Origin of the sequence: Nostoc sp. UCD121 (assembly GCF_014222285.1) — a bacterium.
Lineage (GTDB): Bacteria > Cyanobacteriota > Cyanobacteriia > Cyanobacteriales > Nostocaceae > Nostoc.
In genome coordinates this window covers 1-57,671 of the sequence record NZ_JACKZS010000012.1, presented here as the reverse complement: position 1 = coordinate 57,671, position 57,671 = coordinate 1, and the positions used below count along the sequence as shown (strand labels likewise).

The window sequence follows — 57,671 nt, the reverse complement described above, 5'->3', positions numbered from 1 at the left end:
ATGTTGCTATGGATTACTGTCATCTATAACCGCAAGCATAGTGCCAAATGGTTGCCTTACTACCTTGATCTTAAAACCAGTCTTGGTCAAGAAATTACCCGGTTATTACAGCACACAGGTTACTACCGACTGTTGTTCTTTGCACGAGAAACACCAAATCGGTGTACACACATCTTACCTTCCAGTGTCGCTTCTGCCCAGCGTCAACGACTGCAAGAGTGGGTCGCAATGAGCAACACATTGATGTCTTCTGCCGACCCACAAATGAGTAAAAGCTTGCTCAAAAGCGAGTACGAAAAAATTAAGCCTCAAATTCTGGCAAAACTGGAAAGCATTGATACAGATTCTCCATACGATCTTTCCAGCTAGAAATAATTTCTTAATACTACATGTAATATATGTAGATAAGAGCCATAACTCAAAGAATGTAAACTTTTATAAACAAAATATATATAAAGATGTAAGTTCTAGTTATATGTATAAAGAGTGAAAAAGCAAGCTGCAAAATCAGGGATGTCTAAATTATCTCTGAATATTCTTGTGTACATATTTCAGAGAGTTGTAAATATTACGCAGGTGTAATTCTCTGACTAGACAAAAGAGACAGTAAAAAAGTTATGCTTAAATGAACGGTAAGTTTAGCCTGCAAAGCTAAAGTTATGTCTAGACTCCAGCAGATGTGCAGTCGAAAGTTTTACTAGTTGTTAGTTAGTTAATTTATTGAATTGAATTCTTCCGCCGCTCTTTTGGAATTGTTTATCGAAGTTGACGCCCCGACATCCCCAGCTCTTTTCCTCCTTGGAACCAAGCAAGAGAAGGAGGTCGTCCACTGCGACAGTAGAACGACTCTATGCCATAGTGGAACCGGAATCTAAGCCCCACTGGTGCTTAAGAAGCTCCTGATAGGTTGCCTCGCGCACTACCATTTGCTCATAGAGCTTTACTAAAAAGTCTTTAGCTTGATCGTGGCTCATATTCTGTACTTGAGTGGCAAATGAGCAGATGCTAAATTGCTGTTCCAAGGATAGTTTCATTGGTTGGTTCATAATTAACTCCGAAAAAAAACGCGTAAAGGTGATATCGCTTGCAGAAGTCCAAATGCGATAATAATTGGACTTGTATGTGCCCAACATTTGTTCCTCCGTATTAAGAAAGATAACAATTGTTTGACACCTTGCCCACATCCTAAGTGTGGATTTTTTTTGATATGATATCTTGCACCTAATCCTGCTGATATACTACCCAAGTCACCCGAGCCGTATTCCGGAAAATAAGCTCTGTTTGAACGAAGTGTAGATATAACTACCTCTCAACCATTTCTGCTTTGCACTGAATCTCTTTTGAGGAGATAAGCAGATTTTGTCCTGAGTCCTATACGTTTTCCTGTTTAAGAAAAACATAAGACACTCTGTCTCCACAAATAAATATGGAGGAAGCTTCGGAAGCTAGGACTTTCAGGAGGTTGGGAAATGAATGGTAATAAGCGTGAATTATAGTCGCTCTACCTTATTATGTGCAAGATGTCAATTTATCAATTTGATGCAAATTCAGCCTCATTAGATGACTTTGGAGGCTAAAAATATTTGTATCAAATTGTAAAAACTAAAAATGCTCACACTGAACAAATTGCTGAGTATATCTACCAGAATTGTCATTTGTCATTTGTCAGCTGTCCTTTATTTAAGGTTACTAAGCATCGACCAATGACTATTTATTCTAGTGAGACGATGACAACTGTGATGTTATCGTGCCCTCCATGCTCCTTAGCAGCTTCAATTAGAGAGATGGCGGCCTTATCAAGCCAAGGAGCATCTAAGAGGCAGCTAGCAATCTTCTGTTCGACGAGTTCTTCTGTAAGACCATCACTACATAAAAGCAAGCGATCGCCAGCTTTGACATCTAGTGGTTGCACATCAATCTGATGCAAGTCTTCACGTCCCAAACAGCGCGATAATACATGACGGAAAGGATGCGATCGCGCTTCATCTAAGGTTATGTCACCGATTTTGATTGCTCGTGCAACCCAAGTGTGGTCTTCTGTTACCTGCTCTAAGTGCGATTCTCGGAAGCGATACAGCCGCGAATCGCCAACATGAGCGCACCAGGGCGATTCTGGGGCGCGAAAAATTACTGCTACAACTGTTGTGCCCATATCGGCACGTTCGGGATGATTTTGCTGATCTTGCAAAATCGCTTCATTGGCACCCCACAAAGCTTGCTCTAGCAATTCTTGAGAAGATTTAGAAGATTCCCAATTTGCCAGCAAATACGCCTGAATTTCTGCCGTGGCTATACGACTTGCTTCTTCACCTCCAGCATGACCACCCATTCCATCGGCAACAACGAAAAACCGCCCTTCTGGGTCGACATAGTAAGCATCCTGATTATTAGAACGAATAAGTCCCGGATCGCTAAAACCCGTGAAATTAAGTTTCATAATTTTTTTTGCAACAATTAATACATACGATCGTAACGGTCAAGGCGCAAAAGTAGTCTGATCAGGATCACTGAAATCCCTAGTGCAATTAAGCCAGGCAGCAATGCCCACCAGACATGATTGCTAACCACTAAGATCGTAGCTGAAAGTGTGAAACCACTGATTAACAGAGCATAGCTCATTGAGAGCTGAATACTGCTCTGCCGCCGCAATAGCCGTTCAGTTTCTATAGACCGAACGCGGAGGCGCATATCTCCGCGTTCTAGCTTTTCTAGCGTATCTTCTAATCTACGTGGTAGACCAAAAGCAGTACTACTTACCTGAGCTGCTTGACGACTTAATTCATTAATAAAGGTATTCCCCTCAGAACCATTCATATCGGTCATAAGCTGCATTGCATAAGGTTTGGCAACTTCCATAAAGTTAAAGTCTGGATCTAAACCTTTACCTACTCCTTCTAGGGTAGAAAAGGCTCGCATCACAAAAGTGAAGGTTGCTGGAAATCTAAATGGCTGATTATAAGCTATTTCATAAAGGTCGTCACTGATTGCCGCCACAGACTGATTTTCAAAGGGCTTATCCATGAAATGATCCAGCATGTACTGGACGGAACGCCGCACTGGGCCCATATCATCTGTTGGGGCGATCGCGCCTAAATCGATCAGAGACTGCACAACGCGATCGCCATCTTTTTGGGCAATACCAAACAGTGTTTGCATCAGTCCTTCGCGCACGTTGGATTTAATCCGCCCCATCATGCCGAAATCGTAGAATATTAAAGCCCCACTTGCACTAATAGCAATATTGCCTGGGTGAGGATCGGCGTGGAAAAAACCACTATTGAGTAGCTGTAGTAAGTAAGCTTGAGCGCCTTGACGAGCGATCAACTTTCGATCCAAACCGGCTGCTTCTAAAGCTTCGTATTGGCTAATTTTAATTCCAGGGAGATATTCTAAAGTCAGCACTCTGGAACTGGCATAACGCCAATATACTCTTGGGACATTCACCCAATCGTAGCCGCGAAAATTCCGGCGAAAAGTATCGGCGTTACGACCTTCGTTAAGATAATCAATTTCTTCCCAAAGAATGCGACAACATTCTTCATAAATACCTAACCAATCTCTTCCACGTCCCCATTTGGGATGGTTTTGAAAGTAGCGAGTAATTCCCTTGAGAATTTGTAAATCTATTTCAAATAACTTCTTTAATCCAGGACGTTGTACCTTAACAACAACCGATTCTCCACTATGCAGCACAGCTTTATGTACTTGTCCCAAGCTAGCAGCAGCTAAGGGAATTGGTTCAAAATTATCGAAGAGTTCAGGAATTTTTTTGCCTAATTCTTTCTCAATGGTCGCTTCTACTTGCTCATAGCTAAATGCCGGTACTTTGTCTTGTAATTTGGCTAGTTCTTCTACATATTCCACAGGGAATATATCAGCACGGGTAGAAAACAGTTGCCCAACTTTGATGAAGGTTGGGCCTAAATCCAGCAAGGTATTGCGAATCCAGACCGCTTGGGTTTTGCGTCTTGCAGCTTGCTTTACATCACTCACGCCACCCGGATAACTCCAAGATTTGTTGTATAGCCAAAGTTTGAACAATAAGGTCAAGACAAAAGACCAAATGTCCACAAAACGCCGTCTGCTAGAGTATTTTTCCCGATTCCAACGGTATGCCTTATCTGAATAACCTTGTTCCATATCCTTTTGTGTACCGTTGGTTTGCAACCGAATCACTTGAAAAAGAAGACACTCTGATTCCTAAACTGTTTTTCTTAAGTGTCATTTGTCATTTGTCATTTGTGAGTAATTTTCGACCAATGACCAATGACCAATGACTAAAATTTACGCAGAAGTTCTGCGATAATGTTGCAATTCTGTGCGTAATAGGGCAATTTCTGCTCGTAATTCATCAATATCTGCTTGCAAGTCACCTGAATCAGAATTGGTTTGTCCACTACCTGTAGTAGCTTGACCAGAATTAGCTGCTTCTGCTGACCGATTTGCCCGCTCTAGAACTTCTTCTGTAAACTGGCGCAACTGCTCTCTAGCTTCTGCATCAAATTTGCCCAGATCGCTCAAAGCATCGGTCAAGGCGACCTCTAAACGCTCATTAACTACTTCGGCTACTGCTCTGCCTACGAAAAAGGCTTGTACTAGTGGGTTACTCATAAATTTTTGTTACGTTGATCCGCAAGAGAATTATAACTTGCCTGTATGCTTTACGGCTTCTGTTGGGGAGTTAGAGATTTAGAGTTAGCAATATACCTATTCAATCATTCACGGAGTTTACAGACATACAAGCGACAGCTACACCGGTCTGGAATAACATATATCATGACATTTCAGCAACTCTTGATAATATTGCTCTGGTGTATTGGGTAAATAGGCTGTAATTTGCAAGCCTTGCTCTCTCAAGTTGAAACTTTGAGTAATGTTAATCTGACTGAGAAAATCTAAATCATGGGAAATGACCCAAATCGCTCCTTGATAGTCATTGATACCTACTACCATTTGTTCAACGGTTTCAATATCTAGGTTATTAGTTGGCTCATCGAGAATCAGCAGATCGATTTCTGAGATACTGATCATAGCGATCGCTAATCTCGCCAACTCACCCCCACTCAGCACAGAGGCGCTTTTGTGAACGTCATCATATTTAAAAAGGAAGTGTCCCAACTGTTGACGCAAAAGCTGATAGCTGAGATTAGGATTGACAGCTTGCATATTTTCCAGAATTGTGTATTGTCGATTAACCAATTCGTAGGTTTGATCGAGATATACAGCTTTCATCGCTGGTGCAACCAAAACCTCACCAGATTCTAAAACTGCTGCTTGGTTTTCCATTCCCAAAATAGCTTTTACCAGACTCGATTTACCAGAACCGTTTGCGCCGATAATGGATATGCGATCGCCAGAGGACACGTGCAATTGAATATTTTGAATCAAGAGACGTTCTGATACCCTAAGATTTGCACCCTGGATATTAATGAGATTTCGGCTCTTTTGATTTTTTTCCTCTAGCTGAATACTTGTGACTTTCGTAGTTTTGACTTTCGTCTCTGCAACCTTTTGATTAGCCTTTGCTACTGCTGCTTCGTGTTTCTTTTTTGCAGTTCCGGTAGATACCTCAGCTTTAGTTTTAATTAGTCCTGCTGCCATTCTATCAATACTACCATTTAGAAACTTGGCGCGACCGTTATGCTTAGATTGGGCTGCGCGTTGCTGTTCTTGCATCGCTGTGGCTTGGGTACGTTTTAGTTCCTTTCTGGCGACTTCGTGCGATCGCAACGCCACCTCTAACTCTATTTCTTTCTGTTCTCGATACTGAGAAAAATTTCCTCCATATACTTTCAAAGCATCAGGTGTGAGTTCCCAAGTAACATCTGTAACTTGGTCTAAGAAAAAGGGTTTATGTGAGACAATTACAAACGCACCAGTGAAATTTTGCAGAAATTGTCTTAAGCTTTCTAAGGCTTGCAAATCCATGTGGTTAGTTGGCTCATCTAGCAACAGCAAATTGGGCTGTTGAGATAATCCAATCGCCAAAAATAGTTTTGTAAGTTCTCCACCACTCAAGTTAGTAATTGGTAAAGATAAGTCAAGTATTGTGTGAAATTGTGTTTGTAAAATTTCCTCAATATTCCACCATTCATCAGAGACGGAAATTAAAAATTCAAGTACTGTGTCTGCTGTAATTTCTTGTCTGATAGTGCTGATTTGTGGCAAATAGTAGACAATACCATTACGCCAAACAGAACCTGTACTAGGGTTAAGTTGTCCTGCAAGTATCTTTAAGAGGGTTGATTTTCCTACCCCGTTGCAACCAACTAAAGCAATGCGATTGCCCGCCTCAATACTCACCTGGATTTTTTGAAACAAAGTTCTATCTAAGCTGAGTTCGTAGGCTAAATTCTCAGCTAATAATATTAATTTTCTCAACATTATTCTCAAACCTCAATTCGCAAACTTCCACCCGTATATTCACAAGCATTACGGGTAGATTAGACACTAAAAACTTAGCCGCAGACACTTGCCAAGCGGTTCAATCTAGATACGAGTGATGACAATATTTTTAGTACATGACTATGTGAAGTAACCCTGTCAAACTAGTTGCGTTTATTCTTTGTTGACATTTGTTGCTTTGGCGCAACAGGTGTTTGGTACTACTTCATTTGTGCTATCTCGTTGCAGTTGTGATGAGGTTTAATATTGACTACAGTGTAGCATAAAGGAATTTCGGAACGCTAGCGATCGCGTAGCGTACCGTAGGTAATCGCTCGTTCTCAGTGGGGAATAAAGATTTTTAACCGCAGAGGCGCAGAGAACGCAGAGGTAAGATATTCAGGATAGATTTTTTTATGAAATTGGTTTTGAGATGATAGAGCCTGAATTGGACGATTTACCTGTACCCTAATAATAGGCAATTGGCTACGTGCGATCGCTAACTACAACACTGTTAAAATAAATCCATAACTACTTGATGCCGTATCCATTCTATGACCATAGCTCAAGAATTAGATGATCAAAAAGGCATCTGCCAAGATGTTATATTTCCCCCTGGTGATCTATATTAGGATAGTGTTGCGCTAAAAACTCCTCAGCTTCAGTCTTATCTTTAATCACTCTATCCAAAGTAGCAGCAAGCATATCATCTAATATTTGCCGATACTGTGGTCCTGGTTTGTAACCAAGTTTCTTTAAATCATTGCCATTCAACAGTGGCTGCACATTCGCCCAAACTGTTAAATATTCCCAAATCTGATGTCTAATCTCTCGCGGACTTTGCAAAGCGATTAAAATCAGCATTGGTAAATCATATTGTCGCAACAACTGTACTACTTGACTGGGGCGTTGAAAAGTGGGTAAACATTCTATTACTTGACTAAAGTTTTGGACTAAGTTTTTTAACCTAACAGTGCTATCGTCTTGTAATTGCAAATTTTGTGCTACTTTCGCCCGATATTCTGGTGTTAGATGGGCGATTAACGCTTCTAGACGCATTTGCCAATGAATGAGAGTTTGTTCAGCATCAAATCGCCGCAAGCAGCGTTCTAACAAACGTAGTTGTCGCAGGAGTTCTGCGTCTAGATTGAGGGTTGGATGGATACATTGCAACGCCCCTAAGTTATCGAGTAACTGCAAAGCTGATTTCCAGTAGGGCGCTTCTAGGATGTGCTTTAATTCTGTTTTGAGTCGAGTTTGTAGGGCTGGGGTTTTGGTATTCTCTTGGGAAGTGCGATCATAAACACCACTGTTGATGGCATAGCGAATAAACTCTTCAGTCTGTGGTTCAATTTGAAATCCGAAGCGCACGGCAAAACGCACGCCGCGATAAATGCGGGTGGGATCTTCGATAAAGCTGTTGGGGTGTAAAACCCGAATTTGTTTAGCTTGTAAATCTAGTAAACCGCCAAAGAAATCGAGTAATTCACCAGAGCGGGGAGAGGTGAGCCGCAAAGCGATCGCATTAATGGTAAAATCTCGACGATACAAGTCTTGACGAATCGAACTCGCCTCAACTTCTGGATTCGCCGCCGGGTAAGGATAAAACTCTGTTCTAGCGGTGGCAATATCTACCCAAAGAGAATCTAATTCTGGGTCTTTGTGCCACAACAAAGCAGCAGTTTGAAAAGCCCCGTGGATTTCTAAACGAGCCGCAGGGTAAAGTAGTTGGAGTGCTTTTGCTAGTTCCACACCAGCGCCAACATCTGCTGATTTGTGAAAGCCATCAACTACTAAGTCAATATCTTTAATCATCAAGCTACCTGCTGTCTCAGCTAACAGCAAATCTCGCACCGCACCCCCGACAAGATAAAGATGCCAACCTCGTTTTTCGGCTTCTTGCGATGCGATGGTGAGTAATTGCCATAACTGAGGAGCAAGTTTATTTTGTAATTGCGGGAGATTAATATTACTTTTCTGTCTCTCTTCCTCTCCCCCTTCTCCGTTTTCATCCCTTTCCTGATGTAATTCCCGCAAGACATCAGTACGAGTTACAAGACCAACTAACTGCTCATTCTCCAATACTGGCAAGCGTCCGATATCATAAGTCACCATCAGCGCTTCAATTTGTGGCAGTGTTGTATCTGGTGTAATTGTTTTCAGATTTCTTGTCATATAGCCCTTGACTGGGGAATGACTAAATCCGTGGTGCAGGGCGATATCAAGATCCCGACGCGAAATAATACCTACTAGTTGCCCTTGAGTATCGACTACAGATAAACCAGAGTGTCCATAGCGCAACAAAATTCGCTGTGCCTCAGCAATTGTGGTTTCAGGTAGAATCGTGCGGACAGGAGAAGACATCAAATCCCTAGCGGTGAGGGGGTGGGGAATTTGTGCTTTTATTCCGTCAAGGATTTGTTTTAATATTGCTTGTGAATCAACTCCTCTTAGATTTAGCGATGCGGCTTGTGAATGACCGCCGCCGCCCAAGAGTTGGAATAATAGATTAAGATTTGTTTTGGGAATTTGCGATCGCCCAATTATAGTTAAGCGTAAATCATTTTCACCGAAAGTATACTCATTAGCCAACAGTAGGGCATCAATTTCGGTTATTTCTAGGAGTTCTGAAGCTAAACTCGATAGCCCTGGCACAAAAGCATCTGTTTTCAAAATCACCCAAGCAACAGTATATCCACGCAGGCAAAGATATTCTAAATTTTCTAGAGATTCAGTTAATAACTGTTGCAATTGCAAAGACAAGCCAGGGTCACGGTAGGTAGAAATTACCGATAAACTTGCACCTTGTTGCATCAACCAAGCCAAAGCTAAGGCATCCCGTGGTGTGGATTGGTCAAAGGTCAAGGAGCCGGTGTCAACGTGGATACCCAAAGCCATCACAGTGGCTTCAGCAGAAGTCAAGGAAATTTCCTGTTGTTGCAATTGCTCCACAATTAAAGTTGTGGCGGCTCCTACCGAGGAAAGATGCGATCGCGTGGCAGGAATATCTGATTCTTGTCCTAAGTGATGGTCATAAACTATAATCTCTTTTAAATTGGGTAAATCTAACCATTCAGCAGCTTTACCCAAGCGATCGCGGTGTTGCGTATCCACCACAGTCAGAGAACGAATTTTTTCTGGATTCACCGAACGGCGTTCAATTAGCGGATATTCATCCCGATGCAATGCTAAAAAATCCCGCACAGGAGGATGAGAACCGCCAGTCAGCACAATCTTACTTCCCGGTAGTAGGCGCGTTAACCCTACTGCTGCACCTAGTGCATCAAAATCTGCGGTTGTGTGGCAAAGAATTAAATCCATAGTTAAGAGTCATTAGTCATCGGTACTTAGACAAAGGACAAATGACTAAAATGTTGCAATTTCTGCTAGCTTAAAAATAATAAGAAAGTGTCAGTGTCGCCCTTTAGGATATTCTATCCTTAGTATTTCGCTGTATTGGGAGAAGCAAAAATGACCATAATATTCCAATTTGCCTTGATAGGTCTAGTCCTATTGTCCTTTGTCCTGGTTGTAGGCGTTCCGGTTGCTTACGCTACTCCCCAAAATTGGGTTGAATCTAAAAAACTGCTCTGGGTTGGTTCCGCCGCCTGGATTGCTTTGGTATTTTTAGTTGGTTTGTTAAACTTTTTTGTCGTGTAGACAACCGCTTTGCTCTGGCGCAGGCACATAATATAAGAACTAGAGGGGCAGAAAAGCCAAGGTCAAAGACCAAAGGAGAAAAGAAGAAATTTTTTCCGATTTCCTTTTTTTTAACCGTGCTTTCCTGCTCCTCTACATTTAAATAAGAAATGTATATTGGCCAGAACTATAGTTGATTAAGAGGCAGTCATGGCAGTTTTCGAGGGAACTTTTACCCAAACGGAGCCTTTGCGGTTTGCAGTGGTGATTGGTCGATTCAATGACCTTGTTACCGGAAAGCTGCTAGAGGGATGTCAAGATTGCTTGAAACGCCACGGTGTAGATCCTAACCCCCAAGGTAATCAGGTGGACTATGTTTGGGTTCCAGGAAGTTTTGAGGTACCTTTAGTAGCTCGCCAACTAGCACTTTCCCATCGTTATGATGCTGTAATTTGTCTAGGTGCAGTCATTCGTGGGCAAACACCCCATTTTGATTATGTATCCGCCGAAGTTTCTAAAGGCATCGCCGCCGCTAGCTTTCAAACTGGAGTGCCAGTAATTTTTGGCATTTTGACAGTAGATACTATGCAGCAAGCCTTAGAACGGGCAGGTATCAAAGGTAATCATGGCTGGGATTATGCTCTAAACGCCCTAGAAATGGCAAGCCTGATGCGGCAATTGCGTTCTAACCTAGCAGAGCCATATTCTCGTAATAGCCAGTCTTTGCCAGCCTCTTTTCAAGGTGCCAGCATCGGCAATTTAACGGCGGAGTCAGAAGAACTGGGCTAAATGAGTCATTAGTCATTTGTCCTTTGTCATTCACCAATGACCAATGACCAATGACCAATGACAAATTAATAAATAAAGGGGTTGACAATCAGAGATAAATTTGAGATATTGATATATGGCAATTGATTGCGGGTGTAGCTCAGTGGTAGAGCGTCACCTTGCCAAGGTGAATGTCGCGCGTTCGAATCGCGTCACCCGCTTCCAACTAAAACCTCTTGAAGTTAAAAATCTCAAGAGGTTTAGTATTTTTAGGGTGCATTGAAGTTTTTGGCGATTCGCGCTGTATTCCTGTGAATCGTTCATAATCTTGATGAATTTCATAGATAGGTAGAATATAAAGTAATTTAGATATGGTGGAACTGTTTATTTGTGGATAGATTTTACCCATCTAGTAAAACTTGTTCAAACTATGGGGGAATTCAAGGGTATTAGTCTCTTAAAACAGGTTTATGTATGTCATAAATGTCAGCAGTATGCTGACTAAGATTTCACACTGAGCGTAGCCGAAGTGTTACATACATCTAAACATTTTGAAACTTATGCACGAATAGCTAAATCGTGTCTCGACATTAAGGGATAACCGCTCCTATGCTCCCTTTGAAATGTCAAATAATATCTAGCTTTGTCTAGATTTTATCTAGTAGAAGGAAATTTTAAATAAGATTGTCAGCTTCGGGGAAAGACTACAAATACAAACTCCGTACTGATATGAAAAGTAGGATACTTAGAGTCTGCTGCATCTACTGTTTGCCATCATGGCGATATTTGTATTGCCAGTACATGTATATAAAGAGAGCAATCTATAGTAGCAGAAGCTTCTATTGCATTTACCAAAGGATTATATTGTCGTAGTTCGTGTAAAACACGCTCAAGTTACTAGAACGCTTGTGCAATCTCAAAAACCCGAAAAAATAGATTTCAATACTGAATACCCCTGTCCCTGTCGTCGCCGGGGTCAGTTAGTTCCGATTACGTTGACAGAAGCATTTGGTTGCGATCGCTGTCAGCAAATCTTTGTTGTAGAAGATAATGGTCATGTCCTAGAACAGCTTTCCACCACCTATCCCTACAAACGGGCTTGGCGTTGGATGGGAAATAGTTGGCATGTTGTCCATCCGCGCTTGGGAGAAAGCTATCTGCCTATAGCACTTGGCATTATTTTCGTGCTAGTGATTATATGGCTGCCATTAGCACTGCGATTAGCAAATGGTTCCAGCATTATTGCTTGGGCAATGGTGGCGGTTCTATTAGCTATTCTGCCAGCATTAATGGTCTGGCTTACCTACAGACGTTAACTCAATGACTGTTGAAGTTTTAGATGACCACCCCGAACCGATTACTAGCGCTCAACGAGCCTATCAAGCTTCCCTAAAGCTGGGGATCACAAAGGGAGCAGACCGAAGTCGTGCAGTATTGGCGATGGCGCAAGCTCTTGAGCGCTCATTTGACGACATTCTAGAAGCCAACACGTTGGATTTAGAAGCCAGTCGAGAAATGGCAGTGCCAGAGTTGATATTGGACTGGCTGAAGCTGACTCCTAAAAGGCTAGAGATGACAGTAGACGTTTTACAACGGTTAGGGGAATTATCAGATCCGCTACGGCGCGTCAGAACGGCTGATTATCAACTGGAAGATTCCCAGAGTTACACCCAGTTAATGCCTTTGGGAGTGATTGGATTTGTTTATGAAGCCTTTCCCGATTTAGGAGCGATCGCAGCAGGTTTTTGTATTAAAACTGGCAATAGTATAATTCTCAAAGGCAGTACGGAAGCTAGCCATTCCAACGCCGCCATCGCTGAGGCACTGCAAAATGCGATCGCAGAAGTTGGTCTACCTCCAGGCTGTGTAGAACTGATCACAGCCGAACATGGTGCTTCGATTCGAGATTTAGTCACTCAAGACCAGTATGTGAATCTAGTTATTCCCTACGGACGTTCTAGCTTGGTACAGCAGGTAGTACGACAGTCAACTTGCCCAGTCTTAAAGTCAGCGATGGGTAACTGTTACCTCTACTGGTCGCTAAATTCCAGCTTAGAAATGGTGCGCTGGATGATTCTTGATAGCCATCAAAGTGAACCCGATCAAGTCAACGCCATTGAAAAGGTACTCATTCATCGCCAAGCCTTGCCATCATCCTTAGCAGTCCTGTGGAACAGCTTGATGGAAAAAGGCTTTGAAATTAAAGGGGATGCAGAACTAGTACAAGCCTTTCCCCAGTTGCAGCTAGTGAAGGAGGGCGAATGGGGAAATCCTTATTTAACCAAGACAGTAGCTTTTAAACTGGTGGATAGCTTAGAGGGTGCGATCGCCTGGATTAATGAACACAGCAGTGGTCATGCCGACTGCATCGTTACTGAATCTTACCAAGAAAGTCGGCAATTTGCTTTAGGAGTTAACAGTGCCTCTACCTACATCAACACTTCCCCGCGTTTTTCCCGCAACCCCTCGCGGAGAGATTCGGTGTTTCTCGGTATGTCTAATCAAAAAGGTCATCGTCGAGGATTTATCAGCCTGGAAACCTTGACCACCGTCAAGCACATTGTTCAAGGAAATGGCAGGTTTTAAATAATTCGTAATTCGTAATTAGAAAAGGGTTTGTCAAGAGCGAGCCATCATAGCAGCACTTCTGCTTTAGTTGTGTAGCAATACTGTGTAGGACTTGCGTAAAAATAAACGTGATAGGGGCAATTCATGAATTGCCCCTACCGGAAAATCAAGGTTTGAGCTATTTTTTGCGTAAGTTCTGTTGTAGTCTAAATTCCCAATGCCCCAATTCAATTTTAAACTTAACAAAATCTTAATTTCTGCTTGATCCTAGTTTGATAAGTTGCTTATGTTTGGTTGAGCAGCAATTGGGAGACAAGTCAAATATAGTAATTACTAATTCATAATTCATACAGCACTTACGGCAGCTATGAGGTACATCCCCAAATCTGAAAGCTTTGATAGGAGAGGGCAAGGAGAAAAACTGTATTGCATAATAGCCGGAAGCGCTGTAATTATTAGACAAGTTAGAATTTGCTCTTTATATAAGAAGCAGCCACATTTTGTTTGGTGTCTAAATCTCAACGCAAAACCCAATTACGAATTACGAATTACGAATTATTTAAAGCTGACTCTCCTGAAGTTTGCCAACTGTATTTACATCTGGATAGAGATGAATATGGAACTTATAGATGGCAAGCGCCTCCTAGCAAATCAGTGCAGACGGCGGAGTTTTTTGTTGGGTGCAGGATTCTTAACGGGGTTAACAATCGCTAGCCAATGGCATCCAGTATTAGCTAACTCAAGGTTTTCCGATTATCCGTTCAGTCTTGGTGTTGCCTCTGGCGATCCTTTGCCGGATGGCGTTGTTATCTGGACACGACTGGCTCCAAATCCACTCTCTGGAGGTGGGATGCCATTGGTAAATGTGCCAGTGCGGTGGCAAGTTGCCCTTGATGAAAACATGAAACAGGTTGTGCGTCGAGGAACAGTACTAGCAACACCAGAGTTAGCACACTCAGTTCATATTGATGTGCGTGGGCTAGATCCTGACCGTTGGTACTGGTATCAATTTCAAGCTGGTAGGGAAGCTAGCCCCATTGGGCGGACTCGCACAGCACCAGCATTTTATAGCTATACCCAACAACTAAACTTTGCTTTTGTCTCTTGTCAAGACTGGCAAAATGGCTATTACACAGCTTATCGGCATTTGGCTGAAGAAAACCTCGACCTTGTGGTTCATCTGGGTGATTACATCTACGAATACGGGCCACAATCTGGTGGGCCACGCCAGCATAACAGTCCAGAAATAATCACTCTTGCAGATTACCGCGATCGCTACGCCCTATACAAAACTGACCCTAATCTCCAAGCTGCTCATGCTGCTTTTCCTTGGATTGTCACCTGGGACGATCATGAAGTTGACAATAATTATGCCAACTTAATCCCCGAAGATAACCAAACCCAAGAGGCTTTTAGAAAACGCCGAGCTAATGCGTACCAGGCTTACTACGAACACATGCCCCTACGTGAGTCTTCGCTACCCAAAGGCCCAGATATGCTACTTTATCGGCGGTTCACCTTTGGTAATTTGGCTGAGTTCAACGTTCTAGATACCAGACAGTACCGCACTAACCAACCTTGTAATGATGGACTCAAGCCTCGCTGCTCAGAGGCTTTTGACGCAAATGCTACTATGACCGGCTCAGAACAAGAGCAGTGGCTACGAAAAGGTTTAGATCAGTCGCGATCGCGCTGGAATGTAATTGCTCAACAGACTATGCTCGGCCAGTACAATTTTAATAGTAGTCCAGGCCCCGGTGTCTTCAATGTGGATCAGTGGGATGGCTATGTAACTGCACGCAATCGGCTTTTGAGTTTTCTCAACCAGCGTAAACCTTCTAATCCTGTGGTGATTAGTGGAGATATCCATTCTAGTTGGGTACACGATTTGAAGCTTGATTTTAATAACCCCAACTCAACCACGGTAGGCACTGAGTTCGTCGGAACCTCAATTACCTCTGACTTTCCCACATCATTTATTGCTCCAGTTCAAGCTGCTCTACCCAACAATCCCCATACTAAGTTCTTTGATGGTGCTTTCCGGGGATACGTTCGTTGCAACCTTACTCCAGAACGCTGGCAAACTGACTACCGCGTTGTATCAAGCATCGTTGACTTAAATGCCTCTGTCAAAACCCTAGCTTCGTTTGTCATCCAAAACGGACAACCAGGAGCGCATCTCAATTAATGTGAGTTCGATCAACCTCTCCGTAGTTTTCCTTAGTAAAGCCAGGGAGAGGTTTTTATAGTATGAAATATGACTTCAATTATTAGAACATCTGAATTCGGATGCTGATATTTCACATTCCTCTAGTATTCGGATATAGCAAGCCTATCTGAGTTACCAAAGGATAATTGGGGAAATTCAGAAGTACTGTAGACTATTCAAGGCGGTAGCGATCGCTTGTTAAAGGCTACAGCGAATCAAATTTTTAGGACTTACGCAAACAATAGTCAAAACCCTGATTTTCTGGTAGGGGCAATTCATGAATTGCCCCTACCATGTGTAGTTTTGCGTAAGTCCTAAGTTTATAAAAAGTTATTTGGGAATTTCTTTGCAATACTTAACTAACTTCTAATTAAAAAAAGTGAATATAGATTAACAATGATAACTAACATCATATTTTATTAAGTTACTCAGGCTAAATTGAGAGTATGCTTAACAATTGAAGTCTAGTTGAGAATTGTAAGTAACTGGGTACAAACAAACTTAAATATTTGTTGAGTATTTTGTACTTTGCCATTTTTTTAAGTTTTAAATACTAAAAAAAGTTTATTGTGCCAACTTACTAACTAGATTATCGAGTAAAGAGGTTAAAATCCGACCTGAGCCAAGTACTAAAAGCGAAAACAAAAGTAAACTTAAAAACAATTACGTAAGATGATAAACAAAATTTTGCTGACTGTATCGGGATTGGGACACGCAGAAGAAATGCTCAAAACCCTGAGAGAAATCCCTTCAATTGAATCTGCGAAAGTTACAATTTTGCATGTTGTTCCAGCACAAAGTACTGCTGCTAACATGACAACTAAATGGGAAAATGGCGGGAAAATTTTAGCTAATGCCATTCAAACTTTGAACTTAGATCCTAGTCAGGTTTCTTCAATTTTGCGCGAAGGCGATCCCAAAGATGTAGTTTGCCAAGTAGCTGATGAAATCGATGCTGACTTGATTGTTATGGGTTCACGCGGACTTAAGCGACTGCAATCGATTTTATCAAACTCAGTCAGTCAGTATGTTTTCCAACTATCTTCTCGCCCCATGTTGCTGGTGAAAGATGACATTTATGTGAAAAGAATTAAGCGTATTATGGTGGCAATAGACAACTCTGATTCTGCAAAAAACTGCTTGAAATTGGCACTATTTTTACTGCGAGATATTCAGGGAGGCCAGTTAATTTTGGCAAATATTACTACAAATTTAGGTGGTAAAAAATCGGAAGTAACCGAGGTTAACTCAGATAAAAATCCAGTTTTAGCAGCCGCAGTTGCAGAAGCTCAAAAACAAGGTATCCAATCTCGTGCTTATATCAGCAGTGGCAAACCTGGTGAAGAAATTTGTCGTTTAGCAGAAGAGTTAAATATAGACTTATTATTGCTCGGTTCTCCAGATCGTCGTCCATCTATTGCTAAGAGTTTTGTTGATATAGATCGACTCGTTGGATCTTCGTTATCTGACTATGTTAGAATCAATGCCACTTGTCCGGTATTGTTGGCGCGGACGATCGCTTAAACTAAGCAATGCTGAGTATTAGATTTATTTTAATAAGATACTAGAGAAGCAAGATTTTGTTTCTAATACTCAGCACTCATACTATTTTTCTTTAAAGCTGCGATTATGGAATTGTAGGGGCTATACCCTGTTGGTTCGCTGAAAGCGTTCTCGTAAGAGTAGTCGCTTTGCGTCTACATGAATTCCCCCTACAGAAATGCTACCAGTTAGCGGTTGAGAAATAAAAACCCCCACATTACTAGTGCAGGGGTTATTTATTTTATACACAAATTCTTAACTATCTTTTCCACCTTGGCGGCTAGCAGTTTGGATGTACAGAATGAGTAAAAATACAGTGGGAACTAATACGAACAAAATGCTCGCTACGAACCCCAGGTCATTAACTTGCATGGCAAGAAAGCCTCTCTTAAATTTCCAGTCAACAACATTAGGATACCATCATCGATGACAGAGTTAGCCCAAATTTTTTACTTTCTCAAATGCTAACCACCGATGATCCCAAAAAACTTAAGGCTTCGTAACTACGCTGACTGAGCCATTGACTAAAGTTTGACAGGCAAGACGGTAATTTTCTGGCTTTTTCTTGAATTTACGATTTTCTACGTCTGTGCGGGGGGAAAGATTTTCTAGTCCTTCGACTATTTCAACAATGCAAGTACCACATTGACCATTACCACCGCAATTAGTCATCTTGCCAATGAATGTATATATATCAATGTCATTTTGCATGGCTTTGAGTCGGAGATTGGCACCATCTGCCGCTACTACTTCTTTATTCTCTTTAACGAATTTGATATTACCCATAACTGATTCCTCCCTGACTCTAAGCTTGGCTTTCAAGGCTTCATATTGACATGGCTTGATTCACATCTTATTTATTATATTAAAACATTACAAAATATTAATAAATGTTAACTTTAGAAAACATAGTTCCACAAAAAAATAGAACAGGTAGATTACCTGTCCTACTCAATTCAAAAATAGATTAACTTACCTAAATCCCACGGCTGCTTGCCAAACGAAAGCAAGCAACAAGAAGAATACAGGGATGACTGGGAGAACGTCTACCAAAGGATCGAAGATTTGGTAAGCTTCAGGCAGTTTTGCTAATAAAAGTGCTGCTTCCATGTTTGTTTAAATCCACCTATCCAACACAGCTTTCATAATTGAGAAATATCTTAACATGGTTTGGTCATTGTAATTAGTCATTAGTCATTAGTCATTAGTCATTGCTTATCTTCCCAGTTCCTAGTCCGACTCTTCATCTCCACTTTCTTCGTTGAGCCAGTGGCCAAATTCTGTGGTGAAGCGATCACTTAATATTGCTTCTCTAATCTTTTGGGTAAAGCGAATTAGCTCGGTAATGTTGTGAATGCTCAACAAGGTATAAGCTAAAATTTCCTGCGATCGCACCAAATGAGATATGTAAGCACGGCTAAAATTTTGACACGTGTAGCAGGGACAAGTTTCATCTAATGGCGTAAAATCTTCACGAAACTTAGCATTTTTTAAATTCCAGCGTCCGCCCTGGACTATTGCCGTTCCATGTCTTGCCCAGCGAGTGGGAATTACGCAATCAAATAAATCTATCCCAGATGCGATCGCGATCGCCATTTCCCGATAAGTACCCACACCCATCAAATAACGCGGCTTTTCGGGTGGTAGAAGCGGTGCTGTCACTTTTACAATCTGAGCCATCAATTCTGGCGGTTCTCCCACACTCACGCCACCAATGGCATATCCGGGCAAATCTAACTTAGCCAAAGCTTCAGCTGCACGACAACGCAAATCCAAATACACGCCCCCTTGCACAATCCCAAACAAAGCCTGCTCACTGCGTTGATGAGCCGTTATGCAGCGTTCTAACCAGCGATAAGTTCGTTCGGTAGCAGTTTCAACCTCTTGCCGAGTCGCTGGGTAAGGCGGACACTCATCAAAGGCCATGATCACATCTGCCCCTAAAGTATTTTGAATCTCAATGGAGCGTTCTGGTGTCAAGTTAATAATTCGTCCATCGTGGGGTGAGCGGAAAGTTACACCTTCTTCAGTAATTTTTCGCATCTCACTTAAACTGAACACCTGAAACCCACCAGAATCTGTGAGCATTGGGCCGTTCCAACCCATAAACTTGTGTAATCCACCGCCCCCAGCCACGATCGCTTCGCCTGGTTGTAGGTGAAGATGATAAGTATTGGATAAAACCATTTGCGCCCCAGTATTTCGTAGCTGGGCTGGGGTGATAGTTTTGACATTTGCCAGCGTACCCACTGGCATAAATCTGGGGGTTTCTACAATCCCGTGAGGAGTAAAAAACACTCCGGCTCTAGCTTTTGTCTGACTACAGCAAGCAAGACATTCAAAGGAAAAATTCGCACTCATGCCATTTTAGATTTTTGAAGATGCGTCTATTAAGACTTATGCAAAACTATACGATGTAGGGGCAATTCATGAATTGCCCCTACATCAATAAAGCCCAGCCTGACATCAAATTGGTATAGTAGTCGCTATTTTAAAAAGAATCAGAACAGTCATCGTCAATTTCTGCATCCCATCTGGCTGAGAGAACTTGCTCCATCATCGCTTCTATGGCGCTGACATTGAAGGTTCGCTCTCGTCGCTCTTGTATGGGGGTTGAACGGGGAATCAACCGCAGACACACTCCTTCTTGCATCAAATCAAAGTAAGTTTCTTGTTGCGATGACTGTTTTAGTTCCAAGTAATCAAAACTACAAACATTCAAATATAGCGCATGGTTAGCCACTAAGGTAGACCTTTGTGGATTAGCAAAAACTTCCATCACATCCCCTTCACCCTCGCTCAGTACCTTATCTTCTTGGGTGTAGATGTAGTGGACTCGACCTAAATCTGCCAGCAATCGCCGGATGTCGAGCTTATTCACAATGATGCCCGTGTTAATAATGCACGGAGCTGGTATCCTGGTGTCGGGTAGATGGTGACTCATAGGAAAATAGCGATTGAGCTAAGGAGAGCGACAACGTAGCTAAACTGTCATAATTGAATAGCTTGTTTACTCCCTACATTAAAAAAATATCAATTTTGTGGGGCAATCGTCTAACAATTTTGAGTAAGTTTTAGTTAACGAATACAAAACCCAAATTTTGATTCCTGATGGAATTTTAATTTCCTGAATCATCTGTTTTTTGTATAAAAAAATGCTCAAAATTTTTTAATTTTTACTTAGACCAGCATAACAAAATTTTCAGTGATAATCTCTAACAGAAGTAAATCTTATCTAAAGCTTTAAGGTGTACTGATGTTCAATTGTAGTCAAATTATGATGATTATCCAGCAATTAGCCAAATATTAATGTAACTACGATGACGAAACAGCAACAGTGGTGGAAAAAGCTGCTGTTAAAGCTGGCAGCTAGTATTATATTTTACACAAGTATTCCATTACCGTATTTGAATGGATTAGACTTTCAGGGAGTGGCGCGTCTTGCTGCGTTTGTAGGGTTAATAATTGGGGGAATTTTAGGGTTACTGGATACGGGGATGGATTATATTGGTATGCCCGTGTTAACTCGTAGTGCTTTGGTAATAAGTATTTGGATTGCCATAACTGGGGGACTGCACTTAGATGGGGCAATGGATACTGCCGATGGTTTAGCAGTGGGCGACCCAAAACGGCGGCTGGAGGTGATGGCAGATAGTGCTACAGGTGCATTTGGAGCAATGACTGCGATCGCCTTGGTGCTACTCAAAATCACAGCCTTAACAGATTTACCAGACAACCGTTGTTTGTTGTTGATAGCTGCTTGTGGCTGGGGACGTTGGGGACAACAGGTAGCGATCGCACAATATCCTTATTTAAAACCAACTGGCAAAGGTGCATTTCACAAACAAGCCATTCGTTCTTACAAAGATTTGTTACCAGGATTGTTTTTGCTCTTAGGTTTGAGTGGTTTACTTGTCCTGATAGATAAACAGCAGCTATTTCTCGCACTAGCAATGATAATTGCCGGAAGTGCGATCGCCACTTTAACTGGTGCATGGTTCAACCACAAATTAGGCGGACACACCGGAGACACCTACGGCGCAGTCGTCGAGTGGACTGAAGCCTTATTTCTCTGCGTACTGACCGTTTTTTTATAAATGGGTGGATAGAGGAGCAAAAAAAAGAATTTTTCACTCCTGACTCATGACCAATGACAAATGACAAATTCATTTAATCGGTTGCAACTTTGTCACCTTGAGTTTAAAAGTCCCCACCCCAGTTTCGCCAAAAGAACGGACACGAATAACATAATTCCCTGTCTCTACGATGCGGGTAAATAGCAGGGAATTGCTACTACCATCAGGCCCATCATCATTTTCTGCCAGAGTTGAACCATCGGGTGCTAACAGTGTGATGATACTGTCAAAGTTTTCAGATGATAGGTCAACTGCTAAATTATCGCCCTTTTGTAACTTCACAGTGTAATCACGAGCAAACCCACCTTGACCTGTGGGAATGTCTTTATCTGAGAGGCTATCGGAAAGTTCAGTACTGTTAGATAAAGGAATTGGACTATACAACTTATTTTGGGCAAAAGCTGCACTTGTACTTACACCTATTGCCAGCAATGTGGCAGGAATAATTATGAGTTGTTTTAAACCCGCCGCCAAAACTTTATTCATACATTTCAAGCAATTTTTCCACAAAAATAGAATAATTCGGTCAATTTGTGCGCTTATATGTTCAATTTAGCTCATTAATTCGGGATTCATCCGTCTTTAACGGCAGTGGCTACTGCTACTAATCCTAAGACCACTATTCCATACTGACGAAGTGTTTGCACAGCAGACCTGGCAGTAGCACCAGTAGTATAAATGTCGTCCACTAACAGCACAGGAACATTTGGGGGGCGATCGCAAAATTCTTGTCCGACAGCAAAAGCTTGAGCCAAGTTTTTTTCTCGCTTAGATACCGATAAACCAAATTGCGCTTCAGTTTCTCGCACTCTGGCTAAACCGTTTAGTTTCAATTTTAATCCAGTTATTTCGCAGAAGCTTTGTGCTATTAATGCAGCTTGATTGTATTTACGTTGCTTTTGCTTGCTAGGGTGCAGTGGAATGGGAACCACCACAGGCTGGCTATCTCGCTTAGGTGAATTTAACAACCATGCTTCTCCTAACCATTGACCCAAAGGGCGAGCTATTTGGGGTTGATTTTCGTATTTCATCGCCGCGATCGCTCGTTTCACTGGGCCACCATACTCCCCCCAGCCAAACACTGGTATTTGCTCTTTCCATAGAGACATTGGGTCTTTACGTTGACATTTTTGCAGTTGTCTGGTGCAGTTGTGACAAAATTCTTGGGAAGTTGCGCGTTGGCATAGTGGACAATGGGATTGGAGAAAAAGATTGAGTAAGCCTGTGAGATTTTTAATCCAAGGGTGCATTTTAGAAGTGTCCTTTGTCATTAGTCACTTGTCCTTTGTTCTTAGCTAATGACCAATGACCAATAATTAATGACCATTAACCAGTGACTTAAAATACACGCGATCGCAGCGTGTTGTTTCTACTCCTGTTGCTGGAGTGTAGCCGTTGCTTTCATACAGTTTGACTGCTTCCACCAAAACACTGGCGGTTTCAATCCAAATTTCCTGAAAACCACGCTCTGCGATCACTGCTTCTAGCTGTTGTAACAAATATTTCCCTAATCCCAAACCCCTAATGCTGGGCAAAAGATACATTTTGCGGATCTCTACAGCTTTTTCACCTCGGTTTATGGGGTAGTATGCCCCAGTTCCTACTAACTGGCTTTGGTGTTCAATTACCCAAAACTCCCCCCCAGTAGCTAAATAATATTCCTCTACTCGCAATACATCTCGGTCAGCGCCGTTAGGTTCCCAACCCAGACCGTATTCTGATAATACATAACTGATGACTTCGGCGGCTCTGGTGCGATCGCTGGCGACCCAATCACGAATTATAAAATCTTGATAATAGTTTTTCATTACCATTTGCTGGTCAAGTTTACACAGAAAATTTTCTGGTTCTATATCCCAATTTACTCAGCAAATAGCAATTCTTGCAGAGTCAGTTTCAGGCGGTACTCTCAAGATGTCAATAAAGAGACAAGGAAAGAGGAATTATCTTCCCCTCCCCTTGTCTCTTTAGCAAAGATAATCCAACCGCCGCAGGCATCCTACGCCTACGCTGACATTGATCTTAGTCCTTGATTTCTCACAAGTGAGAAATCAAGGAGTGTGGGAGGTGTGGGAGGATGGGGAAGAAATCTGACCCCGCACACTCCCCACACTCCTCTGCCTACAGTATCGTGAGAAATCCGGGTTAGTCTCTATAACCTCTATAACTTGTCCAAAGGCCCCAGATAGCTAACCTCAAAGTTATAAATAGAGTCCTCAAGAAAAAGCCAGCATCTATATAGACAGTGAACCTGAATAGTCGAAGCTAGCATGATTAGAACTGTAATCAAATATTATTCTAACTTTAACGATCAAGGAATTTGAAAGGCTAGAAATACCCAAAAATTGTAGGGGACGGATTGAGAATATGTCCCCTAGTTATAGTGCAATAGGTTTACTGTTAAAGCTAAATTTGTAGTTTAGATATGGGATAGTTTTTGGCAGCCAATTTTTAACTGACAATTCCTAGATTGCTGTAAATTTCGATGAGATTGCCATCAGGATCGCGAAAATGAGCAGTGCGAATTCCCCAGTCTGGGCGATCTTGTGGTTCAGTCACAATGATCGCATTATGCTTTTTTACTTGCTCATAAACTTCATCCACGTTATCGACTGCAAAAATTAAGACCGTTTTATCTCGATTGACAATGTATGAAGGCTGTTCAATTCTTGGAACTACTTCAGCCATTAATTCTTTTTTGAACAAACCCAACTTGAGATATCCGGTATTCAACTCAGCATATCCGCTATCTTCATCGCCCCAATCGACATCAAATTTCAGCAGATCCCGGTAGAACAGAAAAGAATCTTTGTAGTTGGAGACAAGTAGTCTCAGGTGTGTTAGCTGAAGCTTCATATCTGTTGCCTTAGTCTACTAACTGTGAATTCTAGGTTCTGGATGCAAAGTCGCCAGCAACTCGCTCTCGACAATTGCTAATTCATCAAGCCGTTGCATGACAATTTCTCTGTCGAAATAAGTAGCAGCTAAAACCCAATATATACCGTAGTGACGCGCTTCAGATGCCATTAGCCCACGATAAAATTTTGCTAACTCTGGCTCTGGACAGTGAGCAGCTAATAGTCCCAGACGTTCGTGAGAACGAGCTTCAATTAAACCAGTGACTAGTAAGGAATCCAGAAATCGTTCAGGTTCTTTCGGGCGGACTTGAGCCTTTAAACCTGCGCCGTAGGGAGGCGGTGGTAAGGGAGCTAAGGGAATATTCCGGCGTTCTAACCATTGGTTAACTAGCTCAAAGTGTTCTAGCTCTTCGCGGGCGATCGCAGTTAGTTCCCGCACCATTTTAGTATTGGAAGGGTAGCGAAACATCATATTCAAAGCCACACCTGCTGCTTTGCGTTCACAGTGAGAGTGGTCGAGTAAGATGATGTCTAAGTTAGCGATCGCTTGTTCAACCCAAGCAGAACTAGTAGGCTGTTTTAGGACGTTGATAGTCTGTAATTGAATAAGCACAGAGTCACAAAACTCCAGAATGTTAATTTAGCTGAGTACCTTAGCAAATTGATTTTAGCGGAATATTTTTTGAACTTTGTTCAATAATTCATCGGTACTGAATGGTTTCGCTAAAAAGCCTTGGATACTAAGACTTGTTGTTTGCACTAATGTCTCAGCCGTAGCTAATCCACTCATGGCAATAATTGGCACTTGCGGGTTGATGATTTGCAAGGTGCCGATGGCTGTTTTTCCATCCATTGCGGGCATCATTATATCCATCAGCACCAGTCTAATTTCATCTTTGTGCTGAGTATAGAGAGCAAGAGCCTCAATCCCATTTTGGGCGGTCAATACCTTGTATTTGTATATTTCCAGTGTGGCTTTGGTCGTCTCAGTGATGGCTACTTCATCATCAACAACTAAAATTAATTCTCCTTGACCTGTTGACAGCTTTATCTCATCTACTATTACTTGAGCAGTAGTGCCTTCCTGACTTAGTAAATATACTTTGAATGTAGTCCCAACTCCTACCTGACTGGCTACTTCCAAAAAACCGTCGTGGCTGTTGATGATGTCCATTAATATAGATAAACCCAGTCCTGTCCCCTGACCCACTTCTTTAGTGGTGAAAAAGGGATCAAAAATCCGATCGATAATTTCTGAGTGAATGCCAACTCCAGTATCAGTAACCGTAATTCTCACGTATGAATTAACTGTTGCCCCTATGTGCATCCTGGCATAATTTTCATCAATGAATACCTTGCTGGCAGAAATAGAGAGTTTACCGCCATTGGGCATAGCATCACGAGCATTGATTACTAGGTTCATCAATACCTGATGTAGTTGGCTACTGTCTCCGAGAACAATGCCGATATCTGGCGTTATATCTATGTTGATGTCGATAAATTTGGGGAATGTTTGTTGGACTATCTGCTTGATGTCTTCTATTAGTTGCGATACCAGTACAATTGTGCATATTCTTTCGGAACCACGGGTAAATGACAAAATTTGCCGCACCAAATCCCTGGCCCGTTTAGTATTGGTTTCGAGGATATTTAGCATTTGCAGCGAAAGGTCATCAAGATGGGGATATTTTCGGGGCAGTAGTTGAGCAATTCCCATCATTGGCGTGAGAATATTGTTGAGGTCGTGAGCAATACCACTGGCGAGAGTACCTAAGCTTTCTAAACGTTGACTACGCAATAACTGGGTTTCGAGTTGTTTTTTCTCGGTGATATCTGTGTCAAGAATCAGGATCGATTTAGGCAAGCCTACGGCATCGAGCATTAACGTCCATCGACTAGCGATGATTAGTTCTCTACCATTTTTTGTGAATTTACGTAACTCTCCCTGCCAGGTTCCCCGCTCAACAACAGTTTTTAGAGCTTCTGACAGTAGAGCTGCGGGTTCTCGATATAAAAGTTTCCAGGCGTTGTTTCCTTGAGCTTCCTGAACTTGCCAGCCGTACATCTTCTCTGCGCCTTGGTTCCAGAATAAGATTTGGTTATACAAATCCTGTACGATCATTGCGTCTGTTGTGATGTCCAGTAGGGCAGCTTGTTCGCGGATTTTCTGTTCTGTTTGGTGGCGTTCGCGTAGCGCAGCTTGCTGTTCGCTAATGTCTCTGAATAGCCAGCGCAAGTTTCCAGTTTTACCCTGACTATCTTCCACTGCGATCGCAGTTAATTCTGCCGGAAAATCTATAGTTCTTTCATTATGAAAAATCCGTAACTCTTCTCTTTTGACTTGCCCCTGTTGTTGCAATTGCAGCATAATTTGACGAAATTTCTGCCGTTCTGTCTGATGCACAAACACAGCCATTGGTTTACCAATCAGGTAAGACTGGCGCACATTCAATAAGTTAGCGGCAGCATAGTTAGCTTCCTGAATAATTCCAGTAGCATCTGTGATCAAGTAACCGTCTGGGGCAAAGTTAAATAAATCGTAATAACGTTGGTGTTCAGCTTCTACCAAATGGCGTGTAGCAATCAATTCCTCATTTTGCTGGTGTAACTCTTCCAAAGAAATAGAGATTTCGGCGATCGCTTGTTGCAAAAGCTCTACAGGATAGTCTGACTCTATGGATTGCTCCATCGTGATACCTGCAAGCTGCAAGAGTTTTTCTAGTCGATGATGCGCCTCGACAATTGCTTGTTCAAAATTTTCCTTGGTCATTTGCTGTCTTCTATGATGATTACTTTGATTGAGAAAGTCAGCAGAAAAACTGATCTTTCCTTCAGTAAAGCAACCAGAGTGATCACAAGTTAAATATAATACTTTTCACTTAAGCATTTTTCTCAAGGAGAATTCACAACTCAAGAGTCAGAATTCAGTATGATTTATCCCCAAGTCCCCTGCTTGCCGGGACTTTCATTCTTGCTGCCGCCGTTCCTCCATATCTTGACTAGAAATCATACTATGGACTCTCTCTACATCTGCCATCATTAAAACTGCTCCCTGTATATCCATGCCAAGTAACGGGGTGATTGCCAGGTAACATTTTATTTGCCTACCTCGACGATTGGTAGCCTCAAGGATCATTTCTTGAAATTGTTTTTTACCAGATAGGCAATCGCGGAGTGGCGATCGCAACTGCTCAACAGGTAGCCCAATATCTAGGCTGAAAATAGACTTTCCTAGAACTTCATCAGTTCGCAGCCCCCATAAATCCTCTACCATGTAATTCCAAATTGAGATGTTAAAGCTGCCGTCAATTACCACTATTCCAGTTTGGAGACTTCTGAGAATAGATATCAAAAAAATATTTGTGTGATTAAGTTCTGTGGTGCGTTCGCTCAGTTCGTTATTAATTGTCTGTAATTCTTCATTAGTCGATTGGAGTTCTTCATTCATCGTCTCCAATTCTTCATTGGTGGATTGGAGTTCTTCATTGGTAGTTTCTAATTCTTCATTGGTGGATTGGAGTTCTTCGTTGGTAGTTTCTAATTCTTCATTGGTAGATTGGAGTTCTTCGTTGGTAGTTTCTAATTCCTGTTGCGAGCGTTGTAGAGCATCTTGGAGTTTAATATAACGAGTGACATCATGAAAGGAGATGCTAACACCTAAAAAACTGGTGTCTGTTTCTTGCAAAGGCGTAATTCGCACATCCAGATATTGAGTTTCTGTGTTAGACAAATAGCGCTCTACATTTGTCAGGCTGACAGGGCGGCGTTCGGCATAAGCCCGTTCAATTAGCGATCGCAATTCAATCGGTCGATAGGAAAGTTCTAGATCCTGGAAAGGACGAGCTAAATCTTTGGGGGAAAGGGCAAACAAAGTCCGTGCCTGCTCATTCACCATTACCAGAGTGCCATTGATATCAATGACTACTTGAGCGATTGGTGATGTGTCGAAACCCATATCTCGCAGCCGCAAATGTCGAGACACACGGCTGCTAGATTCGTCATCTACTGAATTTGCCATAACTAAGAGGCGATCGCGTATATTCACCGACGATACTTTACTAAATATCCGGTTTTTTAAATCTATTGGGGTAAACAGACTAGAATGCATTAATAGCATCTCTGCTTTCCCTAAAAATAGATAGCCATTATCATTAAGTGCAAAATGAAATCGGGCTAGAATTCGCCCTTGAGTCTCCGAATTAAAATACATTAATGTATTGCGACTAACCAGCAAATCTAAGCGCGAAATGGGCGCATCTTGAAGCAGATCGTGACGACCAAAAATCACTGAGCGGCGCAAGTCTTGACGGAAGACATAGCGATTACCGACAATCTCAAAGTATTTTTGCCGCAGTTCATCTGATACTGCCTGAACATCTTTTGCTGAATACGTAGCTTGACGAGCTTGGTTGAGAGCTTCTTCATCTACATCAGTGGCGTAGATTTTAACCCGTTGGCGAAATTCCTCTGCTCCCAATATTTCAGCCATCAACATTGCTAAAGTGTAAGCTTCTTCCCCAGAAGAACAGCCAGCACTCCAGATGCGTATTTGGTCAGAAGTTTTCTTATTTCTAATCAGATTAGGCAGTATTTCCTCTGCTAGGTATTCCCAAGCTGATGAATCTCGAAAAAAAGCAGTGACGTTAATTAAGATAGTGTTAAAAAGATAATTGAATTCTTCTGGATAAACTTCTAAATAGTCTAAATACTCTTCAAAGTTTTCTATAGTCAATGACTGCATCCGCTTGCAGACTCGACGCATCAAAGTCGAGCGTTTATAGCCTGTAAAATCAAATCCCCGGCTTTGTCTGAGATAAATCAGTAGATTTTCAAATTTGGGATCTCTGTCTGCGGAAGTCATAAGGTATAGCGTAGGGGATAGGGGGCATAAGAGTAAAGTTTTTATACTTGTCTACGAGTATCAAAGGCTCATTAAAGGAGTTCTAAGCTTTAGTAATAAGCATGAAAGGCTTAAGTAAGTTGGCACAATAAAATCAAACTATGTAAAGAAAAATCACTAGGCTAAAACCCTTATACCTCTAGCAAGATTGCCTATTGCCTTATCCTAACGACAATTATTTACGCGAACTTACTTATTAAAGGAGTTCTAAGCTTCATTAATGAGTATCAAAGACTCATTTTTATTCCAAAATATATTTCCTCTGCCCCCTAATTCTTAGCTTAGTTACATTCTCCCATGACTAAAGTCACCAGAGCGCTGGAGATTTCATCTAGGGGGAGAATAAAATCTACGTTGCCAGTTTGAATCGCAGCTGAGGGCATCCCGGGAAATTCGGCGGTTTTTACATCTTGGACAATGACAGTACCGCCCATTTTTTTGATTGCTTCTACTCCCATTGCGCCGTCGCTACCCGTTCCAGTTAACACGATGGCGATCGCTCTTTCTTTGTAAGTGGCTGCAACCGATTCAAATAATAAGTCAGCCGAAGGACGTAAAAAATGTACTAATTTCGACTGTGATAAGGAAAGTGTGCCGTCATCGTTAACCAACAAGTGACGATTGGGTGGAGCAATGTAAGCCGTTCCTGGGGTGAGATAATCTCCTTCCTGTGCCTGCTTGACGGTAATATGCGTGCGCCGACTGAGAATTTCTGCCATGAATGACGGATGTTCAGGAGAAATATGTTGCACAATGGCGATCGCGGCTGGGAATTCTGAGGGTAGAGTCGATAGCACTTTAATTTGAGCAGTCAGACCACCTGCCGAGGCTGCGATCGCCACAATATCAAAGCCAGCATTAGCAAAGCGAGGTGGGTCGTTGTTGGCATCTCCTGCCATCTGAATCATGATTTTTCGGCTGTCAGTACCAACCAAACTTATTAGTTACAGGGAGTATTAATAAATTTACGATTGCTCATCTTTCTTTATATAAATTATACAGTATATTTGAACTAATTTACTTTTTTTTGCCTTTATCTGTTAAGCTGGTCTGTTCATCTTCTTGCTCTAAAATGCGTTTTGCTTCCAAAAGTTGCTGCCTATGTTCGTCACTAACTATCGGGTATTTCAAATTGAGTTCTTCTAGTTTTGTGCAGATAATATTGGCGACTACCAGACGTGTAAACCATTTGCGATCAGCAGGAATAATATACCAAGGGGCCGATTTTGTACTAGTGTTATTAAAAACCTCTTCATAAGCATTCATGTAATCATCCCAAAAAGCTCTTTCTTTGACATCGCTATCTGAAAACTTCCAATTTTTTTCAGGATATTCAATCCGTTCTAAAAAACGCTTTTTCTGCTCTGATTTAGAAACATTAAGAAAGAACTTTAGAACGATCACACCATTGTCTACTAAATATTTTTCAAAATTATTAATTTCTTCAAAGCGTTGCTTCCATATCTTATTTCCATTAGGGAAATGAGGAAGTTGTTGCTTTCTTAACATTTCTGGATGGACACGAACTACTAGCGCTTCTTCATAATATGAGCGGTTGAATATCCCAATTCTCCCCCTTTCTGGCAAAGCCTTCATTGTTCGCCACAGGTAGTCATGGTCTAATTCTTCTGCACTGGGCCCCTTAAAACTAAACACCTGAAATCCTTGCGGATTCACACCAGAGGTCACGTGTTTAATTGTGCTATCTTTACCAGCAGCATCCATTGCCTGAAAAATAATCAGCAAGGCGTAGGTGTTCTGAGCATAGAGAATATTTTGGTAATTCGCTAATCGCTCAATATCTGCCTGTAATTTAATTGCAGCATCAGCTTTTTCATTAAAATCAGCTTTATAAGCTGGGTCATAGTTTTTTTTCAGAGAAATCTTTGAACCTGGTGGAACAATAAAATCATCGTAATTCATATATAAAAGTTCCTAGCTGCTGCTTATATCCAAGCACATTGTTAATTAGAAATTACTAGAACAGTATGATTTGTTTTTTAAATAATTTTGATTCAAAATTCATAACTTTTAACAAATTTTAATAGCTTAACTTTTCCTCTTCGTCGTTAGCAAGTTTTGTGATTTTTTTAAATCTCTTTTATAAAACTTAATTACGAATTACGTTAGCGACACGAGAAAGCGAGCCCCCGTACCTTTACCTAGCGTGTATCCATCCTATATTGGTATTAGATGGTGAGAGTAGATTTCCACTGGGGTTAAGCACACCAAAACTGTGGAGTTGAGATTCAACGACCCGATAAGCGTTTTTGGCTATCCACCCAGCGATAGCACTCTTACACTCTTCCCTAGCAGTCAAAACTTTGGCATAATCAGACATGGCCGCACCTGAACTGATATAAATCCTGCCAAGCTAATTAAAAGGTTTACGGCGACTGGATATTTTAATAGAATAATCTAATCAAAAGATTCGCAGAAATATAAATGGACTGGATTACACTACTGCGATCGCTACAGTCTGATTTTATTAAAAGGCTAACATCTGGTTGTCTGCTTCATTGTGAAACCGAAGGTCAATATAGTGAATTAACTATAATCTCTGGAGAGAGATTAAAGGCACTGCGAGAATTTTGCTGGTTGATGGCTGAGAAATATAAGCGTGTTTCGCCAGTCCGTGACGTGTTTATTAGCTATCTTAAAGGGAAGTTGGGTGAGGAAGTTGTCAAGGAACGTTTAGCAGATTTTATTACCGAAGTCGATTATGAAAAGCGATTCGGCGGCGATGGCAATATAGATTTTACCTTGACTTCTGACCCCTCTATTGGTATTGAAGTTAAATCTCGTCACGGTAATATTGATAGAGTTAGATGGTCAATCAGTTCTGAAGAAGTTGAAAAAAATGCAGTTGTAGTTTGCATTTTGATTCAAGAAGATGTAAGTGAAGCACAATCTCAGTATCATCTTTTTTTAGCTGGGTTTCTCCCAACCCGGATGATTAAGTTAAAGACTGGTAAAATTTCCTTTGGGATAGACCAGTTGTTGTATGGTGGAGGTTTATGGTGCTATCTAGAACAGTTACAATCTTCTCTAAATAATTCTTCTAGACAACAACCATCAATTTACAAATATCTTCCGAAGCAAGAAATTTTATCTAAACCAACCAATAATCAGTTACTAAAATCTTTTTTTCAACCTGAATATAATAACAATGAAGATTTAAATACACTTTATGTAAAATTGGGAGATGAATATTTTGAAAAAGGAGAATATACAAATGCGCTCGTTAACTATAATAAAGCGTTAAAAGTTACATCTAGTGATATTGATTTATATTATAAACGAGGTTTGACTCACTATCAAATAGGTGATTATGAAGCTGCGATCGCAGATTATTCTCAGGCAATCCAGATGAATATTCAGGATGCTAAATCTTACAATAAACGAGGTTTAGCTCTATCTCAGCTAGGGCGATTAGAAGAAGCAATCAATGATTACACTCAGGCTATTAGAATTAATCCTAATGTTGCCGTAGCTTATAAAAACCGGGCTGAAGCTCGTTCTCATATAGGAGATAATCAAGGAGCAATTGAGGATTATACCCAGGCAATTAAAATTAATCCCCACTATGCTGATGCTTATAAAAATCGTGGGATTGCTCGTTATTTATTAGGTTCTCAACCGGGATTCCCTCAAGCAATCAAGATTAATCCAAAAGATGCCATAGCTTATAAAAAACGTGGTAATGCTCGTTCAGATTTAGGAGATTTTGAAGGAGCAATTGAAGATTACACTCAGGCAATACAGATTAATCCTAATTATGCTGATGCCTATTATAACCGTGGGAATGCTCATTCTGACTTAGGAGATTTTGAGAGAGCAATTGAAGATTATACTCAAGCAATACAAATTAATTATAATTATGCCGATGCTTATTACAATCGTGGCAATGTTCGTTTAGAAATAGTAGATAAACAGGGAGCAATTGAAGATTTTCAGAAAGCAGCAGACATTTATCGTAAAGAAGGTAAGCTAGAAGCGCTCAAAGATACACGAGAAAAAATATTAGATTTAGAAATAGAAGAGTCATTAGATATTTTAAAATTCTAGAAAATTTGTGAGTTCGGATAAATAGCAATTTTCAGCTATGTTTCAGATACCCAAACTTTCAGAGGGTGTTTTAAAAGTCTCCTTGCAATACTTCTCGGTTAAGAATTAAGCAGTATTGAGAATAAAGAAGCGCGTGGTTGATGTTCAGTACCTATGGCCTCAATACTTCTTGGTTAAGGGGAAAAGGGGAAAGGGGAAAGGGAAAGAAAAAACCCTTAACCCTTACCCTTTACCGCAAACCCGATTCCGAGTTAAAAATGCAAAACCCGAGCAGTATTGCCTATGGTCTGACTATTTTGTGAAACAGTCGCCTCATTGCCCAACATCCCCCATTGCATCTGATGACCATAGATTCATCGCTATGACTAGACACACTACCAAACCAGATGGTAATTTCCGCGTAAGCTTTGCTCGCCGTAGGCATCGCTCTTCACCACTACCTGTCTCTGATAGAGTTTCTTTAATCACTGATGGCGAAATGACTGTTTCTATCGTTTTGAATATTAACTCTGCTTCTAAGATTGGCGTTATCAACGAGAAATCTTTTAGCAGCACCAATTTTTCCCATTGCACTAAGGTTTATTTAAGAAAAACTTCTATCGGAAGGTTAAAAATTAATATAAATAGTTATTTCTAAAGAATTACAAGTATTTATTGTAAGTGGCTCTTTAGAAAGATGTTTTAGAGACTAGAGTTTGGTGTCCTAGTTAATATGTGTAATTTAGGTTGCTCAGGTTTCAAATATCAAATTGATTTTTATATTTAGCTCAATGAAAAAAATAATAGTAAATTAGCCGAAATAACGAGTAATTAGAAAATAATCTAGTGGAATTTTGTTCTATGAATTACCTCATTGCAGTTTTACCAGATAAGTCAAAAGCAGAAGCTGCTTATTTTGCCTTAACAAATGATGGTTTATCTCCAAACCAAGTAGATGTTTTGGGCAATGGTTATAAAAGTGCTGATGATTACAAGCTGATTGATCCGAATCAACAATCTCGTAAAGGAGCAAGGCGATTATTATACTGGCTAGTACCTTTTGGGTTTATCGCTGGTTATGCCTTTAATTATCTAACTGGTATTGAAATCTTTGCACTCGGTGATATTGGCAGCCATATTATTGGCGGAATTTTAGGAGCAGCTTCTGGTGTTTTAGGGGCTTATCTAGTAGGTGGTGGAGTTGGTCTTACCGTAGGTAGTGGTGATGCTTTGCCATATCGCAATCGTTTAAATGCAGGCAAGTATTTAATAGTGGTTAAAGGAACAGAGGAGTTAACCCGACGTGCTACGGGCATTTTACGCTCCTTTGATCCGGAAAATATTCAAGGATATGCAGAACCAACTAATGCTTAAAATAAATTGTTTTAGCAATATACACCCAAAATTAATTGTTAGCTCAAAGTCTAGAGGAATTAACAAATAGATGTCTACAGAGAATTTAACAAATTTATCATCCGTAGCCTATAGGGGATTAGAATCACTAGGGTCTTATGGAAGTCAATCAGGTTGTTTACACGATCAGGATATACCTGAATTAGACTTATTTAGTCCACTAAAAATTCGAGATTTAATCTTGCCAAATCGCGTGGCAATGTCACCAATGTGTCAATATTCCGCAGAGAATGGAATAGCAAATGATTGGCACTTTGTTCACTTGGGGAGCAGGGCAGTTGGCGGTGTTGGTTTAATTATGGTGGAAGCAACAGCAGTAACATCCATTGGGCGAATTACACCCGGTGATCTCGGTCTTTGGGATGATACGCAGATTGAACCATTAGCACGCATTGTGCGCTTTGTTCGTCAACAAGGAGCGGTTGTGGGCATTCAGTTGGCTCATGCTGGACGAAAGGCAAGTAGTAATGTTCCTTGGCTAGGCGGTTCACCTTTAACACCTGAAGAAGGGGCTTGGACTATAGTTGCACCAAGCTCAATTGGGTTTGATAGTAATAGTCCTGTTCCCATGTCCCTTGATGAGCGTAGTATTGAAGAAACCATTATCGCATTTGTTCAAGCAGCAGAGCGTGCGCTGCAAGCTGGTTTTCAAGTAATCGAAATCCACGCCGCTCATGGCTACCTATTACATTCTTTTCTTTCACCGCTCAGTAATCAACGAACAGACATTTACGGAGGTTCGTTAGAAAATAGAATACGTCTATTGCTAGAGGTGGCAAGACGGGTACGAGATATTTTGCCTCAAGGTATGCCACTTTTTGTTCGCATCTCTGCTACTGATTGGGTAGAAGGCGGTTGGGATATTGAGCAATCAGTGATTCTATCTCGTGAACTAAAAGTATTAGGTGTTGATTTGATCGATGTTTCTACAGGCGGGTTAGTGCCTCAAGCGAAAATTCCTGTAGAGAAAGGTTATCAAGTGCCTTTTGCTGCCAAAATTAGGCAATCAGCTCAAATCAATACAGCGGCTGTAGGATTAATAAATAATGCTGAGTATGCCAATCAAATCATTACTCGTGGCTGTGCAGATTTAGTTCTCATCGGTCGAGAATTGTTGCGCGACCCATACTGGTCTATTCATGCTCAGTGTAGCTTGGATGAAACACCAAACTGGGCTGTACCCTATGGTTATGCAGTCAAACGTCAAAAACGTAAGTAGCTGTCGTAAAGTTTATACGCCAATGGCTGATGTATCTATCAATAGAGATTGATTAAGTAAAAATTGAACTAACTTTATTGAACTAACTTTATTGAACTAACTTTATGGATGCAAAACAACTGAGTCAAGAACTGCGTCAAGGAAAAGACCCTCACATGAGCCGGAGACGAGCGATTATTGGCTTGTCTATGCTTGGAGGTTCAATGGGACAAATCGTGACGCTTTACCAAACAGGGATCGTTAACCACCTCCCCGATCCGCCAATCCCCATATTTGATGCAGATCGAGTTGACGCATCTAACTATGCTTACAGCCGATTTAACTCACCCGATGGGCCAATCATGGTAGTTAATTATGCACTCACTGCCTGGCTAGCTGCTGCTGGAGGGCTGGATCGCGCCCGGCGTAATCCTTTTATACCAATTGCAATGGGCGTTAAGCTCGTGTTAGACACTGCGGTTTCTGCCAAGTTAGCTCAGGAAGAATGGAGCGAGAACAAAGCTTTTTGTGAGTACTGCCAAGTTGCAACAGTCAGTTCAATCGCGTCGTTAGTGCTTGCAGTACCCGAAATTCTTGCTGCTATTCGCACCCTCCGGGGAAAAGCTGACAAAAACATCGCAGCAAGCAACAGTACGCAGTAATCAAAGGAGTAAAGCAATGCAACTCAAGCCAATAAATCAGCAGGTTGTTGCAGTTGTAGGAGCTTCCAGTGGCATTGGTAGGAAAACGGCTTTAGAGTTCGCTAAACGGGGTGCATCGTTAATTGTATCTGCTCGCAGCCAACCAGGACTAGAGTCTTTAGTGGATGAAATTTCCCAAATGGGCGGTAGAGCTGCTGCCGTAACTGCCGATGTATCAGAGTTTGAGGAAGTCAAAGCGATCGCAGATCAAGCAATTCAAATTTACGGAAGGCTGGATACCTGGGTACACTGCGCTGCTGTCAATCTCTATGCAACTTTTGAGCAAACAACCCCAGAAGAATTTAAACGCATTATCGATGTCAATTTGCTCGGACAGGTACATGGGGCAATGGCAGCATTACCTCATATTAAACGCGAAGGTAGAGGATCGCTAATTCATGTTTCTTCAGTGGAAGCCAAGCGTTCATTGCCATTTCATAGTGCTTACGCTGCATCCAAACATGGAATAGATGGCTTTTTAGAAGCTTTGCGGATTGAATTGATCCACGAAAAAGTGCCTATTAACGTCACTAACGTGATGCCAGCCTCGATTAACACGCCGTTGTTTAACAAATCCCGTACTAAGCTGGGCGTTAAACCACAAGGTTTGCCACCAATATATGAACCGCAGGCTGTTGCCGACGCTATTCTTTATGTTGCTGAACATCCAACCCGTGACATTATCGTTGGCGATGCTGGGCAAGTGATGGATTTCACGCAACGGTTATCACCGCGCTTGATGGATACTTTGCTGCTGCAAGCTGGTTTTAAGTTACAGAAGACAACAGAACCAAAGCCAGAAGATGCTCCAGACAACCTATTTGAGCCTATTTCAAACTTTGATCGTGTTGAGGGCGATTTTAGCAAAAAGACACAGCCGAGTGTCTCTACCTGGTTAGAAACTCATCCCAGGATAAAGTGGGGTATAGTCTTCACCTTGGGAGTAGCAGTATTAGCTAGCTATGCTGGAAACACCTAACTAGTAGTCTGTCAAGCGAAGTTTGAAGGGTAAAGGAACGAACCGCAAAGGGCGCAAAGAACGCAAAGGAAGAAGGAAAGAAGAGGAATTGAAGAATTTATCTAATCGTCAAAGTTGACTTGCCAGAGTATTAGTGGTCTATCGCATTAATTTTGATTTTCTCTTCTTTACCTCTTAACTTTGCGCTCTTTGCGTCCTTTGCGGTTCGTTCTCTTACCCCTCAAATTTAATGGGACAGACTACTAGTACTCGACCAACCCAAAAATGATGAGTGAGGCAGGGGGAGCAGGGCAAGAAAAGAACTTGATTTTCTTAGCGTCAACCCAGCAAAGTTTTAGAATCTTTCTCTCTGTGTTCTCTGTGCCTCTGCGGTTCGTTTTAAATCCTCCGGTGTCAGTTAGTTGCCGATCGAGGCGATCGCAATGACACAAAACAATCCCCCAACTACTCCAGTTCGCGCTACCAGGAATGATTTTACCACTCGCTGCCTCTCAACTATCCAATTGCCAAAAGCGGAACTTATTAGTTATGGAAACCTCAAAGCAAGTTGATTCTAAAGCTACTGAAGGACGGTTGTTATCCCGCCCAACTCGCCCCACAACAAACGCTTTGACCGGGTTACGCCCACTAGGGCTAGATGGGCAGCGAGATGGTTTTGTCTATGTACCTGAAACTTATCAAGCAGATCAGCCTGCTCCCCTGGTGTTGATATTGCATGGAGCCGGAGGCCATGCAGAGGGTGCTATAAAAATCCTTTATCATCTAGCAATTCGCTTTGGGACAATTCTGTTGGCAGTAGACTCACGCCAACAAACTTGGGATATTCTTCGGGGTGGCTATGGTCCTGATATTGCCTTTATCGAACGGGCATTAACACAAACTTTCAATCATTATGCGATCGCTCCGAACCAGATAGCGATCGCTGGTTTCTCAGATGGTGCTTCCTACGCCCTTTCGGTTGGCATTACCAATGGTGATCTGTTTAACCACATTATTGGTTTTTCACCCGGATTCATGGCTCCTGCTAGCCAATCCGGGAAACCGCGTCTGTTCATCTCTCATGGGAAGTTCGATACGGTGTTGCCGATTGAACGGTGCAGTCGCCGGATTGTACAACAGTTAAAACAAGCAGGCTATGACCTAGAATACCTTGAATTCAACGGGTTACATACAATTCCGGCTGCGATCGCCGAAACAGCTATGGAGTGGTTTACTCAATCAGCACCGGATAAAGTGTTTCATTCGTGACATCAAAACTATGAAAACTGACCCACGTATCGTTATAGATTCCAATCCTCCGAAAGTGGAGCCTCAAAAAAATAGATGGGGAAATATTGGGATACTGTTATTTTTAGTGATTTTTGTTAGCTTCTTCGCCTACAGATTAGAATTTGTTTTAGGTAAAACTCCCAGTCTAGATAAGACTTTTACACCTGTAACCCAGGCTGCACCTCAAGAAGTTGGTTCTTATGATGTCTTGGGATACGCGATTAATAAGGAAGAAGCAACACGTTTACTAAATACAGAAGAGGGACGCAAACAACTATCTCCTGAAAATGGTGCGTTTGCTGTTACTGACGAAACTTTAAAGCTGGGACGGGATGCTTTTTACTCGGAAACTTTTGGGAATGAAATTTTCCAAACTGATGTAGTTGGGGCGCTGAACGGCCCGATTAATATGATAACTGTAGGTCAGGCGATCGCTAAACTTGGCGGTAAGCATACAACCAATCTCCGAATTCCCATAAATGAAGATGTAACAATAGGTGGACGCACTTTTAAAGCTGGCACACTGTTGAATACAGGATTAGACGTACCTGCAAATTCCCTTGTACCACTGGGTATGCGTGCTAGCTTCACTAAAGGTAAGTTGAGATTTGGTATTACCTGCGCTTTATGTCACGCCACACTTGACAGCAAAACTGGACGCATCTTAGAAGGCGCACCAAATAATGACGTTAATACGGGTTTGGTTTTGGCATTTGCCACTAATTCCGCAGCCATGTTTCGCCAAACAGATGTTAATCCTACTGAAATTCCGGCGGGAGAACATACTTACATTAACGCTGAGGGTAAAGAATCCCGCTTACCAGATGCCAAAACTTTAGAAGATGCAGTGGATGCAAAACTCCTAACTTGGCCGCCTGGAAGCTTTGATTCTACCGGCACTCTAGTAAACAATCCCTCACAAATCCCATCATCTTATACTTTTGATGCCTGGCCTTACGGTTGGAGTGGTCATTCGGCAATTGGTTGGTTTCACGGTTTGACTACCTTAAATAGCAACGTTCACGCCACAAACTCAGACGGGACAAATGGCGCTGATGCCAGTCAATCCACATTAGGAATTGATAAGGAAACCTATTTAGGCGTGATTCTGCAAAATGCCGCAAATCCAGCTTTGAGATTACCTAAAGATGCAAAACCATCAGAATTTTTTGACAAAATCGATCCTACTCCTGGGGAACCTGCAATCAATGAAGTAATTCGGATGCCTGGATACCCCAAAGGTTCGCCGTTTATGTTAGATGGTTTAATGGCATCTTCTCCTGGCTTTCCCGTTGGCGAACAGCTGAATGCGATGTCTGCTTGGCAAAATACTCTAGCACCACCACCGATTCAAGTTAGTGATGTTACATCTCTAGAAAAAGGGGCGGCTGTATTTAATCGTGCTGGCTGCATAGACTGTCATAGTGGACGCTACTTTACTAACCATGATGTCATCGCTCAAAACGAGATTGGAACTCAACCATCACGCGCCCCTACATTAGCGCCATTCGCTAAGAACTTCACCACACCCCAAACTTACCCTAATAGTGTCTCTGTTCCCTTGCAATCTAATCCTCCAGTGTTAGAAGTTCCTACAGAAATTACGCCGCAAAAAGCGCAACAGTTAGCTTTTGGAATGAACAATCCAGCCGGTGGTTACAAAGTACCAAGCTTGATTGGGTTGTATCTAACTGCGCCTTATTTACATGATGGTGGCGTGGCTGCTAGTGCTTCAGCATTAAAGCAAGATGAACAGAACGGACAATTTGTGGTAGCAAATCCTGAGCAACTTGGGATGGCTGGTACATTAATGCAAAATATTTTACCCGACGCACAAGCAAGCTTATGGGTGTTAGTTGACCGTAATCTTCGTGAGACAATGGTTGCAGTTAACCAAACTAATCCAGATTTGCAAAAGTCGAATGTAGACGGTAGAGGACACGCTTATTGGGTAGATGCTGAAGCTGGCTTTACCACTCAAGAACAGACAGATTTAATTCAATTCCTCCTCAGTTTGGATGATCAACCAGAAATTCTGCCCAGTTAAAATTAACTTAAGTACAGTTTCTACAGTTTTGCGTAAAAGCATAGCATTAACAATGCAAGCTGATGCATTAACAATGCAAGCCAACACATTAACAATGCAAGCTGATGCATTAACAATGCAGGCTATTGCCAAATTGAATTTGCTACGAACTAATGAAATATTGTACTAAAAACAAACATGACAAGAGAAATTAAAGATTCAGATGGAATTACATGGACTTGTATTCAAGCATTTTCAGGTCTTTCTGATACTTCAAAAGCTGAAGATGCAGCCGAGGTCGAAGGAGAACCAGATACTTACTGGGTTGTCTGTACTCCTAGTGGCGGCGCACAGTCTGTACGGCTAAAGCTACAGGGTAAATGGGAAGAAGAATACTCTGATGAGGCGTTACTCAAGGAAATTGGTAAATATAAGTATGAATTGAAATTGTAGGATAGACTGCAATACTGCTCACTTTGGGCATTTTTAACTCAGAATTGGGTTTGGGGAAAAGGTTTTTTGTTTTCCCCAAAACCCGATAAGTATGGGGATGGAGTGAACGAACAGTCTGGAATATTAGTAGAAGTTCCTGAAGATTTCGAGCAAATTCAGCAGACGGTACAGATGTTTACAGAGATTTTGCCGGAACTGATTCTTCAGGATGCTCTCTTACCTTTATCCATTCAAGGTGTTATTACGGATTTTCATCAAAGTTGCCTATTAGCAAAGAAGACATAGATTTTAGTCGCTAAAACTTTGTGTTTTGAGCAATTGATAGCGGTCAATAACTAAACTTGCTACCGTCGCAACTAAAGTCACTGCAATTAACCCAGCGAGGGCAGCCAGTGTAAATGCATCGGGAGAAGTTATTGGCTGGGCCCGTAATGCTTGCCAAGTGAATAGGGACATCAGCATAGCATACGCAAAACTTGCAATCCACATCAAAGCCACTTGTGTGCGCTGTTTCAGGTGTGACAAAGTTGAAGTAATCAACCAGCTTAATAATGGTAAGGCTTGCACAGCATGAATACCCAGCAAATGAGGAAGTCGTATATCACCCCCCTGAGTACTTAAATAAAGTATGGGGATACCAGGGCCACCGTCTTTTACTCCCACGCTGTGAGCGCCGATATGTAACACTGGCTGACCTGCTGCCAACGCCGAACTTTGTTCAGGTGTGGGTAGAGTCATGAAAAAGCCTAAGCCCATACCAATGAAGGTTAGGAAAAGGGAAAACCGCAATGCGATCGCTAAAACAGGATTATCCAAACGCTCTAGCAGCAGTAAAATTACTGTAGCTAAAGTTGCTGCCCAAAGGAAAACCAGGGCAATTTCCATAAATTTCCAGAGGGCTTCATCTTCAGGAGTACTAAAGTTGAAGTGGCTAGTTGTACCTCGTACTACCTGAACTATGATGACTATTATTTGCACAACCAATGCAAAAGCCGTAGCATTTGCAGCCAAACTAGCGAGTCGCCGATGTTGTTTGAGCAAGCCCAACAGCCATACAAAAGTGAACGAATAGACTGAAGTTGAAAACGCAAATTTGCAGGGCTTGAGCCAAGCGGGTGCGCCAGTAATAACACGCTCATCAATTAGCAATCCTGGCAGCATCAACAGCAATAACCCAAAAGTGAAAACACCAACAAAGGTCAGTGGCACATTGATTTTCCAAAAGTGTTTGAGAGTTTGCTCAACATTGACTTTTTGTATGGGAAAATTGAAAAGAGACATCACAAGTTAGCTCCCTTAGTACTAGATAGTTAAATTAAAATGCAAGTAAATATCGGCGTGTTTTCGTAATTACATCTAAATTTTTAGATGAAAATAAATTTTCTAAAGGTGTGAAATTGCAAATACAAATATTAGTAGTAAATAATTTATATACTTTTATGTTTGTAACCTAGTAGTTGATCTAAAACAAGCTAGTACCGCAAGGTGTAATTCGTAATTCGTAGTTACCTATTTACCAGGGTTTCAGACATTTCAAATGAGTGGCTTATTTGCACGCCCTCTGTACTAGTAATAACACCATAATTGCTTTTGTGAAAGTATAAAAACTTTTCTCAGGTAGATTGTGAATTCATTCTTGTGGAAGACAACTGTTTGTTCTGATAGTGCTTTTACAGCGTAGGCGCAGCCCGCCGTTGGCGTTCGCATTAGCGTCTCTGAAAGAGAAGCCTCTCGTAGAGAAGGCATCGCTTCCTTTTCGCTAATGCCCAAAGCCGTAGCTAATTGGCCAAATAATCGATTCTCTCAAGATTGGCGAAAATACTGCTGATGTAGGCTATTGGGGTGATGAGTAGCATATTGGTGTTAAACGAATGGCACGCTTGTTAATCGCAAACCCGTGATTTAACTGGCTTTTGAGTGTGGGGAGCCAGATTTCTTCCCCATCCTCCCACACCTCCCTCAGACAAAGGTTTCAGGTTTTCTTAGTGCCATTTGGTGTTAAACCTTGTGCCAAGATTTATATGTAGGACTTACGTAAGAGTTACGGAATAACTAACCACAGAGGCGCAGAGGACACGGAGAAATAAGAGTTTGAGAGATATTTTGCGTAAGTCCTAATACCAAAAGGGAGATAACATCACGGCTAGCAGTATGTTTTAAAGTAACCCGTGAACAAAATCGAATTGAACATTGCCAAAAATTGTCTGCAATGCTACGCTGTGACTGAAATTGTACATACCATAAGTGTGTATAAATTTCAGAGTTAGTTTAATCATTAACTTGGTTAATTTAAGTAAAAGAATGTTAACTTTTTTGTTAACCTGCATATAATACCGAGTTAGCTCCGATAACTGAATCGTATAACTAAATTGGTTGTCTAATCCAAATTAATCAGGCTTTAGTTTTAATTAAAGCCACACATAACTTATTAATGTAATCCCTCCCTAAACCTCTCCTTCACAGAGATAAGGGGTTAATTCTTACTACCCTTATTTTTTAGTGAAGGGCTTAGGGATTAGGTTTGAGTGCAATTTGTACATGGCAACAAATTATTATCGACACCATTTTTATTGAATTTTCTGGAAAAGCTTTGATTGCTTTTGAATTGCAATACTAGTAGTTAAAAATCCTACTGCATCATCAAAAATTCTCATTAGATTATCTTTTGCTTCCATTTGTAATCTAGATGAGTGTATATTTTCATGTCCATAATTGCTCAGGATGAATATAATGACTCGTTTATCCAGCCCGATTGAAAACTTAAAAAATTACTATACAGTTGTAGTTATTGGTTCTGGTTATGGTGGTAGTATTGCCGCATCGCGTTTAGCACGAGCCGGACAGCAAGTGTGTATTTTAGAGCGAGGGAAAGAATTCCAACCTGGTGAATATCCCAAAACTCAAAGTAAAGCATTGGCACAAATGCAGATAGATTTGCCACAACATCATCTAGGTTCGCACACAGCTTTGTATGACTTTCATGTGAATAAAGACATCAATGTCTTTATTGGTTGTGGACTAGGTGGAACATCTTTAGTTAACGCCAATGTGTCATTACAAGCTGAACCGCGTGTATTTGCAGATTCACGCTGGCCAAAGGAATTGCGTGATGATGCCGGGACTTTATTAGCCGCAGGTTATCGTCGTGCAGAGGAAATGCTCAAACCTACTCCCTACCCCGAAAATTTTCCTCCTCTGCCAAAATTACAAGCTTTAGAAAAGTCGTCTAAATATTTGAATGAAAAGTTCTATCGTCCCCCCATCAATGTGACATTTCAAGATGGGGTGAATCATGTCGGTGTAGAACAAAACAAATGTAATCTCTGCGGTGATTGCGTTTCTGGCTGTAATAATAAAGCCAAAAACACCGTGTTAATGAACTACCTCCCAGATGCAAAAAATCACGGTGCAGAAATCTATACACAAGTTTCCGTGCGACGAGTTGAACGCCAGGGGAATCGCTGGCTAGTCCATTACCAATTATTAAACACAGGTCAAGAAAACTTTAACGCTCCCACAATGTTTGTCAGTGCTGATATTGTGATTCTGGCGGCTGGGACATTGGGATCTACAGAAATTTTGCTGCGTTCTCAAGCTGCTGGTTTAGCTGTATCTGAGAAATTGGGACATAATTTTACAGGGAATGGTGATGTCCTAGCTTTTGGCTATAACACCGAGCAAGTAATTAACGGTATTGGTTTTGGCGATCGCCCGGAGAATACCCAAGAACCAGTAGGGCCATGCATCACCGGTATCATAGATATGCGAGAACAGCCCCAATTAGATAACGGACTAGTTATTGAAGAAGGCTCAATTCCTGGAGGTCTGGCTGCTATATTACCCCAAACTCTTGCGGCGGCTGCCAAAATTTTAGGTAAAGACACCGACTCTGGTTTTGGCGATCGCATCGAAGAAAAAATCCGCGAAGTTGAGAGTTTGACTCATGGTGCTTACACTGGTGCAGTCCGCAACACCCAAACCTACTTAGTCATGACCCATGATGATGCGGCCGGACAAATGTACTTAGAAAATGACCGTCTTCGCATTAAATGGCAAGATGTAGGAAGCCAACCCATTTTTCAACGAGTCAATAATCGTCTTACAGAAGCCACCGAACCCCTAGGCGGTACACAAATTCCTAACCCCATTTGGTCTGATGCCTTTGGTCATGACTTAGTTACAGTCCATCCACTAGGAGGCTGTATCTTAGCGGAGAATGCTGAACACGGTGTTGTCAACCATAAGGGACAAGTATTTGCTAGCAACCAAGGAACAAACGTCTACGAAAACTTATATGTTGCTGATGGTTCAATAGTTCCTCGGACATTAGGTGTAAATCCACTACTGACAATCTCTGCTCTAGCGGAACGTTGCTGTACCCTCATTGCTAAAGACCGGGATTGGACGATTAATTATGATTTAACTACCCCACCCATAGTCACTGGTGACACTACCCGTCCTACCACAGTTGGCATTCAATTCACCGAGACTATGCGTGGCTACTTTTCTACCGCAGTCAAAGACGACAACTATCAGCCTGCATTCTGGCAAGGCAAACAAGACAACTCGCCTCTAGAGTTCACCGTTACAGTAATTGCCGATGACTTAGACAAACTACTCAACGACCCCGAACACCTAGGGAAAATAGTTGGTATAGTTAAAGCCCCCGTTCTATCACCAGAAGCCCTAACCGTCACCAATAGCGATTTTAATTTGTTTGTTGTCCAACAAGGCCAACAAAACACCAGACAAATGCGTTATCGCTTACACATGATGACGCAATCAGGACAACGTTATTACTTGAAAGGTTTCAAGCAAATTCATGATGACCCAGGATTCGATGTTTGGTCTGACACCACCACACTATTCATCACCGTTTATGAGGGCGACAGTGAAAATGATCCCATCGTTGGTCAAGGCATTCTCAAAATTCAGCCGATGGACTTCATCAAACAAATGACCACTATGAAAGTTACCAACGCAGATACTATTGGGGAACGCCTACAAGCAATAGATAGATTCAGTCGTTTCTTTGCCGGCACTTTAGCGGAAGTCTACATTTAACTTTAAGAGACACGAGGTATGACAATACGGTTCGGTTAAAGAGGAAAGGGAAAAGGTTTTGAATACATCCTTTACCCAGACCACAAGGAAAGTGAAAAATGCTTATCCGAACCGTATTGGGAGGTATGAGGCAGAGGGAAGGAGGTAATTCCCAATGCCCTAATCTATTAACAAATCTATCAAAATGAACACCACAGCATATACTCAATCTTTACGAGAAAGAATAGTACCTTTTACTAGCAAAGATGGCTTTGAATGCAACTTAATTAACGTTAGAGGTGAAAAGCCTCCTTCTAAATCGCCTGTATTACTAGCGCATGGTGCAGGAGTCAGAGCCAATATCTTTCGCGCTCCTGTGGATACTAATATAGTTGATTACTTAGTTGCTCATGGTTATGACGTATGGTTAGAAAACTGGCGTGCCAGTATTGACCTGAATCCTAATCATTGGACACTTGACCGAGCCGCAGTGAATGACCATCCACAAGCGGTAAAAACAATTGTCGAAGAGACGGGTTATGAAGAAATCAAAGCTATCATCCATTGTCAGGGATCTACTAGTTTCATGATGTCTGTGGTGGCTGGCTTAGTCCCACAAGTCAAAACTATTATCAGCAATGCCGTTTCACTGCATCCGATTGTACCCTCATGGTCATCTTTCAAAATCAATTTTGCAGTACCAGCAGTCAATTTACTCACCGATCATTTAAACCCACAATGGCAAATAGATTCACCAAGTCTAGCTGCAAAAATCATTTCTCTGTTCGTGGGTCTTACGCATCACGAATGTAATAATTCAGTCTGTAAACAAGTTAGCTTTACTTATGGGACTGGCTTCCCGGCATTGTGGGAACACGCTAACCTCAACGAAGCCACCCACGAATGGCTGAAGCAGGAATTCGCCTATGTGCCGCTCAGTTTTTTCGCACAAATGTCTCAGTGCATCAATCGTGGACATCTCATTTCTGTTGATAACTTCCCCAATTTACCAAAAGATTTTATTGCCCAACCACCAAAAACTGATGCCCGGATTGTATTTTTTGCTGGGCAGCTTAACCGTTGTTTTCTCCCACAAAGTCAGATAGAAACTTTTAAATATTTTGACTTTTTGCGTCCTAATTACCATGCTTTACACGTTCTAGATAACTACAGTCATTTAGACATATTTATGGGTAAGAATGCAGCCAAAGATGTGTTCCCTTTAATGCTTGCAGAATTAGAAAAGACTGTTTAAAAATGCAGATTTCATTCTCTAGACCTCTGTTACCTCTCTCCACCAATAAATTTAATTATGTGTGAAAAAATATGATACCTCAACGTTTAAAACAACAAACAGGACTTTATTCCCTAGTTGATGGCATACCTTTTCAGTTACCCGTTAATTCTGAACATACACCAGCATTGATGGCGGTATTTCCGATTAACGCCGATCGCGCTAAAGAATTGATTCTAGCAAAAGAAGTACATCCTCTGCGGCTATGGAATAATCAGGGGTTGTTAGTGATCACGGTGATTAATTATCAGATTACTGACATTGGTAAATACATCGAATTTAGTATTGCGATCGCCTGCACTCATGGCGCAAAACCAGCCCCGCCATTACTACCTGGTTTATTGATGCAACAGTATGGCACTGGGCAGTATGTACTTGATTTACCTGTCAGTACTGAAATTTCCGTCAAAGGTGGTAAAGGAATTTGGGGAATGCCCAAACATCAAGCTAACTTGGACTTTGTGATTGGCGATCGCACCGTCAGCAGTCAATATGATTTAGATGGGCAACTAGTGATGAAAATTGAGGTTGCCAAACCCGCCAAAGCTTGGTTTCCTCTGAAAATGGGTGCAGCAAACTACTGTGCATTTCGCGGGATGTTGATGAAATCCGTGATTTACTTTCAAGGGAAATTGGGATTTTCGCTGTTCAAACCGGGTTCAGCCAAACTTACCATAGGCGATCATCCCCGTATCCAATCACTAAAACACCTAGAGATTAGCCCCGAACCTATATTTACAGGCTTTTTCCCGGAAATCACAGGGATGCTAGATGACCATTTGGAGAGTTGGTTTCTTGGCTACGACACACCCCCCACACAACAACCAGAAGGTTTAGAAAGTGTAGTTAATTTAGGTTTGGATCAAGAATGGCTACCAGCGCCAAAGGCTTTGCCCAAGGATGATCAAGCCGAGATGTATGTAATACCAATTAAAAATTAATCAAAAATATGATGAATAACGGTAAGATACTCCACTTATCATTAATTGGCATTGCCATTTTCACTATTGTGAGTGGATTGTTGCAAATGGTTTTGCCTAGTTTGGTACTCTACATTGTCTCAGCAGAAGTAACCCCGATTAGCCAGCATTTTTTTGCCATCATCGGTATGTTTATGCTGCTGTTTAACGGCGCACTTTTACAAGCATTAATCAGCCCACAACCCCAACCTATTGTCTTAATTTGGGCAGGATTACAAAAATTTGGTGCTTCAATAGCCGTTTGTTTGGCTGTTATCAGGCTAATTTTTTCCCCATTCGCGCTGCTAATTGCTGGTTTTGACCTGTTATCAGGAGTATTGATTTTCTGGTACTTGTTTCGCTTGCGTACTTTTACACCAGGATACACTTATGAGCAACCAACCGCATAAACCTTACGGCACTCCTGAACCAACATACTCAGGGAATAAACGTTCCTTGATTTTAGCTGGTGGTGGAATGCGTGTAGCTTACCAAGCTGGAGCTATCCGCGCCTTACTCGAATCAGGACTGTGTTTCAATCATGCGGATGGTACTTCCGGCGGTACGATGAATTTAGCAATGTTGCTATCGGGACTATCGCCGATTGAGATGTGCGATCGCTGGCGGACTTTGAATGTTAAAGATTTTGTCTCTTTTATCCCTCTAGAAAAATACTTCAAAGCCTGGGATTTGTTGTCTATGGGAGATGCAGACGGCATTATTGATCGCGTTTTCCCACACTTCGGAATTGATATCAGCAAAATCAATGCCTCGGAGGGAATGCAAGGTACATTTAATGTTTGCAACTTTACCCACAAAACAAATGAAGTCATTCCCCACGAGTGCCTAGATTTAGATTTATTGGTTGCAGGGATTTCTGTCCCCATCTTGATGCCACCTGTACAAAAAGGTGATTATCTATACATGGATTCCGTGTGGATTAAAGATGTTAATCTCATGGAAGCGGTGCGCCGGGGTGCAGATGAACTTTGGGTATTGTGGTGCATTGGCAATAGTAGCGAATATCAAACGGGAATTTTTAATCAATATGTCCACATGATGGAACTGAGTGCGAACGGGGCATTTTTTGAAGAGTGCGATCGCATCAATGAAATCAACCAAAGAATTTTGCAAGGGGAGACAGTTTACGGACATACCCAACCAATCAAACTCCACCTCATCAAACCCGCTTATCCTTTACCTCTCGATCCTGATTACTACTTGGGAAACATTGATGGTGCAACTTTGGTTGATATGGGTTATGCCGATGCTAAACAATATTTGCAAACCATGTCACCCGCAGGATTGCCCTTCCAGCCAGACGTGACCCGAATGCACAACAACTTGCCAGGAATGACTTTCCGCGAAAGGATGGCGGGTGGGTTTGTTTTAAATGAGACTGACCCAATCCAGGGGGCAGCAAAAGGCAAAGCGCACAATTCCTCACTCTCATTGCAACTGACAATTAACATTTGTGACTTAAAACGTTTTTTAAGTGATACCACTTACACTGCTAGTATTGCTGGTAATATTAGTTTTACAGATTTTGGCGAACACATTCCCCTCAAAAGTGGCGTGTTTAACCTGTTTGCTCATGACCATAATCCCGGATATAAATACATTACTTATGAACTTGCTTTTGAACATAGTAATCAAGATTACTACTTAGTAGGCAAGAAAGAACTGCATAACGATCCGGGATTTGATTTGTGGCAAGACATGACAACTATTTATACTTACCTACATCAAGGTACAGATGAAAACAGTCCAATTATCGGTGCAGGAATTTTAACCCTAGATGTGGGTGACGTAGCCAAGTGCGTTTCCGGGTGGCGAATCACTAACGCCAAGTCACTGACAGAGAAAGCTACATTATTGGCAGAGTTTGGTAGTTTTTTCTGGGGCAATATTTGGGAAACTTACCAACCGTAAATTCCAAATTAAACCTCTGCTGAGTGGAGTATAAAGGTTTAAGGGTGTAGGGAAAATACATTTTCATGTTTAGTTGTGCAATTTTCTCTTGAATCCTTCCTGCCTTCTCCAAAGGGAGACGCTAAAAGCAATCTGCCTCCCGCCTTCCAATACTTTTCGATTAAACCCAATAATCTCTCTTTTGGTCTGGGGAAAGGTTAAAGGGTAATGGGTAAAGGGAAATTCAAACCTTTACCCTTAACCCAAAAGTATTGTCTCGCCTCCCACCTTCTTTCATAATTTTTCAGGAGAAATTAACATGAGCGATCGCCTTACGCCTTTACCCTCATCATTTTTATTCGGTGTTGCAACTGCTGACCATCAGTGTGAAGCTTACGATTCCCAGTTTGAAGATATTCGGGATGTATGGGAACGCCGTCGCGGTATTACGGTCAGGGGCCGAGCTACTGACTTTTGGCATCGCTACGCTGAAGATATTGCCTTAGCTCAGTCCCTTGGTTGCAAGTCTTTTCGGTTTTCGATCGCTTGGTCACGGGTAGAACCTGAACCCGGTAAGTTCAGTGAAGAAGCTTTTGAACATTATCGCCAAGTAATTGAAACTATCAGATCGCATGGTTTAGAACCAATTGTAACTCTGCATCATTTCACCCATCCCATCCATGTAGAAGCACGGGGGGGTTTAACTGCGCCAGAATTTCCAGCTATTTTCGCTAACTACGCTACAGAAGTCGCCAAGCGTTTGGGTCATTTGGCACGTTATTGGATTAGCTTTAACGAGCCTAGTCAATTAATTTACGGTTACATCAAACCTTGGTGGGAAAGAGCCTATTTTATGCCCCCAGGTTTGGAGCGCGGTGCAACTATTGCCGATCAAATGACCGCCGTACAGAAACTTATGCGGAATTTGTTTGTCTCCCATACACGCGCCAGAAATATCCTCAAAGAATACAATCCAGATGCTCAAGTGGGAGCAAACCCCATGTTATTGGGTCTGCCTCTATGGTTGCAGAAATTGGTGGATCGCAATGTCACTAATCTGCGTCGTCCCGAAGATATGATTTCTCAGGGTAAACGTTTTACTGAGCGTAGTTTGTTGGAAAAGGGAAAAGTTGATATTGTCATTGCTAATTTGACTATTACCGCCGAGCGACAACAGCAAGTAGCGTTTTCGGAAACTTATTATCAGGCGGGGCAATTTCTCTTAGTCAAAGCCAGCAGTCCCATTCCGCAACCAGAAAATCTGGCTCAGAAAACAGTAGCAGTTGTCAAAAGTTCGACGGCGGAATCTACCATAGAATACCTGTTACCCAGAGTTGAAGTCAAAGTAGTAGAAGATTACGCTGATGCCTTGCAAGCCTTGGATTATGAACAAGTGAGTGCCATTCTTGCAGATGACACAATTCTCTTGGGTCTGATGACACAACAACCAGGACAATATCGACTGGTGGGTAAAAATGGTGCAGGGCTGACAGTAGAGAACTATGGCGCAGCTGTAGTTAAAGGCGATCGCGCCCTCTTGAATATTGTAGATACAGTAGTGCGACAGTTTAAAGAATCCGGGGCTTGGCAAGCTAGCTATAGTCATTACTTCCCCAATCAACCCGTCCCATCTGTACCGAAAATCGGTAGACGTTCAACCCTAGCTGACATCACCACAGGCGGATCTTCTAGTCCAACTATCGGACGGCCTCAACCCGGTACACCACTGCGGCGCATTCAAGACCGTGGTTATTTAGTTGTCGCAGTCAAAGAAAACGTACCTGGGTTTAGCTACCGCGACCCCAAAACCGGAGAATTTAGCGGCTTAGAGATTGATTTAGCGCGTTTAGTCGCCAAGCAAATCTTTGGCGATCCCAGCAAAGTGAAATTTGTCGCCGTTTCCACCCAACAACGCTTACCCGTACTGCGATCGCTCACCCGCATCTTTGACCCAATTTTCAAGATTTTCAGCGTACTTTCCACATCATTGACAAGTAACTGGTGGCACTTAGGTATGGCTGGGAAATTACCCACATTCCTCTGTCCTCAAGAATGTGTAGGTCAACAAGATTTTGTTGGTTTTGACTATTACTGGGGGATTAGCAATCTCCGCCTCAACCGCATTCAACAATTAATGGATGCTGCTTTTGGACGTTTTAGTAATGCGCCAGTTTGGTCTGGTGTTCTCTACGATATGCTCAAATTCCACGCCCAGTTATTCCCCGATAAAGAGATCATGATTATCGAGAATGGCTGTGTAGAAGTAGCCGATAAAGTCGTCAAGCGTGAAGACTACATTCGTCAGCATCTCCAACAAGTGCAACGCGCCCGTCAAGACGGGATAAACGTCATCGGTTACGTCTCCTGGTGTATCACCTCCAACCGTGAGTGGGGTCTGAAATTTGGCCCAGATAGCGATTTTGGACTATATCACATTGACCTAGATACAGACCCAGAACTCAAACGCCAACCAACCCCAGCCGCTAACTTATACCGCGATATCATCAAACAAAACAGCGTCTAATACTAGGGTGTTGATTTTGTACCTTTCAGGGGTTAAAAATTCATGCACAATCCTTTCCAATCCTTGGCTTGAGTAAAATTTGCAGTGGGAAAAGTTATTGTTCGCATTCTTTAAGTAATGAGTAATAAGTAATGGATATTTACTCATTACTCATTACTTATTTAATTTGGTTCACCGATGGGTAAATCTCACCAAAGTCAACACCCTACCCTTAATACCCATGCCCAAAACAGTTTTCATCACCGGAACATCCAGTGGAATTGGGAAATTCACCACCATATACTTCGCGCAACAAGGCTGGAACGTTGCAGCTACGATGCGAAACCCCAGCCAAGACCAGAATTTCCGTGAATTTTCTAACATCAAAGTATATTTTTTAGATGTTACAGATAATAATAGTATTCAAACTGCGATCGCTTCTGCCATCCAAGATTTTGGTCAAATTGATGTTTTAGTAAATAACGCTGGTTATGGTGTAGATGGTGTATTTGAAGCCATGACTGATGAAATAATCGCCAAACAATTCAATACCAACGTCTTTGGCTTGATGCGAATCACCCAAGCGATCATTCCCCATCTGCGTCAACAAGGTGGTGGCACTATTATTCAAATTGCCAGTATGGGAGGACGAATTACTTTCCCCTTGTATAGTATTTATCACAGTTCAAAATGGGCGGTAGAAGGGTTTAGTGAAGCTTTGCACTATGAATTAGAACCATTCAATATCAAAATTAAAATTGTTGAACCAGGTGTGATTAAAACTGAATTTTACGAAAATAATCGAGCGATCGTGCGTGATGATTTGCCCATGTATCAACCATTAGTAGATACTGCACAAAGGGTATCCCAAGAAGCGGGAAGAAAAGGAGAGCCGCCAGAATTAGTTGCTCAGGCAATATTTAAAGCAGCCATTGATCGTAGTTATAAAATACGCTATCCCGTCGGTCAACCTGCGCCCATTTTGCTCATGCTACGTAAATTGCTGCCCGATTATTGGTTTTTCTCCATCATCAAACGTATTTATAAAGTATAAATATGCCTAGTTAAAAATTATCTGCTTACCTGAGATTTACCACAATATAATTGGTAAACCTGCAATAATAGAGGCAATACCTGTCCAAAGAGTGAACTGCTCAAGGTTTTCTTCATCCAAAGCAAGACTCATTTGCTTAATTGCTGATAATAGTCCAGCTAATAGTAGTACAAAGAATGCAAAATATCTTAAAGCAATCATACTTTGCCCTACTTGAATGTAAAAGTAAACATACTAGGTTTCTAACAGGCTCTACCATGTTTTTCTGTTTCAGATTTAGCACTTTAGAGGCTAAATTATTAAACCAATTCTCAATTTTCAACGCCGCTATGTAATAAATTTTATACTCTCTAAAGATGCTGCCTATGTACCTATTGATTGATTTTGAACCTTGGGACAGGTTATTGCGTCAGTATGTTGATCAACAGGGTCGTGTAGACTATATTGCTTGGAAAACAGAGCAACCTAAAGCGCTAAAAGATTGGTTGTCAAGTCAACCAAATCTGGATTTTACATCTAATTACAGCACTCTTGAGCAATTGGCATTGTGGATCAACCTTTACAATGCGTTCACTATTTCGGCAATTTTGGAGATGTACCCACTTGAGTCAATTCGTCCGCGAATCTTAGGCATTCCTAACTGGCTGGCTTTTTTGTGGTTCTTTCAACGTCGTGGTTATTATATATTTGACGAACGTTACAGTCTAGCCCAAATAGAAAACTCTATTCTGCGGGAGAAATTACAGGAGCCGCGAATTCATTTTGCAATTGTCTGCGCTTCGGTTGGTTGCCCATTACTGCGTGCTGGAGCTTATTTTCCTGAACAAGTTACTCAGCAGTTAGATGAAGACACCCGTCGCTTTATTAATAATCCTGAAAAAGTCCGTTATGACTCAGATAGTAAAACGCTCTACTGTAGCAAAATCTTTAAATGGTATCGTCAAGACTTTCTCAAAGTTACATCCTCTATTCCAGAATATATCCGCTCTTACCTAGAAACAGATTTACCTTTGCAAGCCTCAACGCCGATTTCCTACCTCTACTATGATTGGAGCCTGAATCAGCGAATATCTTGATAAAATTGTTTGAGATAATTTGCATCAACGCCAATCCCCCACAAAAAACCGATATAAAGGTAAATTGCAGTTGCTTTGAAGCTACCCCATTTTGCGACGCGCCGATCTGAAGATTGCACAATCCGGTTTACCTGATAAATACGCCCTTTTTTAACCAATTTCAGGCATAAATCTCCATCCTCCATAATTGGCAATGCCTGATCAAATCCATCGCAATCCCAAAAGTCAGTACTACGACAAAACATTACCTGATCTCCAAACAAAAGACGTAATCCTCGAAAAAACAGGTATGGTTTAAATAACAGTGGTGCGTAATAGGTTTTTAGATAATTATGTAGAGAGACACCCCAGCGAGTGGTTTGAGATCCACTCATCAGAGAAATAAACCCCCCACAGGCAATGGTTGGCTCTGCTAAGGTTTGCTCTATTACACTGATTAGGTCATCCGGTACCCAAGTGTCTGCATGAAGAAAGCAAAGAATATTTCCAGTTGCAATCGATGCACCGTAATTCATCTGAATAGAACGCCCACGCTGCTCAGATGAGATAACTTGTAGACATAGCGACTGATCGAATAACCCGAAGCATTGTTTTGCAACTGCCACTGTCTCATCTTCGCTGCCACCATCTACCACTATCACTTCCTTTGCAGGGGGATTAAGTAAAGTCAGTTGGCGCAATGTACGCCCTAAGCTAACTGCTTCGTTTAAAGTCGGAATGACAATCGAAACTTGAGACATGCAGCAAGAGTAGTTTTATTAGGAATTTGATGCTAGGAAAACAAATGTATTTTCTTAAAATTTACCACTCCTGAGTATGGTTTGTAGTTTTTAGCAGTTTTCCCCATATTGCATTATAAGGATGTACAAGTTGTGTCTGATGCTCGTCTTTAAAAATAAGCCTCCCTTCATTTGCCCACTGAAAAATCCCACCGCTTAAGTTATAAATGCACTTCATCCCGGCTTGATCAAGCTGTTGGGCTAATTTGGCGCTCCGGTAGCCAACAGAACAATAGATAACAATTAGTCTATCTTTTGAAACTGTTGAAAGTTCTGCTAAGTCAGGTGTGAGATGATCTATACACACTGCTGTTTCGATATGGCTTACCCCATATTCTGTTTGACTTCGTGCATCTAGCAGTAATGGCCATGGCTTTGCAGAATCCAACAGTAATTGAGCTAATTGGTTGCAATTAATTTCCTTAACAGTAGGAAACTGAAATCTGATCAGAAGTTTAAGAAAGTTAAACGTGAGCGATCGCACTTGTAAAAATACCCTCCGCTAATGACTGCTCATTCTTGCTCTGCGGCAGCGGGGACTAAAACTGATAATCACCACATCAGATTCAATTACCAGTTGTGTGAGAGAACCCAAGCCTGGGATATTAGCTGCGGCTGCTAATTGCCGAGTTCGTTCACTGCGATCATCTTAAGGGCAGTAATAGTCCTTAATCCATTTTGATTGAGAACGCCTGCTTAGACGCGTTCGCCTAGCGTCTCGTAGAAAAGCGGCTTGTCTTCAGACATCGCCTGTCCCATATCCCCTGGAATTAAAGTAACTTCAAGCTGCTCCTGGTGGCTCCTTACCAATTAGTAACCTTTTTTACTGTGCTTTAACTGTTTCCAAAGTGCCTTAATTTGCTTGTAAGCATCTTCTGGGTCAAGCTTTCCATTAGTTTCTAAGGCAGAAATGTAGCCAACTTTTTGAGCAAGTTCTTGCAAGTTGGCATTAAATAGTAAATTCTCTGGCTTTACCTGCCCGTAGTAATGACTAATGGGGTAAATAAATGTGTTTGTGTCTGACTGATTAAGATTTGCCATCAGTTCATCCTGTCATTAATATTTGGTTTAGAAAAACTTGTATATTGCAATTTAATCTTGTAATAAAAATTACGTAACTTCCAAGAGACTGAGCTTATGTAACATTTTAAGGTGATAAATAATACATCATCTATCACCCCCAAGAGACTCCCGCCACAACGTTCGCGTAGCGGCGGCGAGAGGAATGAGGACGAGCGCACCTCGGCTTCACTCGGTGAGCGTAGTCGAACCGTGAGCCAAATTGTCGCTTTGCTACAACAGGTCATGGGGTGAACGACGAGTAACAACTTAACTGTGAGTCTGAGCCAGAATCGGTAAGGTAATCACAAATTCTGTTCCAACGTCCGGGGTAGAATTCACATCCAAAGTTCCACAATGTTTTTCTATAACAATGGACTGAGCGATGGCTAATCCTAATCCTGTTCCTTTACCAACACCTTTTGTAGTAAACAAGTGGTCAAATACTTTTTGTTTGACTGATTCACTCATGCCTTGACCATTATCAGCAATCTTCACCTCAACCTGTTTGTCTTTCAATGAGGTGGTAATTATAATCCGATTCGGATTGGCTTTAATCTCCCTAAAGCTTCGACCTGTATTTGATTCATCCAAGGCATCAATAGCATTCGCTAGAATGTTCATAAATACCTGATTCAATTGACCAGGGAAACATTCTATTTGAGGTAAATTATCGTAGTTTGTGATAACTTCAATCTCCGGACGTTGTTCATTTGCCTTCAAACGATGTTTGAGAATGAGAATGGTACTATCAATGCCTTGGTGAATATTAAAAGAGACTTTGTAGTCTTGATCGGCACGGGAGAAAGTGCGGAGACTGGTACTTATATTTTTCAGCCTGTCACACGCTATCATCATCGAATCAATCATCTTGGGCAAATCTTCTAAGCTATATTCCAAGTC

Annotated in this window: 54 protein-coding genes, 1 tRNA gene and 1 pseudogene (1 of these 56 running past the window's edge); 27 read left to right on the top strand and 29 right to left on the bottom strand. The window is 41.6% G+C overall.

The genetic code is table 11. The features are described from left to right. A protein-coding gene (locus GNF10_RS04635; RefSeq protein WP_185581687.1) for a serine/threonine-protein kinase crosses the window boundary here: on the top strand, positions 1–369 show its 3' end. Its footprint begins 1,185 nt before the window's first position; 369 of the gene's 1,554 nt are visible here — the last part of the coding sequence; its start codon lies off the left edge, out of view; it ends in the stop codon at positions 367–369. A gap of 479 nt (positions 370–848) precedes the next feature. Here the strand turns inward: GNF10_RS04635 and GNF10_RS04630 are convergent, their stop codons facing one another. From GNF10_RS04630 to abc-f, 5 genes are all read right to left on the bottom strand, one after another. After that, positions 849–1,046 carry an NblA/ycf18 family protein gene (locus GNF10_RS04630; protein WP_041565841.1) on the bottom strand — a complete coding sequence of 66 codons (198 nt, stop codon included), beginning with the start codon at positions 1,044–1,046 and terminating at the stop codon, positions 849–851. A gap of 665 nt (positions 1,047–1,711) precedes the next feature. Beyond that, positions 1,712–2,437 (bottom strand): Stp1/IreP family PP2C-type Ser/Thr phosphatase, encoded by a 726-nt coding sequence (locus GNF10_RS04625; RefSeq protein ID WP_114083576.1) that lies wholly within the window; start codon positions 2,435–2,437, stop codon positions 1,712–1,714. A gap of 17 nt (positions 2,438–2,454) precedes the next feature. After that, positions 2,455–4,140 (bottom strand): AarF/ABC1/UbiB kinase family protein, encoded by a 1,686-nt coding sequence (locus tag GNF10_RS04620; RefSeq protein ID WP_185585172.1) that lies wholly within the window; start codon positions 4,138–4,140, stop codon positions 2,455–2,457. Between the two features lie 144 nt (positions 4,141–4,284). Further along, a complete protein-coding gene (locus tag GNF10_RS04615; RefSeq protein ID WP_012407099.1) occupies positions 4,285–4,611 on the bottom strand; it encodes a DUF6825 family protein in 327 nt (108 codons plus the stop codon). Between the two features lie 138 nt (positions 4,612–4,749). Next, on the bottom strand, positions 4,750–6,384 hold the full coding sequence (abc-f, locus tag GNF10_RS04610; protein WP_185585170.1) for a ribosomal protection-like ABC-F family protein: 1,635 nt from the start codon (positions 6,382–6,384) through the stop codon (positions 4,750–4,752). A gap of 554 nt (positions 6,385–6,938) precedes the next feature. On the opposite strand from abc-f, the pseudogene GNF10_RS38340 reads away from it, so the two are divergent. Then, positions 6,939–7,013 (top strand): annotated as a pseudogene (locus GNF10_RS38340) (Uma2 family endonuclease); the annotation flags it as partial. Here GNF10_RS38340 and GNF10_RS04605 read toward each other — a convergent pair. Continuing rightward, a complete protein-coding gene (locus GNF10_RS04605; protein ID WP_185585169.1) occupies positions 6,988–9,705 on the bottom strand; it encodes a CBS domain-containing protein in 2,718 nt (905 codons plus the stop codon). The pseudogene GNF10_RS38340 and the gene GNF10_RS04605 sit on opposite strands and share 26 nt — an antisense overlap. A gap of 150 nt (positions 9,706–9,855) precedes the next feature. On the opposite strand from GNF10_RS04605, the gene psbZ reads away from it, so the two are divergent. The 7 genes from psbZ to GNF10_RS04570 all read left to right on the top strand — a co-directional run bounded on the left by psbZ (position 9,856) and on the right by GNF10_RS04570 (position 17,092). Then, a complete protein-coding gene (gene psbZ, locus GNF10_RS04600) occupies positions 9,856–10,044 on the top strand; it encodes a photosystem II reaction center protein PsbZ (RefSeq protein ID WP_185585168.1) in 189 nt (62 codons plus the stop codon). Between the two features lie 189 nt (positions 10,045–10,233). Next, positions 10,234–10,812, top strand: coding sequence for a 6,7-dimethyl-8-ribityllumazine synthase (ribH, locus tag GNF10_RS04595; protein WP_069072750.1), 579 nt, complete (start codon positions 10,234–10,236; stop codon positions 10,810–10,812). Positions 10,813–10,940: 128 nt separating this feature from the next. Continuing rightward, positions 10,941–11,012 (top strand) — tRNA-Gly (locus GNF10_RS04590). 687 nt (positions 11,013–11,699) lie between these two features. Further along, positions 11,700–12,107, top strand: a complete 408-nt coding sequence (locus tag GNF10_RS04585; RefSeq protein ID WP_185585171.1) for a hypothetical protein — start codon at positions 11,700–11,702, stop codon at positions 12,105–12,107. 4 nt (positions 12,108–12,111) lie between these two features. Beyond that, positions 12,112–13,377 (top strand): glutamate-5-semialdehyde dehydrogenase, encoded by a 1,266-nt coding sequence (locus GNF10_RS04580; RefSeq protein WP_185585167.1) that lies wholly within the window; start codon positions 12,112–12,114, stop codon positions 13,375–13,377. Between the two features lie 598 nt (positions 13,378–13,975). Continuing rightward, entirely contained in the window at positions 13,976–15,547 is a 1,572-nt protein-coding gene (locus GNF10_RS04575) for an alkaline phosphatase (protein ID WP_185585166.1), read from the top strand. Between the two features lie 693 nt (positions 15,548–16,240). Continuing rightward, the gene (locus GNF10_RS04570) at positions 16,241–17,092 is read left to right on the top strand and encodes a universal stress protein (protein ID WP_185582050.1); all 852 of its coding nucleotides are present in this window, start codon (positions 16,241–16,243) and stop codon (positions 17,090–17,092) included. A 273-nt stretch (positions 17,093–17,365) separates the two neighbouring features. On the opposite strand, the gene psbM is transcribed toward GNF10_RS04570, so the two are convergent. From psbM to GNF10_RS04545, 5 genes are all read right to left on the bottom strand, one after another. Then, on the bottom strand, positions 17,366–17,482 hold the full coding sequence (psbM, locus tag GNF10_RS04565; protein ID WP_012407089.1) for a photosystem II reaction center protein PsbM: 117 nt from the start codon (positions 17,480–17,482) through the stop codon (positions 17,366–17,368). A 117-nt stretch (positions 17,483–17,599) separates the two neighbouring features. Continuing rightward, positions 17,600–17,896, bottom strand: a complete 297-nt coding sequence (locus GNF10_RS04560; protein WP_012407088.1) for a 2Fe-2S iron-sulfur cluster-binding protein — start codon at positions 17,894–17,896, stop codon at positions 17,600–17,602. A 186-nt stretch (positions 17,897–18,082) separates the two neighbouring features. Continuing rightward, positions 18,083–18,220: a photosystem II reaction center protein K gene (locus GNF10_RS04555; protein WP_006195022.1), complete on the bottom strand. Its 138-nt coding sequence runs from the start codon at positions 18,218–18,220 to the stop codon at positions 18,083–18,085. A 120-nt stretch (positions 18,221–18,340) separates the two neighbouring features. Continuing rightward, complete coding sequence (gene tgt, locus GNF10_RS04550) at positions 18,341–19,471, bottom strand: tRNA guanosine(34) transglycosylase Tgt (protein ID WP_185581843.1); 1,131 nt, start codon at positions 19,469–19,471, stop codon at positions 18,341–18,343. Between the two features lie 130 nt (positions 19,472–19,601). Then, the gene (locus tag GNF10_RS04545) at positions 19,602–20,054 is read right to left on the bottom strand and encodes a hypothetical protein (RefSeq protein ID WP_012407086.1); all 453 of its coding nucleotides are present in this window, start codon (positions 20,052–20,054) and stop codon (positions 19,602–19,604) included. Positions 20,055–20,430: 376 nt separating this feature from the next. On the opposite strand from GNF10_RS04545, the gene cobS reads away from it, so the two are divergent. Then, the gene (gene cobS / locus GNF10_RS04540) at positions 20,431–21,207 is read left to right on the top strand and encodes an adenosylcobinamide-GDP ribazoletransferase (protein ID WP_185582432.1); all 777 of its coding nucleotides are present in this window, start codon (positions 20,431–20,433) and stop codon (positions 21,205–21,207) included. A 69-nt stretch (positions 21,208–21,276) separates the two neighbouring features. Here the strand turns inward: cobS and GNF10_RS04535 are convergent, their stop codons facing one another. From GNF10_RS04535 to GNF10_RS04490, 10 genes are all read right to left on the bottom strand, one after another. After that, on the bottom strand, positions 21,277–21,732 hold the full coding sequence (locus tag GNF10_RS04535; RefSeq protein WP_185582431.1) for a PPC domain-containing protein: 456 nt from the start codon (positions 21,730–21,732) through the stop codon (positions 21,277–21,279). A gap of 86 nt (positions 21,733–21,818) precedes the next feature. Next, positions 21,819–22,496: a ComF family protein gene (locus GNF10_RS04530; RefSeq protein ID WP_185582433.1), complete on the bottom strand. Its 678-nt coding sequence runs from the start codon at positions 22,494–22,496 to the stop codon at positions 21,819–21,821. A gap of 66 nt (positions 22,497–22,562) precedes the next feature. Then, positions 22,563–23,054, bottom strand: coding sequence for a GNAT family N-acetyltransferase (locus GNF10_RS04525; protein WP_185582430.1), 492 nt, complete (start codon positions 23,052–23,054; stop codon positions 22,563–22,565). 643 nt (positions 23,055–23,697) lie between these two features. Then, positions 23,698–24,102, bottom strand: a complete 405-nt coding sequence (locus GNF10_RS04520) for a VOC family protein (RefSeq protein ID WP_185582429.1) — start codon at positions 24,100–24,102, stop codon at positions 23,698–23,700. A gap of 18 nt (positions 24,103–24,120) precedes the next feature. Continuing rightward, complete coding sequence (locus GNF10_RS04515; protein WP_179071721.1) at positions 24,121–24,717, bottom strand: tRNA-(ms[2]io[6]A)-hydroxylase; 597 nt, start codon at positions 24,715–24,717, stop codon at positions 24,121–24,123. A gap of 54 nt (positions 24,718–24,771) precedes the next feature. Then, positions 24,772–26,874 (bottom strand): PAS domain-containing sensor histidine kinase, encoded by a 2,103-nt coding sequence (locus GNF10_RS04510; protein WP_185582428.1) that lies wholly within the window; start codon positions 26,872–26,874, stop codon positions 24,772–24,774. Positions 26,875–27,069: 195 nt separating this feature from the next. Continuing rightward, a complete protein-coding gene (locus GNF10_RS04505; protein WP_185582427.1) occupies positions 27,070–28,965 on the bottom strand; it encodes a CheR family methyltransferase in 1,896 nt (631 codons plus the stop codon). A 320-nt stretch (positions 28,966–29,285) separates the two neighbouring features. Then, positions 29,286–29,912, bottom strand: coding sequence for a chemotaxis protein CheB (locus GNF10_RS04500; RefSeq protein ID WP_185582426.1), 627 nt, complete (start codon positions 29,910–29,912; stop codon positions 29,286–29,288). A gap of 109 nt (positions 29,913–30,021) precedes the next feature. Continuing rightward, a complete protein-coding gene (locus GNF10_RS04495; RefSeq protein ID WP_185582425.1) occupies positions 30,022–30,927 on the bottom strand; it encodes a polyphosphate kinase 2 family protein in 906 nt (301 codons plus the stop codon). A gap of 235 nt (positions 30,928–31,162) precedes the next feature. Beyond that, positions 31,163–31,345, bottom strand: a complete 183-nt coding sequence (locus tag GNF10_RS04490) for a hypothetical protein (protein ID WP_185582424.1) — start codon at positions 31,343–31,345, stop codon at positions 31,163–31,165. Between the two features lie 104 nt (positions 31,346–31,449). Here GNF10_RS04490 and GNF10_RS04485 point away from each other — a divergent pair, with 104 nt between their 5' ends. Further along, entirely contained in the window at positions 31,450–33,072 is a 1,623-nt protein-coding gene (locus GNF10_RS04485; protein WP_185593160.1) for a tetratricopeptide repeat protein, read from the top strand. Positions 33,073–33,384: 312 nt separating this feature from the next. Here the strand turns inward: GNF10_RS04485 and GNF10_RS04480 are convergent, their stop codons facing one another. Beyond that, complete coding sequence (locus tag GNF10_RS04480; RefSeq protein ID WP_221643763.1) at positions 33,385–33,645, bottom strand: transposase domain-containing protein; 261 nt, start codon at positions 33,643–33,645, stop codon at positions 33,385–33,387. 267 nt (positions 33,646–33,912) lie between these two features. Here GNF10_RS04480 and GNF10_RS04475 point away from each other — a divergent pair, with 267 nt between their 5' ends. The 8 genes from GNF10_RS04475 (at position 33,913) to GNF10_RS04440 (ending at position 41,375) form a co-directional block, all read left to right on the top strand. Then, complete coding sequence (locus tag GNF10_RS04475; protein ID WP_185583932.1) at positions 33,913–34,425, top strand: hypothetical protein; 513 nt, start codon at positions 33,913–33,915, stop codon at positions 34,423–34,425. Positions 34,426–34,495: 70 nt separating this feature from the next. After that, on the top strand, positions 34,496–35,683 hold the full coding sequence (locus GNF10_RS04470) for an NADH:flavin oxidoreductase/NADH oxidase (RefSeq protein WP_185583933.1): 1,188 nt from the start codon (positions 34,496–34,498) through the stop codon (positions 35,681–35,683). Between the two features lie 104 nt (positions 35,684–35,787). Further along, on the top strand, positions 35,788–36,324 hold the full coding sequence (locus tag GNF10_RS04465; protein WP_185583935.1) for a vitamin K epoxide reductase family protein: 537 nt from the start codon (positions 35,788–35,790) through the stop codon (positions 36,322–36,324). Between the two features lie 16 nt (positions 36,325–36,340). After that, positions 36,341–37,342 carry an SDR family oxidoreductase gene (locus GNF10_RS04460; protein ID WP_185583937.1) on the top strand — a complete coding sequence of 334 codons (1,002 nt, stop codon included), beginning with the start codon at positions 36,341–36,343 and terminating at the stop codon, positions 37,340–37,342. 468 nt (positions 37,343–37,810) lie between these two features. Continuing rightward, positions 37,811–38,590 carry an alpha/beta hydrolase gene (locus tag GNF10_RS04455; protein ID WP_260446275.1) on the top strand — a complete coding sequence of 260 codons (780 nt, stop codon included), beginning with the start codon at positions 37,811–37,813 and terminating at the stop codon, positions 38,588–38,590. Positions 38,591–38,600: 10 nt separating this feature from the next. After that, complete coding sequence (locus GNF10_RS04450; RefSeq protein WP_260445927.1) at positions 38,601–40,658, top strand: hypothetical protein; 2,058 nt, start codon at positions 38,601–38,603, stop codon at positions 40,656–40,658. 177 nt (positions 40,659–40,835) lie between these two features. Next, on the top strand, positions 40,836–41,090 hold the full coding sequence (locus GNF10_RS04445) for a hypothetical protein (RefSeq protein ID WP_185583939.1): 255 nt from the start codon (positions 40,836–40,838) through the stop codon (positions 41,088–41,090). A 102-nt stretch (positions 41,091–41,192) separates the two neighbouring features. After that, on the top strand, positions 41,193–41,375 hold the full coding sequence (locus GNF10_RS04440; protein WP_221644632.1) for a hypothetical protein: 183 nt from the start codon (positions 41,193–41,195) through the stop codon (positions 41,373–41,375). Between the two features lie 3 nt (positions 41,376–41,378). On the opposite strand, the gene GNF10_RS04435 is transcribed toward GNF10_RS04440, so the two are convergent. Together GNF10_RS04435 and GNF10_RS04430 are read right to left on the bottom strand one after the other, a co-directional pair. After that, positions 41,379–42,371, bottom strand: coding sequence for a hypothetical protein (locus GNF10_RS04435; protein WP_185583944.1), 993 nt, complete (start codon positions 42,369–42,371; stop codon positions 41,379–41,381). Between the two features lie 285 nt (positions 42,372–42,656). Next, entirely contained in the window at positions 42,657–42,836 is a 180-nt protein-coding gene (locus tag GNF10_RS04430) for a hypothetical protein (RefSeq protein ID WP_185607121.1), read from the bottom strand. A gap of 984 nt (positions 42,837–43,820) precedes the next feature. Between GNF10_RS04430 and GNF10_RS04425 the strand changes: the two genes are divergently transcribed. The 7 genes from GNF10_RS04425 to GNF10_RS04395 all read left to right on the top strand — a co-directional run bounded on the left by GNF10_RS04425 (position 43,821) and on the right by GNF10_RS04395 (position 53,854). Further along, on the top strand, positions 43,821–46,154 hold the full coding sequence (locus tag GNF10_RS04425; RefSeq protein ID WP_185583946.1) for a GMC family oxidoreductase N-terminal domain-containing protein: 2,334 nt from the start codon (positions 43,821–43,823) through the stop codon (positions 46,152–46,154). 184 nt (positions 46,155–46,338) lie between these two features. Continuing rightward, positions 46,339–47,388, top strand: a complete 1,050-nt coding sequence (locus tag GNF10_RS04420) for an esterase (protein ID WP_185583948.1) — start codon at positions 46,339–46,341, stop codon at positions 47,386–47,388. A gap of 71 nt (positions 47,389–47,459) precedes the next feature. Then, positions 47,460–48,368: an acetoacetate decarboxylase family protein gene (locus GNF10_RS04415; protein WP_185583950.1), complete on the top strand. Its 909-nt coding sequence runs from the start codon at positions 47,460–47,462 to the stop codon at positions 48,366–48,368. Between the two features lie 8 nt (positions 48,369–48,376). Next, positions 48,377–48,796, top strand: coding sequence for a patatin (locus tag GNF10_RS04410; protein WP_185583953.1), 420 nt, complete (start codon positions 48,377–48,379; stop codon positions 48,794–48,796). Next, entirely contained in the window at positions 48,777–50,318 is a 1,542-nt protein-coding gene (locus GNF10_RS04405) for a patatin-like phospholipase family protein (protein WP_185583955.1), read from the top strand. Before GNF10_RS04410 ends, GNF10_RS04405 begins: the two co-directional genes overlap by 20 nt. Before the next feature lie 298 nt (positions 50,319–50,616). After that, the gene (locus GNF10_RS04400) at positions 50,617–52,821 is read left to right on the top strand and encodes a family 1 glycosylhydrolase (protein ID WP_185583957.1); all 2,205 of its coding nucleotides are present in this window, start codon (positions 50,617–50,619) and stop codon (positions 52,819–52,821) included. Between the two features lie 220 nt (positions 52,822–53,041). Further along, positions 53,042–53,854: an SDR family oxidoreductase gene (locus GNF10_RS04395; RefSeq protein ID WP_185583959.1), complete on the top strand. Its 813-nt coding sequence runs from the start codon at positions 53,042–53,044 to the stop codon at positions 53,852–53,854. Between the two features lie 36 nt (positions 53,855–53,890). On the opposite strand, the gene GNF10_RS04390 is transcribed toward GNF10_RS04395, so the two are convergent. Next, positions 53,891–54,055, bottom strand: a complete 165-nt coding sequence (locus tag GNF10_RS04390) for a hypothetical protein (protein WP_221643722.1) — start codon at positions 54,053–54,055, stop codon at positions 53,891–53,893. 164 nt (positions 54,056–54,219) lie between these two features. Between GNF10_RS04390 and GNF10_RS04385 the strand changes: the two genes are divergently transcribed. Continuing rightward, the gene (locus tag GNF10_RS04385) at positions 54,220–54,930 is read left to right on the top strand and encodes a DUF547 domain-containing protein (RefSeq protein WP_185583961.1); all 711 of its coding nucleotides are present in this window, start codon (positions 54,220–54,222) and stop codon (positions 54,928–54,930) included. Here GNF10_RS04385 and GNF10_RS04380 read toward each other — a convergent pair. The 4 genes from GNF10_RS04380 to GNF10_RS04365 form a co-directional block, all read right to left on the bottom strand. After that, positions 54,915–55,670 carry a TIGR04283 family arsenosugar biosynthesis glycosyltransferase gene (locus GNF10_RS04380; RefSeq protein ID WP_185583963.1) on the bottom strand — a complete coding sequence of 252 codons (756 nt, stop codon included), beginning with the start codon at positions 55,668–55,670 and terminating at the stop codon, positions 54,915–54,917. The genes GNF10_RS04385 and GNF10_RS04380 overlap by 16 nt on opposite strands. Positions 55,671–55,731: 61 nt before the next feature. Beyond that, positions 55,732–56,097 carry a rhodanese-like domain-containing protein gene (locus GNF10_RS04375; RefSeq protein ID WP_260446191.1) on the bottom strand — a complete coding sequence of 122 codons (366 nt, stop codon included), beginning with the start codon at positions 56,095–56,097 and terminating at the stop codon, positions 55,732–55,734. Between the two features lie 422 nt (positions 56,098–56,519). Beyond that, positions 56,520–56,750: a hypothetical protein gene (locus GNF10_RS04370; RefSeq protein ID WP_185583967.1), complete on the bottom strand. Its 231-nt coding sequence runs from the start codon at positions 56,748–56,750 to the stop codon at positions 56,520–56,522. Between the two features lie 288 nt (positions 56,751–57,038). Continuing rightward, on the bottom strand, positions 57,039–57,671 hold a 633-nt coding region (locus GNF10_RS04365; RefSeq protein WP_185592988.1), incomplete at its 5' end, for a sensor histidine kinase.

Coding starts and splice junctions, on each gene's coding strand:
- cobS (WP_185582432.1), top strand. CDS start 20,431: ATGACGAAACAGCAACAGTGGTGGAAAAAGCTGCTGTTAAAGCTGGCA.
- GNF10_RS04460 (WP_185583937.1), top strand. CDS start 36,341: ATGCAACTCAAGCCAATAAATCAGCAGGTTGTTGCAGTTGTAGGAGCT.
- GNF10_RS04520 (WP_185582429.1), bottom strand. CDS start 24,102: ATGAAGCTTCAGCTAACACACCTGAGACTACTTGTCTCCAACTACAAA.
- GNF10_RS04620 (WP_185585172.1), bottom strand. CDS start 4,140: ATGGAACAAGGTTATTCAGATAAGGCATACCGTTGGAATCGGGAAAAA.
- GNF10_RS04385 (WP_185583961.1), top strand. CDS start 54,220: ATGTACCTATTGATTGATTTTGAACCTTGGGACAGGTTATTGCGTCAG.
- psbZ (WP_185585168.1), top strand. CDS start 9,856: ATGACCATAATATTCCAATTTGCCTTGATAGGTCTAGTCCTATTGTCC.
- GNF10_RS04370 (WP_185583967.1), bottom strand. CDS start 56,750: ATGGCAAATCTTAATCAGTCAGACACAAACACATTTATTTACCCCATT.
- GNF10_RS04410 (WP_185583953.1), top strand. CDS start 48,377: ATGATGAATAACGGTAAGATACTCCACTTATCATTAATTGGCATTGCC.
- tgt (WP_185581843.1), bottom strand. CDS start 19,471: ATGAGTGCGAATTTTTCCTTTGAATGTCTTGCTTGCTGTAGTCAGACA.
- GNF10_RS04605 (WP_185585169.1), bottom strand. CDS start 9,705: ATGGATTTAATTCTTTGCCACACAACCGCAGATTTTGATGCACTAGGT.
- GNF10_RS04395 (WP_185583959.1), top strand. CDS start 53,042: ATGCCCAAAACAGTTTTCATCACCGGAACATCCAGTGGAATTGGGAAA.
- abc-f (WP_185585170.1), bottom strand. CDS start 6,384: ATGTTGAGAAAATTAATATTATTAGCTGAGAATTTAGCCTACGAACTC.
- GNF10_RS04535 (WP_185582431.1), bottom strand. CDS start 21,732: ATGAATAAAGTTTTGGCGGCGGGTTTAAAACAACTCATAATTATTCCT.
- GNF10_RS04380 (WP_185583963.1), bottom strand. CDS start 55,670: ATGTCTCAAGTTTCGATTGTCATTCCGACTTTAAACGAAGCAGTTAGC.
- GNF10_RS04570 (WP_185582050.1), top strand. CDS start 16,241: ATGATAAACAAAATTTTGCTGACTGTATCGGGATTGGGACACGCAGAA.
- GNF10_RS04505 (WP_185582427.1), bottom strand. CDS start 28,965: ATGACTTCCGCAGACAGAGATCCCAAATTTGAAAATCTACTGATTTAT.
- GNF10_RS04420 (WP_185583948.1), top strand. CDS start 46,339: ATGAACACCACAGCATATACTCAATCTTTACGAGAAAGAATAGTACCT.
- GNF10_RS04430 (WP_185607121.1), bottom strand. CDS start 42,836: ATGCCTTCTCTACGAGAGGCTTCTCTTTCAGAGACGCTAATGCGAACG.
- GNF10_RS04415 (WP_185583950.1), top strand. CDS start 47,460: ATGATACCTCAACGTTTAAAACAACAAACAGGACTTTATTCCCTAGTT.
- GNF10_RS04495 (WP_185582425.1), bottom strand. CDS start 30,927: ATGAATTACGATGATTTTATTGTTCCACCAGGTTCAAAGATTTCTCTG.
- GNF10_RS04530 (WP_185582433.1), bottom strand. CDS start 22,496: ATGCACCCTTGGATTAAAAATCTCACAGGCTTACTCAATCTTTTTCTC.
- GNF10_RS04400 (WP_185583957.1), top strand. CDS start 50,617: ATGAGCGATCGCCTTACGCCTTTACCCTCATCATTTTTATTCGGTGTT.
- GNF10_RS04465 (WP_185583935.1), top strand. CDS start 35,788: ATGGATGCAAAACAACTGAGTCAAGAACTGCGTCAAGGAAAAGACCCT.
- GNF10_RS04390 (WP_221643722.1), bottom strand. CDS start 54,055: ATGATTGCTTTAAGATATTTTGCATTCTTTGTACTACTATTAGCTGGA.
- GNF10_RS04485 (WP_185593160.1), top strand. CDS start 31,450: ATGGACTGGATTACACTACTGCGATCGCTACAGTCTGATTTTATTAAA.
- GNF10_RS04625 (WP_114083576.1), bottom strand. CDS start 2,437: ATGAAACTTAATTTCACGGGTTTTAGCGATCCGGGACTTATTCGTTCT.
- GNF10_RS04500 (WP_185582426.1), bottom strand. CDS start 29,912: ATGATTCAGATGGCAGGAGATGCCAACAACGACCCACCTCGCTTTGCT.
- GNF10_RS04560 (WP_012407088.1), bottom strand. CDS start 17,896: ATGGGTAATATCAAATTCGTTAAAGAGAATAAAGAAGTAGTAGCGGCA.
- GNF10_RS04525 (WP_185582430.1), bottom strand. CDS start 23,054: ATGAAAAACTATTATCAAGATTTTATAATTCGTGATTGGGTCGCCAGC.
- psbM (WP_012407089.1), bottom strand. CDS start 17,482: ATGCAAGTTAATGACCTGGGGTTCGTAGCGAGCATTTTGTTCGTATTA.
- GNF10_RS04445 (WP_185583939.1), top strand. CDS start 40,836: ATGACAAGAGAAATTAAAGATTCAGATGGAATTACATGGACTTGTATT.
- GNF10_RS04580 (WP_185585167.1), top strand. CDS start 12,112: ATGACTGTTGAAGTTTTAGATGACCACCCCGAACCGATTACTAGCGCT.
- GNF10_RS04450 (WP_260445927.1), top strand. CDS start 38,601: ATGAAAACTGACCCACGTATCGTTATAGATTCCAATCCTCCGAAAGTG.
- ribH (WP_069072750.1), top strand. CDS start 10,234: ATGGCAGTTTTCGAGGGAACTTTTACCCAAACGGAGCCTTTGCGGTTT.
- GNF10_RS04470 (WP_185583933.1), top strand. CDS start 34,496: ATGTCTACAGAGAATTTAACAAATTTATCATCCGTAGCCTATAGGGGA.
- GNF10_RS04615 (WP_012407099.1), bottom strand. CDS start 4,611: ATGAGTAACCCACTAGTACAAGCCTTTTTCGTAGGCAGAGCAGTAGCC.
- GNF10_RS04630 (WP_041565841.1), bottom strand. CDS start 1,046: ATGAACCAACCAATGAAACTATCCTTGGAACAGCAATTTAGCATCTGC.
- GNF10_RS04435 (WP_185583944.1), bottom strand. CDS start 42,371: ATGTCTCTTTTCAATTTTCCCATACAAAAAGTCAATGTTGAGCAAACT.
- GNF10_RS04475 (WP_185583932.1), top strand. CDS start 33,913: ATGAATTACCTCATTGCAGTTTTACCAGATAAGTCAAAAGCAGAAGCT.
- GNF10_RS04545 (WP_012407086.1), bottom strand. CDS start 20,054: ATGAGTCACCATCTACCCGACACCAGGATACCAGCTCCGTGCATTATT.
- GNF10_RS04575 (WP_185585166.1), top strand. CDS start 13,976: ATGGAACTTATAGATGGCAAGCGCCTCCTAGCAAATCAGTGCAGACGG.
- GNF10_RS04555 (WP_006195022.1), bottom strand. CDS start 18,220: ATGGAAGCAGCACTTTTATTAGCAAAACTGCCTGAAGCTTACCAAATC.
- GNF10_RS04455 (WP_260446275.1), top strand. CDS start 37,811: ATGATTTTACCACTCGCTGCCTCTCAACTATCCAATTGCCAAAAGCGG.
- GNF10_RS04405 (WP_185583955.1), top strand. CDS start 48,777: ATGAGCAACCAACCGCATAAACCTTACGGCACTCCTGAACCAACATAC.
- GNF10_RS04490 (WP_185582424.1), bottom strand. CDS start 31,345: ATGTCTGATTATGCCAAAGTTTTGACTGCTAGGGAAGAGTGTAAGAGT.
- GNF10_RS04510 (WP_185582428.1), bottom strand. CDS start 26,874: ATGACCAAGGAAAATTTTGAACAAGCAATTGTCGAGGCGCATCATCGA.
- GNF10_RS04425 (WP_185583946.1), top strand. CDS start 43,821: ATGACTCGTTTATCCAGCCCGATTGAAAACTTAAAAAATTACTATACA.